The 57,671-nt window shown below is 37.7% G+C and carries 62 protein-coding genes, 2 pseudogenes and 1 other annotated feature (2 of these 65 running past the window's edge); of the genes and pseudogenes, 40 read left to right on the top strand and 24 right to left on the bottom strand.

The genetic code is table 11. From position 1 onward, the window contains the following. Both ACQKN3_RS05905 and ACQKN3_RS05900 read right to left on the bottom strand, forming a co-directional pair. Positions 1-112, bottom strand: partial view of a hypothetical protein gene (locus tag ACQKN3_RS05905; RefSeq protein ID WP_427710102.1) — the 5' portion only. Its footprint begins 20 nt before the window's first position; 112 of the gene's 132 nt are visible here — the first part of the coding sequence; it begins with the start codon at positions 110-112; the stop codon falls past the left edge of the window. Positions 113-118: 6 nt separating this feature from the next. Next, positions 119-301 (bottom strand): hypothetical protein, encoded by a 183-nt coding sequence (locus tag ACQKN3_RS05900; protein WP_251688156.1) that lies wholly within the window; start codon positions 299-301, stop codon positions 119-121. A gap of 219 nt (positions 302-520) precedes the next feature. On the opposite strand from ACQKN3_RS05900, the gene ACQKN3_RS05895 reads away from it, so the two are divergent. Further along, complete coding sequence (locus tag ACQKN3_RS05895) at positions 521-715, top strand: DUF6980 family protein (RefSeq protein WP_427710100.1); 195 nt, start codon at positions 521-523, stop codon at positions 713-715. Positions 716-1,337: 622 nt separating this feature from the next. On the opposite strand, the pseudogene ACQKN3_RS05890 reads toward ACQKN3_RS05895, so the two are convergent. After that, positions 1,338-1,795: pseudogene (locus ACQKN3_RS05890) on the bottom strand (VOC family protein). 299 nt (positions 1,796-2,094) lie between these two features. Here ACQKN3_RS05890 and ACQKN3_RS05885 point away from each other — a divergent pair. The 13 genes and pseudogenes from ACQKN3_RS05885 (at position 2,095) to ACQKN3_RS05825 (ending at position 9,802) form a co-directional block, all read left to right on the top strand. Next, positions 2,095-2,904 (top strand): alpha/beta fold hydrolase, encoded by an 810-nt coding sequence (locus tag ACQKN3_RS05885; RefSeq protein WP_427711612.1) that lies wholly within the window; start codon positions 2,095-2,097, stop codon positions 2,902-2,904. 54 nt (positions 2,905-2,958) lie between these two features. Beyond that, positions 2,959-3,402 (top strand): NUDIX hydrolase, encoded by a 444-nt coding sequence (locus tag ACQKN3_RS05880; RefSeq protein ID WP_427710098.1) that lies wholly within the window; start codon positions 2,959-2,961, stop codon positions 3,400-3,402. Positions 3,403-3,493: 91 nt separating this feature from the next. Next, positions 3,494-3,626, top strand: a pseudogene (locus ACQKN3_RS05875) (GNAT family N-acetyltransferase); the annotation flags it as partial. Then, positions 3,577-3,933, top strand: a complete 357-nt coding sequence (locus ACQKN3_RS05870) for a hypothetical protein (protein ID WP_427710096.1) — start codon at positions 3,577-3,579, stop codon at positions 3,931-3,933. The pseudogene ACQKN3_RS05875 and the gene ACQKN3_RS05870, both read left to right, overlap by 50 nt. Before the next feature lie 59 nt (positions 3,934-3,992). Beyond that, positions 3,993-4,448, top strand: coding sequence for a GNAT family N-acetyltransferase (locus ACQKN3_RS05865; protein ID WP_427710094.1), 456 nt, complete (start codon positions 3,993-3,995; stop codon positions 4,446-4,448). A gap of 43 nt (positions 4,449-4,491) precedes the next feature. Beyond that, on the top strand, positions 4,492-4,779 hold the full coding sequence (locus ACQKN3_RS05860) for a hypothetical protein (RefSeq protein ID WP_427710090.1): 288 nt from the start codon (positions 4,492-4,494) through the stop codon (positions 4,777-4,779). A gap of 156 nt (positions 4,780-4,935) precedes the next feature. Then, positions 4,936-5,457, top strand: coding sequence for an AAA family ATPase (locus ACQKN3_RS05855; RefSeq protein ID WP_427711610.1), 522 nt, complete (start codon positions 4,936-4,938; stop codon positions 5,455-5,457). Positions 5,458-5,501: 44 nt separating this feature from the next. Further along, entirely contained in the window at positions 5,502-6,296 is a 795-nt protein-coding gene (locus tag ACQKN3_RS05850) for a phosphotransferase family protein (RefSeq protein ID WP_427710088.1), read from the top strand. Between the two features lie 163 nt (positions 6,297-6,459). Beyond that, positions 6,460-6,723 (top strand): CPCC family cysteine-rich protein, encoded by a 264-nt coding sequence (locus ACQKN3_RS05845; RefSeq protein WP_427710086.1) that lies wholly within the window; start codon positions 6,460-6,462, stop codon positions 6,721-6,723. 358 nt (positions 6,724-7,081) lie between these two features. After that, entirely contained in the window at positions 7,082-8,392 is a 1,311-nt protein-coding gene (locus ACQKN3_RS05840) for a tetratricopeptide repeat protein (protein WP_427710084.1), read from the top strand. A 133-nt stretch (positions 8,393-8,525) separates the two neighbouring features. Then, a complete protein-coding gene (locus ACQKN3_RS05835) occupies positions 8,526-8,762 on the top strand; it encodes a hypothetical protein (protein WP_427710082.1) in 237 nt (78 codons plus the stop codon). Between the two features lie 101 nt (positions 8,763-8,863). After that, positions 8,864-9,445 carry a hypothetical protein gene (locus ACQKN3_RS05830; protein WP_427710080.1) on the top strand — a complete coding sequence of 194 codons (582 nt, stop codon included), beginning with the start codon at positions 8,864-8,866 and terminating at the stop codon, positions 9,443-9,445. Positions 9,446-9,586: 141 nt separating this feature from the next. After that, on the top strand, positions 9,587-9,802 hold the full coding sequence (locus ACQKN3_RS05825) for a hypothetical protein (RefSeq protein ID WP_427710078.1): 216 nt from the start codon (positions 9,587-9,589) through the stop codon (positions 9,800-9,802). 71 nt (positions 9,803-9,873) lie between these two features. Here the strand turns inward: ACQKN3_RS05825 and ACQKN3_RS05820 are convergent, their stop codons facing one another. Then, positions 9,874-10,113 carry a hypothetical protein gene (locus tag ACQKN3_RS05820; RefSeq protein WP_251688132.1) on the bottom strand — a complete coding sequence of 80 codons (240 nt, stop codon included), beginning with the start codon at positions 10,111-10,113 and terminating at the stop codon, positions 9,874-9,876. A 146-nt stretch (positions 10,114-10,259) separates the two neighbouring features. Here ACQKN3_RS05820 and ACQKN3_RS05815 point away from each other — a divergent pair, with 146 nt between their 5' ends. Next, a complete protein-coding gene (locus tag ACQKN3_RS05815) occupies positions 10,260-10,550 on the top strand; it encodes a hypothetical protein (RefSeq protein WP_427710076.1) in 291 nt (96 codons plus the stop codon). A 76-nt stretch (positions 10,551-10,626) separates the two neighbouring features. Here ACQKN3_RS05815 and ACQKN3_RS05810 read toward each other — a convergent pair whose 3' ends face one another. Both ACQKN3_RS05810 and ACQKN3_RS05805 read right to left on the bottom strand, forming a co-directional pair. Then, a complete protein-coding gene (locus tag ACQKN3_RS05810) occupies positions 10,627-10,836 on the bottom strand; it encodes a hypothetical protein (RefSeq protein ID WP_427710074.1) in 210 nt (69 codons plus the stop codon). A gap of 53 nt (positions 10,837-10,889) precedes the next feature. Further along, on the bottom strand, positions 10,890-11,381 hold the full coding sequence (locus ACQKN3_RS05805) for a GNAT family N-acetyltransferase (protein WP_251688126.1): 492 nt from the start codon (positions 11,379-11,381) through the stop codon (positions 10,890-10,892). Between the two features lie 275 nt (positions 11,382-11,656). Between ACQKN3_RS05805 and ACQKN3_RS05800 the strand changes: the two genes are divergently transcribed. Further along, a complete protein-coding gene (locus ACQKN3_RS05800) occupies positions 11,657-12,082 on the top strand; it encodes a cytidine deaminase (protein WP_427710071.1) in 426 nt (141 codons plus the stop codon). 634 nt (positions 12,083-12,716) lie between these two features. On the opposite strand, the gene sspO is transcribed toward ACQKN3_RS05800, so the two are convergent. Further along, complete coding sequence (gene sspO, locus ACQKN3_RS05795) at positions 12,717-12,866, bottom strand: small acid-soluble spore protein O (RefSeq protein ID WP_251688123.1); 150 nt, start codon at positions 12,864-12,866, stop codon at positions 12,717-12,719. Between the two features lie 267 nt (positions 12,867-13,133). On the opposite strand from sspO, the gene ACQKN3_RS05790 reads away from it, so the two are divergent. Continuing rightward, positions 13,134-13,640, top strand: coding sequence for an RNA polymerase sigma factor (locus tag ACQKN3_RS05790; RefSeq protein ID WP_427710069.1), 507 nt, complete (start codon positions 13,134-13,136; stop codon positions 13,638-13,640). After that, positions 13,633-14,571, top strand: a complete 939-nt coding sequence (locus ACQKN3_RS05785) for an anti sigma factor C-terminal domain-containing protein (protein ID WP_427710067.1) — start codon at positions 13,633-13,635, stop codon at positions 14,569-14,571. The genes ACQKN3_RS05790 and ACQKN3_RS05785 overlap by 8 nt, the downstream gene beginning before the upstream one ends. Positions 14,572-14,725: 154 nt before the next feature. On the opposite strand, the gene ACQKN3_RS05780 is transcribed toward ACQKN3_RS05785, so the two are convergent. Further along, positions 14,726-15,526 carry a class I SAM-dependent methyltransferase gene (locus ACQKN3_RS05780; RefSeq protein WP_427710065.1) on the bottom strand — a complete coding sequence of 267 codons (801 nt, stop codon included), beginning with the start codon at positions 15,524-15,526 and terminating at the stop codon, positions 14,726-14,728. A gap of 357 nt (positions 15,527-15,883) precedes the next feature. On the opposite strand from ACQKN3_RS05780, the gene guaC reads away from it, so the two are divergent. Together guaC and ACQKN3_RS05770 are read left to right on the top strand one after the other, a co-directional pair. Further along, on the top strand, positions 15,884-16,864 hold the full coding sequence (guaC, locus tag ACQKN3_RS05775) for a GMP reductase (RefSeq protein ID WP_353056568.1): 981 nt from the start codon (positions 15,884-15,886) through the stop codon (positions 16,862-16,864). A 131-nt stretch (positions 16,865-16,995) separates the two neighbouring features. Continuing rightward, positions 16,996-17,229 (top strand) — a binding site (T-box leader). Between the two features lie 78 nt (positions 17,230-17,307). Next, positions 17,308-18,897, top strand: a complete 1,590-nt coding sequence (locus tag ACQKN3_RS05770; protein WP_251688106.1) for a 2-isopropylmalate synthase — start codon at positions 17,308-17,310, stop codon at positions 18,895-18,897. Positions 18,898-19,081: 184 nt separating this feature from the next. Here ACQKN3_RS05770 and ACQKN3_RS05765 read toward each other — a convergent pair whose 3' ends face one another. The 6 genes from ACQKN3_RS05765 to ACQKN3_RS05740 form a co-directional block, all read right to left on the bottom strand. After that, on the bottom strand, positions 19,082-20,077 hold the full coding sequence (locus tag ACQKN3_RS05765) for an LLM class flavin-dependent oxidoreductase (RefSeq protein ID WP_251688105.1): 996 nt from the start codon (positions 20,075-20,077) through the stop codon (positions 19,082-19,084). 61 nt (positions 20,078-20,138) lie between these two features. Beyond that, complete coding sequence (locus tag ACQKN3_RS05760; RefSeq protein WP_427710062.1) at positions 20,139-20,711, bottom strand: YdcF family protein; 573 nt, start codon at positions 20,709-20,711, stop codon at positions 20,139-20,141. A gap of 64 nt (positions 20,712-20,775) precedes the next feature. After that, entirely contained in the window at positions 20,776-21,747 is a 972-nt protein-coding gene (locus ACQKN3_RS05755) for a TDT family transporter (RefSeq protein WP_427710060.1), read from the bottom strand. Positions 21,748-21,830: 83 nt separating this feature from the next. Further along, positions 21,831-22,145, bottom strand: a complete 315-nt coding sequence (locus ACQKN3_RS05750) for a DMT family transporter (protein WP_251688102.1) — start codon at positions 22,143-22,145, stop codon at positions 21,831-21,833. Next, on the bottom strand, positions 22,145-22,483 hold the full coding sequence (locus tag ACQKN3_RS05745) for a DMT family transporter (RefSeq protein ID WP_427710058.1): 339 nt from the start codon (positions 22,481-22,483) through the stop codon (positions 22,145-22,147). The genes ACQKN3_RS05750 and ACQKN3_RS05745 overlap by 1 nt, the downstream gene beginning before the upstream one ends. Positions 22,484-22,488: 5 nt before the next feature. After that, entirely contained in the window at positions 22,489-23,055 is a 567-nt protein-coding gene (locus tag ACQKN3_RS05740) for a TetR/AcrR family transcriptional regulator (protein WP_427710056.1), read from the bottom strand. Between the two features lie 95 nt (positions 23,056-23,150). Between ACQKN3_RS05740 and ACQKN3_RS05735 the strand changes: the two genes are divergently transcribed. After that, the gene (locus ACQKN3_RS05735) at positions 23,151-23,708 is read left to right on the top strand and encodes a DNA-3-methyladenine glycosylase I (RefSeq protein WP_427710054.1); all 558 of its coding nucleotides are present in this window, start codon (positions 23,151-23,153) and stop codon (positions 23,706-23,708) included. A gap of 211 nt (positions 23,709-23,919) precedes the next feature. Here ACQKN3_RS05735 and ACQKN3_RS05730 read toward each other — a convergent pair whose 3' ends face one another. The 6 genes from ACQKN3_RS05730 to ACQKN3_RS05705 form a co-directional block, all read right to left on the bottom strand. After that, entirely contained in the window at positions 23,920-24,219 is a 300-nt protein-coding gene (locus tag ACQKN3_RS05730) for a hypothetical protein (RefSeq protein ID WP_427710052.1), read from the bottom strand. 68 nt (positions 24,220-24,287) lie between these two features. Continuing rightward, positions 24,288-24,551 carry a glycosyl transferase gene (locus ACQKN3_RS05725; RefSeq protein ID WP_427710050.1) on the bottom strand — a complete coding sequence of 88 codons (264 nt, stop codon included), beginning with the start codon at positions 24,549-24,551 and terminating at the stop codon, positions 24,288-24,290. Positions 24,552-24,608: 57 nt separating this feature from the next. After that, positions 24,609-24,791, bottom strand: a complete 183-nt coding sequence (locus tag ACQKN3_RS05720) for a hypothetical protein (protein ID WP_427710048.1) — start codon at positions 24,789-24,791, stop codon at positions 24,609-24,611. A 22-nt stretch (positions 24,792-24,813) separates the two neighbouring features. After that, entirely contained in the window at positions 24,814-25,293 is a 480-nt protein-coding gene (locus ACQKN3_RS05715; RefSeq protein WP_427710046.1) for a hypothetical protein, read from the bottom strand. Between the two features lie 121 nt (positions 25,294-25,414). Continuing rightward, positions 25,415-25,834, bottom strand: coding sequence for a universal stress protein (locus ACQKN3_RS05710; protein WP_427710044.1), 420 nt, complete (start codon positions 25,832-25,834; stop codon positions 25,415-25,417). 10 nt (positions 25,835-25,844) lie between these two features. Beyond that, positions 25,845-27,278 carry a SulP family inorganic anion transporter gene (locus ACQKN3_RS05705; RefSeq protein WP_427710042.1) on the bottom strand — a complete coding sequence of 478 codons (1,434 nt, stop codon included), beginning with the start codon at positions 27,276-27,278 and terminating at the stop codon, positions 25,845-25,847. Positions 27,279-27,518: 240 nt separating this feature from the next. Between ACQKN3_RS05705 and ACQKN3_RS05700 the strand changes: the two genes are divergently transcribed. Further along, the gene (locus ACQKN3_RS05700; RefSeq protein WP_427710040.1) at positions 27,519-29,336 is read left to right on the top strand and encodes a dynamin family protein; all 1,818 of its coding nucleotides are present in this window, start codon (positions 27,519-27,521) and stop codon (positions 29,334-29,336) included. Positions 29,337-29,473: 137 nt separating this feature from the next. Beyond that, the gene (gene yfkAB / locus ACQKN3_RS05695) at positions 29,474-30,577 is read left to right on the top strand and encodes a radical SAM/CxCxxxxC motif protein YfkAB (protein WP_427710038.1); all 1,104 of its coding nucleotides are present in this window, start codon (positions 29,474-29,476) and stop codon (positions 30,575-30,577) included. Positions 30,578-30,689: 112 nt separating this feature from the next. Here yfkAB and ACQKN3_RS05690 read toward each other — a convergent pair whose 3' ends face one another. After that, positions 30,690-32,624: a right-handed parallel beta-helix repeat-containing protein gene (locus tag ACQKN3_RS05690; protein ID WP_427710036.1), complete on the bottom strand. Its 1,935-nt coding sequence runs from the start codon at positions 32,622-32,624 to the stop codon at positions 30,690-30,692. A 278-nt stretch (positions 32,625-32,902) separates the two neighbouring features. Here ACQKN3_RS05690 and ACQKN3_RS05685 point away from each other — a divergent pair, with 278 nt between their 5' ends. The 6 genes from ACQKN3_RS05685 to ACQKN3_RS05660 all read left to right on the top strand — a co-directional run bounded on the left by ACQKN3_RS05685 (position 32,903) and on the right by ACQKN3_RS05660 (position 44,361). Then, positions 32,903-34,021 (top strand): AAA family ATPase, encoded by a 1,119-nt coding sequence (locus tag ACQKN3_RS05685; protein ID WP_427710034.1) that lies wholly within the window; start codon positions 32,903-32,905, stop codon positions 34,019-34,021. Positions 34,022-34,045: 24 nt separating this feature from the next. After that, a complete protein-coding gene (locus tag ACQKN3_RS05680; protein ID WP_427710032.1) occupies positions 34,046-35,428 on the top strand; it encodes a vWA domain-containing protein in 1,383 nt (460 codons plus the stop codon). 113 nt (positions 35,429-35,541) lie between these two features. Further along, positions 35,542-36,372 (top strand): DUF2785 domain-containing protein, encoded by an 831-nt coding sequence (locus ACQKN3_RS05675; protein WP_427711608.1) that lies wholly within the window; start codon positions 35,542-35,544, stop codon positions 36,370-36,372. Positions 36,373-36,680: 308 nt separating this feature from the next. Continuing rightward, positions 36,681-39,377, top strand: a complete 2,697-nt coding sequence (gene acnA, locus ACQKN3_RS05670) for an aconitate hydratase AcnA (RefSeq protein WP_251688076.1) — start codon at positions 36,681-36,683, stop codon at positions 39,375-39,377. Between the two features lie 181 nt (positions 39,378-39,558). Then, complete coding sequence (locus ACQKN3_RS05665; protein ID WP_427710030.1) at positions 39,559-41,718, top strand: 5'-nucleotidase C-terminal domain-containing protein; 2,160 nt, start codon at positions 39,559-39,561, stop codon at positions 41,716-41,718. A gap of 336 nt (positions 41,719-42,054) precedes the next feature. After that, positions 42,055-44,361: a YhgE/Pip family protein gene (locus ACQKN3_RS05660; protein ID WP_427710028.1), complete on the top strand. Its 2,307-nt coding sequence runs from the start codon at positions 42,055-42,057 to the stop codon at positions 44,359-44,361. A gap of 55 nt (positions 44,362-44,416) precedes the next feature. Here ACQKN3_RS05660 and ACQKN3_RS05655 read toward each other — a convergent pair whose 3' ends face one another. Beyond that, positions 44,417-44,710, bottom strand: a complete 294-nt coding sequence (locus tag ACQKN3_RS05655) for a YxcD family protein (protein WP_427710026.1) — start codon at positions 44,708-44,710, stop codon at positions 44,417-44,419. Further along, the gene (locus ACQKN3_RS05650) at positions 44,698-45,153 is read right to left on the bottom strand and encodes a hypothetical protein (protein WP_251688068.1); all 456 of its coding nucleotides are present in this window, start codon (positions 45,151-45,153) and stop codon (positions 44,698-44,700) included. The genes ACQKN3_RS05655 and ACQKN3_RS05650 overlap by 13 nt, the downstream gene beginning before the upstream one ends. Before the next feature lie 250 nt (positions 45,154-45,403). Here ACQKN3_RS05650 and ACQKN3_RS05645 point away from each other — a divergent pair, with 250 nt between their 5' ends. The 8 genes from ACQKN3_RS05645 (at position 45,404) to ACQKN3_RS05610 (ending at position 52,690) form a co-directional block, all read left to right on the top strand. After that, positions 45,404-46,387, top strand: a complete 984-nt coding sequence (locus ACQKN3_RS05645; RefSeq protein WP_427710024.1) for a diaminopimelate dehydrogenase — start codon at positions 45,404-45,406, stop codon at positions 46,385-46,387. A gap of 211 nt (positions 46,388-46,598) precedes the next feature. Continuing rightward, positions 46,599-46,862, top strand: coding sequence for a YhdT family protein (locus ACQKN3_RS05640; RefSeq protein WP_427710022.1), 264 nt, complete (start codon positions 46,599-46,601; stop codon positions 46,860-46,862). Then, a complete protein-coding gene (gene panF / locus ACQKN3_RS05635) occupies positions 46,862-48,307 on the top strand; it encodes a sodium/pantothenate symporter (RefSeq protein WP_427711606.1) in 1,446 nt (481 codons plus the stop codon). Before ACQKN3_RS05640 ends, panF begins: the two co-directional genes overlap by 1 nt. A 135-nt stretch (positions 48,308-48,442) precedes the next feature. Continuing rightward, positions 48,443-49,177: a GTP cyclohydrolase II gene (locus ACQKN3_RS05630; protein WP_427710020.1), complete on the top strand. Its 735-nt coding sequence runs from the start codon at positions 48,443-48,445 to the stop codon at positions 49,175-49,177. A gap of 12 nt (positions 49,178-49,189) precedes the next feature. Next, a complete protein-coding gene (ribD, locus tag ACQKN3_RS05625; RefSeq protein ID WP_427710018.1) occupies positions 49,190-50,305 on the top strand; it encodes a bifunctional diaminohydroxyphosphoribosylaminopyrimidine deaminase/5-amino-6-(5-phosphoribosylamino)uracil reductase RibD in 1,116 nt (371 codons plus the stop codon). Further along, positions 50,298-51,374 carry an FAD-dependent monooxygenase gene (locus ACQKN3_RS05620; RefSeq protein WP_427710016.1) on the top strand — a complete coding sequence of 359 codons (1,077 nt, stop codon included), beginning with the start codon at positions 50,298-50,300 and terminating at the stop codon, positions 51,372-51,374. Before ribD ends, ACQKN3_RS05620 begins: the two co-directional genes overlap by 8 nt. A gap of 9 nt (positions 51,375-51,383) precedes the next feature. After that, on the top strand, positions 51,384-51,956 hold the full coding sequence (locus ACQKN3_RS05615; protein ID WP_427710014.1) for a 5' nucleotidase, NT5C type: 573 nt from the start codon (positions 51,384-51,386) through the stop codon (positions 51,954-51,956). 140 nt (positions 51,957-52,096) lie between these two features. Beyond that, complete coding sequence (locus ACQKN3_RS05610) at positions 52,097-52,690, top strand: transcriptional regulator (protein ID WP_427710012.1); 594 nt, start codon at positions 52,097-52,099, stop codon at positions 52,688-52,690. 226 nt (positions 52,691-52,916) lie between these two features. Here the strand turns inward: ACQKN3_RS05610 and ACQKN3_RS05605 are convergent, their stop codons facing one another. Beyond that, positions 52,917-53,297, bottom strand: a complete 381-nt coding sequence (locus ACQKN3_RS05605; RefSeq protein WP_251688052.1) for a nucleotide excision repair endonuclease — start codon at positions 53,295-53,297, stop codon at positions 52,917-52,919. 431 nt (positions 53,298-53,728) lie between these two features. Between ACQKN3_RS05605 and ACQKN3_RS05600 the strand changes: the two genes are divergently transcribed. The 3 genes from ACQKN3_RS05600 to fabG all read left to right on the top strand — a co-directional run. Beyond that, complete coding sequence (locus tag ACQKN3_RS05600) at positions 53,729-54,601, top strand: DMT family transporter (RefSeq protein ID WP_427710009.1); 873 nt, start codon at positions 53,729-53,731, stop codon at positions 54,599-54,601. Between the two features lie 1,221 nt (positions 54,602-55,822). Continuing rightward, positions 55,823-57,025 carry an ABC transporter substrate-binding protein gene (locus ACQKN3_RS05595; RefSeq protein WP_427710007.1) on the top strand — a complete coding sequence of 401 codons (1,203 nt, stop codon included), beginning with the start codon at positions 55,823-55,825 and terminating at the stop codon, positions 57,023-57,025. A gap of 154 nt (positions 57,026-57,179) precedes the next feature. Then, positions 57,180-57,671: the 5' portion of a 3-oxoacyl-ACP reductase FabG gene (gene fabG / locus ACQKN3_RS05590; protein WP_427710005.1), read on the top strand. It continues 252 nt past the right edge of the window; 492 of the gene's 744 nt are visible here — the first part of the coding sequence; the start codon lies at positions 57,180-57,182; the stop codon falls past the right edge of the window.

Below are 57,671 nucleotides of genomic sequence, written 5' to 3'. Positions count from 1 at the left end.
AAGGATATACATACATATCAATATCAATAAATGCATTGATAGCAGAAGCAAATTGACTAAATTCAGGTGAAATTACCAAACCAGGTGTTTGACCATCATGCATTGTTATCACTAACCACTAGAACTCTTTAATAAATGCGTTCAGTAAAAGAATTAAAATTCCTAATACAACACAAATATCAACAATGACTATACCAATTTTGTTATTATTCTTTTCTTCGTTACGCTGTTGTTTTATTTCCCTATATAAACCTTGCACTTTTCTTTGCATCTGAATTTTATCGTGTTTATTTTTGCTCAATCTTTTCTCCTCCTTTAATTATAATAATATTTCTAGAAGACTTTTCTGTATTCCTTTAAATGTGCCGAAAGCGGTGGCAACTTTTGAACAATGACTTCTACCAATTCCGTTATATAATAGCTGGATTGGTAGTCCTCATTCGGATATTACCAACAACGCTTGGGGAATGCTAAAATTGAACTAATAAAGGTTTGACAAATAGAAGGGGAGAATAAAAATATGAAAGAATTTTGCTGTGAGTATATGGATTATCATGCAAATTTCAAGTGTGATATTCATAAAAATCCTTATGATTGTCCTGATAATATAATTATATTTTATGAAAAATCTAATGACTACGGAATAATAATTCATGATGGTGGTTCTTCAAGAATAGAAATTAACTTTTGTCCATGGTGCGGAAAAAAATTATAATATGTTCCCAATTTGTCAAAGGCTTTAGGGAAATAAGCAAAAGATTATCAATGATGAATAGTGAAAATTAAAATTAAAGGTGTTCTATCGTTCTATGTAATATTCATTGGCACTGAATATACTTAAACTAAAACTAATTAGTTCCATTGGTAAATAATCCTAAGTAAACTGAAACCAAATCAGAGTTCAACCGTATTAGTAGTATTAGTTTACTGGGGTGATGCTAAAATTCTGCAAAATGTGTTAGAAATAATTATAGGGGTTATCTTAACTATTCCACTATATGGGGTATTAATTTGGAGTTATTTCTACCCTGAAGAAAGCTTACTAGTTGGAAAAGGGTGGATGTACAAAGAGGAACCTGAAATATCGGACGGCGCTATTCGTTACATAAAAATTGCATCAGTAACCAGTATTATTGGTTTAACACTATTTTTCGGTATTTTCATATTAGCACAACTTAGAAATTGATACTTTGCAGGGAGATTGAGATCTTGGAATGGCATTACAAGTAAATAAAAAGGGTCATACATAATCGTGCACTTTCCTTTAAAAAGGAAGGTGTATTTTCCAGTAAAGGCCATAATTAGCTCACATTTGAGTTGATAGAAAATATCTGTTGTTACTCTTCTCTTTTCAGCCAATCTTCTAAAGTCATCATCTTAAAATCTTCTTGGAAATCTATTCGGATGGGAGCGATTAATTCAATTGAATTACCATCAGGGTCATCAAAGTATATTGCAGCATGTGCATGTGGATTATTAGGTAATACTAGTGGTTGACGATCTTCATTAAAGCCAAATGAAGTACGAATAGCGATTCCTCTTTCATTCAGCCATTTTTTAGATAAGATGATATCCTCTTTCTCTACTCGAAATGCGATATGACGTATAGAAGGATGATAGGCTAGCTCAACTTTTTCGCTTTCCCATAAACCAAGCCAGCTTTCATCTTTTACAATCCAAAAAAAGCTAAATTATCTTGTTTGTAAGCTAACTCTAATCCTAAATTTCGGTAAAATAAAATGGAGTTTTTTAAGTTACTTACTGGTAAATGTGCTTCATATAAACCTTTTATCATAGTGACACCCCTAGTTTCAAATATTGTATTCATATTACCGTTTTATGGGAGTTACCGCTTCATTCAAAGGTCTAATATTCCTTCATTAAATCCTCAATCTATCTTCTTTAATCAGCATACATGCCGTGATACCCAAACATATTTGTCTATTTATGTTAAAATATAACAGAATGAAATATATTTAAACTAACGAATCGTATAGTAAATCAAGAAAGATTGCTGAAATTTCGAGTTGTTTATGGAGATATTAAATGTCCATTTCAATACATCTGATTTATAAGAAAGGAAGAGAAAAAATCATGTCGATTTTTTATAAAGAGATTGGAGAAGGCTTTCCAATCGTTATGTTGCATGGTTGGACACTTGATCATCAAGTGATGTTACATGCAATGGAACCTTTATTTGAGAATAGAAGCGGTTGGAAGAGAATATATATAGACCTGCCTGGTATGGGTCATTCCCAGTCACAACAATCTATTCAAAATTCTGATGATATTTTAGCATCAATATTGCTTCTTCTGGATGACATTATCCCTAATCAACCGTTTATAATTTGTGGTAATTCGTATGGTGGATATATTGCAAGGGGTATAGTCCATTCACGACAGGATACAGTTCGTGGATTATTGCTGATGGCACCATTAACTATACCTGAAATCGATAAAAGGGTAGTACCACAGCATACCGTCTTAAAAAGAGATTGCAACTTAATATCAGATTTGTCTCCGGAAGGTGCTCACGAATTTTGCTCTATGGGGGTAGTGCAAGGTCAAACTGAGTGGGAGAGGTTTCAAAAGGAAATTTTAGTTCCTTCTCAAAAAACAAATTACGAATTTTTAAACCACATTCGTCAAAACGGGTATGGATTTACCTTCGATATTAAATGTAAACTTGAGTATCCCACGCTCATTATTACAGGGCGTCAGGATAATGTAGTCGGTTACCATGATGCATGGCGATTAATTGAAGATTATCCAAGGGCAACTTTTGCCGTACTTGATATGGCTGGTCATAATCTCCAAATCGAACAAACTGATGTCTTTAACGAGTTAGTTCATAACTGGTTAAACAGGCTTGAGTTAGAAAATTTTAGACCGGTATCACCTTAACGATTAAGATTACGAAGAAACTTAAAATAAGACTCTTTTCAAGAGGAGAATATCATGAGCTATATTGAATCACTTAGAAGTATTATTGGAACAGCACCAATTATTGCTCCCGGATCAGCGATAATTGTGATGAATAACGATAATGAGTTATTACTACAATTGCGTTCCGACACTAAAGATTGGGGAATTCCAGGAGGCGGTATGGAATTGGGCGATAGTTTTGAAGAGACAGCTAAAAAAGAGTTGTATGAAGAAACAGGACTTATTACAAATCACTTAGAAATTTTAGGAGTAGCTTCTGGTAAGGAGTTTTATTATAAATTTCCTCATGGGGATGAGATATACAATGCCACTGTTATCTTTAAAGCTATGGATATAAGTGGAAACTTGAAAAAAGATGAAGAAAGTTTAGAGCTGGCATATTTTCCATTAGATTCTTTACCCGTTTTAAATTATACTACCCAAAAGATTTTAGAAAAGATTGAACTCATAAAGTAGTAGAGTAGGTTTGTATTCCTTTCCGTGGAATAATCCGTGTAAATCTGGATTTTTGCAGTGTTTAAGACTCGTGAACAATCGTGAACCATTCACATTATATACTTTTGAAGTAAATGAAAACGCACAACGATTTTACAAAAAGAACGGCTTAAGTCATATCTAGAGGGCACGAAAATGAAGAAAATTTGCCTGATGTTCTTTATGAATGGATTTCCAATAAATAATTTAATGATAAGAAAATGGAGTGATAGTTTGTTGAGAGTAATTTTTTCAGTTGTATCCGCATTTCTTTGTTTTTTAACAATTTCATTATTTAATGAAATGCCTTTTCGTTTGGGAGAAAAGATTTTTAACTTAATAGTTGCTCCTAATTTATACTTACCATTTGGATTAGGTGTTTTAGGATTTTTATTTGCTATGTTCGGTGTGAAAGGGTATATAAGGCTTACATTACTAGGATTAAATATAGTTGGTTTGGTTGGCTATCTTGTGATATTTCTAATGGCAACAGTGGGTTTTCAAGAGCCATAGTATTTTTTACTTATCATCTAAACAGTATGTAATAGCTAACAATGGAAGGGGCAGCGCATTTGTATCAATATTTTAATGGTTTCGTCATTAGAGAAGGCACTGAAGGGATACCTGCGGAGTTTGTTGAATCCTTGTTTAAAGACGCCGGATGGGCAAAAAATATTCCATCATGGCAAAAAGAAAAATACTCACTAATTTTTAAAAATTCAACTTGGGCATTTACTGTCTGGGATAATGAGAGAATGATTGCGATGGTGAGGGTGATATCTGATCAAATCATGGCAGCGAATATTATGGATTTAGTCGTTTTAACAGAATATAGAGGCAAAGGGATAGGAAAAAAACTTGTTGAGTTATGTATTCAAAAGCTTCCGCATGGAGACTGGTTTGCGCACACTTCAGCAAATAATTTCAAATTTTATGAGAGCTGTGGAATGGAATTAAAAGATTTATCTACCCATGGGACGTGTGTCTATTATGGTTATATCCAAGCAAGGAAAGATGGACACCGTTAAACAATAGCCATATTTGTGAAAAATCTTTGGAAGAGGCGGTTTCATGCGAAATGTTATATGGATAAATGGCAGCCATAAAGATGATACCCGTGTTTTTGATTCGGATTTTGAAGTGGAAGAATGGGCGAGAGCATTATATCCGGATTTCGTTGCGTATTTAAGTGAACAAACAAATGTAGGTTATGCAACACCTGACGAGAAAGTAATTAACTATTTAGCATTCCATTTTCCTCAATGGGCCGATTATATTAATTTAAAAGTCGGCGTTTGTACAGCGGAAATAGAAAGAAACGGTCAAATCATTTATAAAATTTGGACGGTGAAATTATAATATCGTGCGCAATTCTTGAAAAGGAATTGTGTTTTTTCTTAATATGGCGATAATTTAATTTCGGACAAGATACCATTTGAAACCAAAATACAAGAACCATAGGATAGTCTTTTAGAAGGATAATTGGACAACAAGGGAGTTGATGTGTTGATTATAATGGTAAATGGAGCATTTGGTGTAGGTAAAACTACAATTGCAAATAGGCTCTTAAACGAAATTGAAAATAGTATGATTTATGACCCAGAAGAAATAGGTTATATGTTAAGAAATGTTATTCCCATTGATATCAAAAGAACAGAATCCACTAGAGGCGATTTTCAAGATCTGGATTTATGGAGAGAGTTAACAGTTGATATGGCAAAGAAGTTAATTTCTAAATATGAAATCAATCTAATCGTACCAATGACAATCAGAAAAATTGAATACTTTCAATACATATACAACGGATTTAAAAGTATTGATGAACAAACCTATCATTTTTGTTTGAATGCAAGTAAAGAGACCATTTACGAAAGGTTAAGACTACGTGGGGAGGAAGAAGGTAACTGGTGTTTTCAACAAACCGATAAATGCTTAGAAGCCTACAAACGATACGATTTTGGAGAATATATAGAAACTGAAAGAAATAGTATCGACGAAATTATTCAAGATCTAAAAGGAAAGCTAATATATCTTTAAATCAAAATATATCGATTATCAACTACTGGAGGAGGTGTACTCAATTGCTGCCATTTAATGTTGAAGAGATCCCAAGTGAAATATACATGTTTCTTAATAAGGTTAATTCAATGAGCTTTCCACGACAAGGTTATACTTCCAATGTTGGGTTAATTGAAAATGGTCAAGGGATTTATGCACTCAAGAGAACTAAGGGAGAGTTAAACTGTGCTTTGCTAAAACGAGAAGTATCGGTAATTAACTGTTTGACTCAAAAAACAAAATTACCTGTTCCAAAGGTGGAAAACTTCGTTGAACAAGTATATGTAAAGGAATCTTGGGCTCTTATTGAGTTTTTAGAAGGGGAAACTGTACGATCCGCTTTATATAAAGAAAAAAGTAAGGCGAAACGGCAGGAAATAATATATAACTTTGGTAAACTCTTGTGGCAAATTCATTCAACACCTTGTCCTGCTGAACTAATAGGTGAACTTCCTTGGATCGATGAAAGGTTATGCCAGGCAGAATTTAATTTGAGAAATTATCAAGTGGACGGAACTGAGGAATTATTAGAAAGAATCAAATCTATTAAACTGAAAGAATATAATCAAACACTCATACATTGGGATTTTACAATTGATAATGTTTTAGTCAACAACGGCAAAATTACAGGCGTAATAGACTGGGGTGGTGGTGCATTCGGCGATCCAAGATATGACGTATCATTAGCTATACGCCCTAAACCCAATGCCTTTCAGGATGAAACAGATAAACAAATCTTCTTTGAAGGGTATGGGGACAAAATCATTGATGATAATGAGTACGATTATTTTGTAAATGGTTTATATGAGTTTTTTTAATTATGCTGTGTTTAATAAAAATTACGAATGGTTCTATTTGGGAGGGGTATTGAGAAATTTGTAAGAGAAGTGGATATATATGTTAGGATAACAATAATATGATTTTAAGAATAAACTGGAACTTAACAGAAAACTGAAGGTTAAATAAATGTGAGGTGATATTATGAAATATACTTGTCCTTGTTGTGGCTATAAAACGTTAGATGAAGAACCTCGGGGAACTTATAATATATGCAGTATCTGTTTTTGGGAAGATGACGGAGTTCAATATGATGACCCAGATTATGAGGGTGGTGCAAACACGTCATCTTTACGAAAAGCACAGAAAAATTACCTGTTATTTGGAGCCTGTGAAGAAGGGTGTAAGGAATTTGTTAGAGAACCAAATGATAAAGATGCAAAAGATTATAACTGGAAACCATTATAGGTCAAACCACTTTCTAATAGAAAGATATTGATAAATTATATAATGCAGCAAATTATTTAGTGTGAAATAAATGCAATAATAATCAATTACTGCTTTTTTCCACCTAAACCTATTTATATAGAAGGTACCCGCTAGACCAATTACTGAGCCATATACTGTATATAGTAAAGTTTTCGTTTTTTTGGTTTCTAAATTTAGTTCAGCTCTTAGAAAAGTTATATCATGGGAAAAATATACATAATCAAAAGATATTAGGACAGCTTGTTTAACTTTTATCAATCATCATTTCTACTTCTATCGTTTTATAACACGGTGAACTTAAAGAATATGAATCTAAAGAGAAAGGTGGGGAGAATACATGATATTTCAATTTCGGTTGGGAGATGAGCATTTAAAACAAGATCAGAGGGCATTTGACAATGATAATATTGAAGGAGATTTACAAATTTACGTAGATGGACAACTGTATTTGACTGAAACCTGTGTAAATATGGTGGAGCTGGCGAATCAGTTGGGTAAATGGCTACAATCGATGACTAGTGGTAACCTATGTGAATTTAAGTATGAATGCAATAATCGTGACGAACCGCTTTTACGTTTTTTGGTACAAGAAAACGGGATTATGATACAGGCACACCTTGAAAGCTATGAGCAACCAATTTTATCTGTTGAAACGGTGGAAAATGCAGTTATTCGGTTTTTAGTAGCGTTAAATGTAGAGCTTCATCAAACCTTTCATTGGGAAAAGCTAGACCAATCTTTAACAGGTCTCATTTCGGAAAATACGAGAGCGATTATGCTGTTAGAGCAAAATGACTATGATGAATCCTATACGCTATTTAAAAAGCTGGCTAGAGAAACACCGTCTGTTCAAAGTCTTAATAATTTGGCATGGTTTATGCTGCGTGAGGAAGAGAACCGAAATGAAGCAAGGACATTATTAGAGCAAACGTTGGTCTTTAACCCGAAGTCTTCCTTTCCGTATATGCTGCTCGGTGAAATTGCATTACATAACAAAAAATATAATGAAGCAAAGCATTATTTATTGCAGGCACTCAGCTTCAGCGAGACGGAGGAAGTGACCTATAATTTAGCAATGGCGCATTTTCAGCTCGGTGAATATAAGCAAGCAGCGAAAGTCTTTTCTCGCTGTGATGGTGATTCAGGAATTACACAATTACACGAGGTCGTTTCTTGGCTGTATGCAGGTCATGTTGATAAGGCAAAGGCACTTTTAGCCAATTGGAATGATGAAGCGGATGATTACACAGGTGCTATGGAAATTGCAGATGTTTACGTAGAGCTTGGTTGTTACAATGAAGCACGAGTACAGTTTGAAAAAGAATGGAACAGCTATTACACTTCACCTTATTGCGTCAGTCGCTATGCGTATACCCTGTGGCAATTAGAGGACTACGATGCTTGTCGGGCAGTCGTTCAACAAGCTATTCAACAGAAAAAAGAAGAACGAATCGATGAACAACAAAGGGAGCTAGATGAGCATTGGACAGCGCAGGATCGTGACGAGTGTGTAATTGAATTAATCGAACAGCAACAAACCATCGAAACGCTATGGCCACCCTTTGAATATGATATGTACCCTAATGGCGGCTGTCAGCTATTTGGCTGCATGCAGCATGGCCATCCTGAATATGAAGAGGTGACGTGATGGACGTCGAATTAATTAGGCACTGAATGAATCACATTAGCGCTTTCCAGAAGAAATACATCAGGCGGCAATAGAGTCCGAGATGCTTAAAATTTAAGCTATACGACTGGCTAGCAACCAGTAGTGATTAAATATGTTAGTTGAAGTGGATAGGTATGATCAGCAAGTGCTGTTATCTGGACCAAGCTATACATTAGAGCAGTTAAACAGATTTTATAGACAAGCAAAAAAGCAGGCAACCTCCAGCATAGAAATTACGCAGTTTTTGTGTTCATATTTTCAATTTAGCCGAATTCCGTATGATGCAACGATTCGGGTGGCATTTGTGATTGATACCGATACAGGGAGGATTTATTCACCGACATATTAAATAATGAGGGATAAGGAGAGTTGAGTTGGTAAAAGGAAATACAGTACTGAAGCAATTCATCCGTGAAAATTGACTTACTTAATAAAAGAAGGTGTTTAAACGTGTTTACAAACGAACAGTTGAAAGCAATGATTCGTCAGGAAATCATTAGCGAGCAATATCCGTATTCGGAGCAAGATGACCAGGTACTCAAAAATTATTTGAAGGCGGTTCTTGCTGAGCTAGCACAAATGAACATTCGCTATAAAGTAGAGCCCGACCATTTCGGCAGCGGCTATGCTTCGTACATACAGTGGTTTGTTTATGAGGATTCAGGAGTGCAAATAGAAGAAGACCGCTTTACACGTACGGAAAACATAACGGGGCTCCATGTACTCATTAGCCGATTGGCACCCGTCATTGGGATTGGTGATGCGAACCAAACAAGCTCGTTTATCCTGAAAACAGGCGCGTATTCAAACGGAGGTCAGTCTGTTATTTGTGAACCAAAAGATCTTTCGGTTGATTCAACACGGCAACAGCTTGCCAATCAACTAGAGCGTCTATTTATGAAGTATCAATTTACGATTTTACGAAAAGAGGATTTGGAATCACCGTTACCGTTTAATGCCGACATCCCAACCATTTGGCGTAAAAAACGTGATTATTTAGTTTGGGATGCGGTGTTTTATTGGGAGGATTAGATGAAAAATTAGCTATCTGTTTTGGTTAACGAACCAAAATGTCTGTAAAACAAAGGGAATTGTTTGTATTGTAAATATATTGAAACTATTAAGTATTGTAATCGTATATTAGGTACAGGATTATTTAGGGAGGTGTTGAAAATGGTGGGGGTATTTTTATCGATCATTATTATATATGGAGTTTTAATATGGACCTATTTCAACCCAGAGGAAAGTTTGTTATGGGGAAAACGCGGGATGTTCAAAGAAGAACCTCAATTAACTGAGAGTGTAATTCGCAACACAAAATTGAAAGCCTTAATCAGTATTATTGTAATAACGTTAATCATTATTATTTTTATATTTACTCAATTTTAAATAAGTAGAAAACAGCAATTAGGAGTCATGCTTGAAAAATTGATGCTCATTTATTCAATGATAATAACAACTTAAAGAATTATCTTTTCTCCAATATTTTTTAGATCCCTTTTTAAGTTAAAAATAATAAGTATTTTATGAGACCTTTCTGTGACTCGACCAAAATCCACCACTTGCTGGATTTCCACTATGTCATTTGTATAAACTTTTTGTGAATCTCTAACTTCAATAATTTTCTCGCCTATATTAGTAGTATCCCAATTCAAAATGTTTAGTTCTACTGCATCTTGATAAGAAGTTTTTTGACTCAAGTCTTCATCTCCTGTAATTTTTAAAAATTATAACATATCCCATCAATTAAATGGAATAAAAAGGATTTTATCTGGATTGTGGAACCAAATTATTACAATTCATGTCTATATTAGAAATGGAAGAAAAAAGGTCTGGAGGCAATATGATGTGGATATTGATAGGTGTTATTGCAATAGGGGCAACTTTTATAAACTTGTTTATGTACATAACCGGTAAAGATTACAAACTTGCGATGGCAATGGGGTTATCATTTACAGCATTAACACTTTGTGCCGAATATACTCTAATAACGAATTGGGTAGAAGTAAAAGATTGGGCGGCAATTGAAGATGTAGTTCCAAGTATGGAAAAAGCATTATGGTTTTTAACTATTGTTTCTATCTTATTAAATATAACACCGATATTTCTAGAAAAAAAAAGAAATAGCAGCAATTAACGTATCGCAATTGGTACTTTAAAAAACCGTGGAACACTAAGTATTGGATAGCATAAAAAGGCTTTAATTTTTTATGCTATTTTTTCTCACAAATCACCGGAGACCAAAACCCATCTTTCTTTACAACTACTTCTTCTGCTTGATCGAAGTTTTCAAAGCATTTCTCAATAATAAGTTCATTTGCTTGATGATTCTTATAAATTTGGTTAAATGCTATACCGCCAATAGTTAGAATAAAAATACTTCCAACTATACCCATTAACATACTAAGTTTATTATTATTCAATGGCAATATCTCCTTTCTTGTAAATCCACATATATTTTTTCTAACTCACTCATCTATTGAACGAAATACTGATAAAATAATTTATCCACTTGTAATACAGGGAAGCTTTCAGGTAATTCGTTAGGATTTATCCTTGTAAATCCATTCTTTTCGTAAAATCGGTGAGCGGCTAAAAATTGTGGTGTAGTTCCTAGATAGATAACCTCTACTAAATGTTCTTTTGCCCATTCGATTGCACTGTTTAATAAAAGACTTGCAGTTCTAAATTTGGCTCCGCGATAGTTTTTATCAACAAACATCTTCCTTAATGCAACTCGGTTATCACCTATATCCAAAAGACTTATTGTACCTACAACCTTTTCATTATAAATAGCTACCCAGAAGTTACCGTTTCCTGTCTGATAAAATTCTTCTATTTTAAACAAATCGGGTTGATCATTTTTAGTTATCGGAATGTTGTATTCCTGCTGCTGAATATGAAGAATTAAATCTACCACTTGAGCTTGATATTCATTACTATACTGTTTCACAATGGGGTAGTTCATTTTCTGTTTACACCGCCTATAAATATATGTATTTTCTAAATTTTACAATATAATTCAGTATTAGCAACCCTATATTTAGAAACTCTAAAGATATGAAAGTATATTTTGTCGAAATTATTATTTAATATAGACTAAAAGAATAACTTGGAGTTGACGGGAGGACCAAATATGGGGATTGATTTTCATAATGAAAATTCCCGCAATACTTATACAAATCGAAAAGCAGTTAAGTAATTTAGTCGGATGATTAAAGGAATAGAAGGAGCTAGGAATCAATGATAGATAAAGAACTTTATAATGCAGTAAAAGAATTAGTGAATGTGAGATATCCGATTGGTTGGGGTGGTGCAGCAGCGGTTCGTGTTGAAGATGGGACGATTTATACAAGTGTGGCACCAAAAATTATCAATGATGCAACAGCTCTTTGTATGGAAACGGGTGCTATTTTAGAAGCGCACAAATTCAATAAAAAAGTTACACACAGCATTTGCTTAGCAAGGGAAGATGAACATTCACCATTAAAAGTACTTTCACCTTGTGGTATCTGCCAAGAACGCTTATTTTACTGGGGACCTCAAGTACAATGTGCGATTTCAAATGATACAGGAGCAATTATTTTTAAAACTTTAACAGAACTGCAGCCTTACCATTGGACAGATACATATTACGAAGAAATGGACGAACATTGGCAGAAATTATAGTCGCTTAGAATTAAATTTCTATACATAAAATCGAATTTGTTAGAGGTAAGTGGAGATGTTAATCAAACCTGAAAAATTACAGCCGGAAGACCGGATTACTACAGTAAGTCCTTCTTGGGGTGGTGCGGGTGAACCAGGTGCGAATGTTGATTAAACAATATTCGTACCTTTTTGTTGTTTAAATCCGACATTTTGTGGAAGAGTTGATTTTATTTCGGTATATTAAATGCAAGGAAATAAAAAAGATTTTATTTTTGATCTTACCGATTGAATTAATAGAAATATCACATGTTATGGAAGGGAGAATCATATGGGGAGTTTTAATACTTTTAAAGACAAACGTTACTGGATTCTTTTAGTTCCATTCCTAATCATCTTAGTCCTGTACATTTATTTTACTCCTAGTTATATCCTTGAAAAGCCGTATGTTTCAGCACTTTCACTTTTTGTTTTTCCGACATTATTTTGGGCTACATATCATCTTTGGAAATATTTTGGAGATAAAAAGAAAAGAAATGATATGGAAAGTGGTAGCGACTTGTAACTTATGGAGGATGGTCATAGAAAGCTTATGGCGATTTTTTTCGTAGCAACATCAAATAGCCCCCACCTAACTTTAGATGGGGGAAAGCTGTTATTGCCGCTTCTTCGTTTTCTTATTATTAAGTCTCTCGGCAGCTGTCAACGGTTCGTTTGCTAGTTCGTGATCAAGCTCCCTTGATAAATTTTTTCTTATTGCTTGCTCATCACTAGTGCTGCGATTGTTTTTATTGTTAGAACTCATTCTATACACCTCCATGATCGTAGTTTGCCACAGGGTGTCATGAGTATGCATTTTAGTTAAGCCACGCTAACGTCATTTGACTCATTAATTCTACTCCAATTAAGGAAGGCTATTCTTCAACAGAAGAGCAGCTTTTTTTATTTTTATAAGGGGCGTAGGCTAGGTATCAATACATGAAATTCTCATTAGAAAAAATTTTTTATTTTCTTGTAAACTTTTTGATGAAAAGAGACTCTTTAGTAGTGAAGGCTTTAGAAAGGAGTACCTATGGATTCGCATCTTTTGTTGGAAATATACAAAAAGCAAGCAAGGATGATTTATTTTTATTTAAAAAAGAACGGCTGTAGTCATGAAGATGCAGAGGATATTGTTCAAGAAAGCTATACGAAATTCATTGCTTATAGCAGTGGTGTTCCTTCTGATAAAGCACTTTCCTATATTTTTACGATTTCCATGAATGAACTAAAAAAACTGTTAAGGAAACAGGGCAAGGAACATTCCATATCAATTGACAATGAATATTTCTGGAACAATTTTGCTGATGACCAGGATACGGAACTGAGTGTATTATCGATTGAAATGAACCATGAAATCACAGCTGTATTGGATGGTATTCAAGAAATCTTTAAGCAGCTTTTACTATTAAAATATGAGCTGGAACTTAGTTATAAAGAGATTGCTTTGTTACTGGGCATGAAGGAAGAAACGGTAAGGACTTATTTATTTCGAGCAAGAAAAGAATTTCAAAAGAAGTGGAGAGAGCTACATGAATGATTTTCCGGATGATCTTTTTGATGAAAAGAAAGTCAAGAAAGCAGTAAGAAGAGGTAAAATGAAAACAATCATTACGGTAATTATTATTTCTTTCTTGGTATTCGTCGTTTTAAACATAGCTAATTCTGCAATTTTGGCAAACTATAGTGAAAAGGCATTTAAGCAGTGGGATGCTTATGTCCGTCTCAGCACGCCAAACGGTTACATAAGTGAAACCGTAGAGTCCAGAGGTTTATTGGGCGGAGTAAGCAACTATGAAATTTCGAAAGACTTTAAAATCAAATCGGTTGTGATTGAACGAAAACAATATTCATTTGGTCTGTTGCCATCTGTTCTAACATCTAGATACTCAGGTGGGAAAATAGGGTTGAAAGATAAAGATTGGCATTTTGGCTATAAAGAAAATGGTTGGCGAGAAATGATGTTTTTCCATCCGAATGTAACCTATAAAAAATATAAAGATGATGAAGGACATATAGAGCGTATGCAAGGCGATAAAATTTATGAAGTGGCACTTTCCTTTGATCGGCCATACAAACCAGGAGAAATTTTCGTACAGCTTCCCGAAATGACATGGTTTTGGATAGATACTTATAGTAGTGAACAATTAAACGAGTTTCAACAAGAGGCAAAAGAAAATGATGGGTCTTCAACATTTATTAGGGAATATGATACGCTGGGGTTTTCAATAAACAGGCCTTATATTTCAATCCATGATTTAGAAGGAGAATATGACGAATTTCTGGAATTATTGCAAATGAGTATTTCCCCTGATCACCAACAAGCTTTTAACAGGATGAAAGATATCAAGTTAGAGGATGTAGAAATATTGGGAGCAGTTGTTTATGGAACAAAGAAAGAAATTGTAGAAATATTAAAAGAGCCGATGATAAAAGCTTCATCAATAGGAGGAGTCATTGAAAATTATTAGTTGATGTGAACCTGATATTCCAACGGAAAGGTAATAGAATCCTTACTAAAGAAGGGTTTTTTCCGTAAAGGACATTTTGCGGAAAGTAAAAAAAATCCAGTTTTCTTACAAAGGAAAACTGGATTTTTGTTTCGTTTCCAATGGGAACGGTATTTTACAAATCAGCGCACAGGACAAAACTATTTAAGGATAGGGGAGGCTTTGCCTGCTCATTCATTAAATAGGCATAACTATGAATCAATGACTGAATTTTAGTCGGAACCTCCGGGAATTCATTTTGCAAGTAATTACTGTAGTCGACTTCCCAAGACCCGTCCTGCAAATAGCTGGAGTCGACGGTTTGTTCAACATTGATTGAAAAGCCTTCACTATGCATAAGTTCCTTTATTTGCGTTTTATGAAAGAGATTTTGGATATTCCCATCATTTTCTGTAAAAGCTGTATAAAGCAACGCAATATTGGCTGCGCAAAAATGGGCACGCTGGGCATCCATTGTATAATCGATATCCCATTCAGCAAAACAGATTCGATCTGCTACTTGCTTGATTTTTTGCATGTAATTCTTTAAGAGCTCAATACTTTCGAAATACCATGAACAATGGGATAGTATAACGACATCAAATTTCTCGTCGAACGCCATTTGCAAAAAGTCCGTTTCAAAGTGGAAGTCGATTCGCTGTCCTAAAGGCGAGTGTGAAATTGTTTCTGCTGCTTCGCCTAAAGTGATCGGGGCACCATATTCAGTTGAGGCAATATCGATGGCTACAACATGTCCTGTCTCTCCGACCGCATCTGCCAATACGACGGTTGTGTCACCTTGTCCGCATCCGATTTCAAGTACTTTCATACCTTTCTTAACTTGAAAGGTTTTTACAAGCTCAATACGATGTGTTAGTTGTGTGCGTTGGATTGTATCGTCCCCGATGATTTTCATACAGTTTAATAAATGGTCCAATGTTTTCAGCTCCAATAATGTTTGATTATTGAGCCAATTTTTAGCTCAATATTATTTCTGAACGTTCAACAATTTCTCTAACATCAATTCATCGACTCCTTTTCAATAATTCTATTAAAACATTGCGATTAGTCAGTGGACAATAGTTATTTATAAATAAGGCTAAATTTAATTTTTTTAGGGTTTACAATGAAGAATTTTATTGAAAGTCCTTAAAAACCGAACATTTTTATTAAAATTATATAAAATATTCGTTTTATGGTTGACAACGTTTTCATTGTTTTGTAAAGTAACAGATGTCGAATGATTATTATAAAAAACACGAAAAATGTTCGTATTTAGGAGTGTAGTGAAATGATAGATACAGTTTTTGATTATGAAGATATTCAATTAATCCCTGCAAAGTGCATAGTGAAAAGTCGTACAGAATGTGATGCAACAGTAACTTTGGGTAATCATACATTTAAACTTCCGGTAGTTCCGGCAAACATGCAAACAATTATTGATGAGCAATTAGCAGAAAAATTAGCTGCACAAGGCTATTTCTATATTATGCACCGTTTCCAACCTGAAAAGCGTGCGCAGTTTATCCGTGATATGCACAGTAAAGGCTACATCGCATCAATTTCTGTTGGTGTAAAAGATGAAGAGTATACGTTCATCGAAGAGCTGAAGGATGCTCAGCTTGTACCGGACTATATTACGATTGATATCGCACACGGTCATTCAAACCAAGTCATCGAAATGATCGGTCATATTAAAAAGCATTTACCGAACAGTTTTGTTATTGCAGGAAATGTCGGTACTCCTGAAGCAGTACGTGACCTTGAAAATGCAGGTGCTGATGCGACAAAAGTTGGTATTGGTCCAGGTAAAGTGTGTATTACGAAAATTAAAACTGGCTTTGGTACAGGGGGCTGGCAGTTGGCAGCACTTCGCTGGTGTGCAAAAGCTGCTTCAAAACCGATTATCGCGGACGGCGGTATTCGTACACATGGCGACATTGCCAAATCAGTACGTTTCGGTGCATCAATGGTAATGATCGGTTCACTTTTTGCAGGTCATGAAGAATCACCGGGTCAAACCGTGGAAATTGACGGCAAACAAGTGAAAGAATACTTCGGTTCTGCATCGGAATTCCAAAAAGGCGAGCGTAAAAACGTTGAAGGCAAGAAAATGTATGTTGACTCAAAAGGATCGATTTTCGATACGTTAACTGAAATGGAACAAGATCTGCAGTCATCAATTTCATATGCAGGTGGTAAAACATTATCTGCGATTCGTAACGTTGATTATGCAATAGTAAAAAATTCAATTTTCAATGGCGATAAAATTTAACTTATTTTATTGCGCAAAAGAAGTTAGCCCTGGCGGATTTCAACTTCATTATGCTAAATTGAAATTTAAATTTTCTGATAATAAGTGTTGACATTTTATTTCATTGCCGGTAAACTTCATTTCAAGGTAATATCTAGGCAATGATTGGAAGTAGTAAATAGCTTGTATACTTTAAGAGAGCCAGTGGGTGGTGCAAACTGGCAGATACAACTGTTGAACTCGTCCATGAGCTACGACCTGAAATTAGAGTAGGGAAGTCGGAAGTCTCCGTTAAAAGACTGGCAAACTATTTGTCGATAAGTGGAATGTTTCAGCAATGGACATTCAATTTAGAGTGGTACCGCGAGTTTAACCTCGTCTCTATGGAATTTTTCATAGAGGCGAGTTTTTTTATTTTTATTTACTGTTTAAAAATCAATTTGAGAAGAAAAGGGGAAATGAAAATGAGCAGAAAAATTTGGGTTTTTGATACAACATTACGTGATGGTGAGCAAGTGCCTGGGGCTAAACTGAATTTATATGAAAAAGTGGAAATTGCCCAGCAGTTAAAAAAGCTCGGTGTTGATATTATTGAAGCCGGATTCCCAGCGTCTTCACAAGGTGATTTTGATGCAGTAAAAGCTGTGGCGCAAAAGGTCGGCCATAATTCGAATATGATGATTACGGCACTTGCCCGTGCTGTAAAAGATGACATTGATTCTGTTTACAATGCAGTCAAATATGCAAATAATCCGATGATTCATATGGTTCTAGGGACATCCGATATCCATGTGGAGAAAAAGTTCAGTAAATCGAAGGACCAGATTCTGCAAATCGGGGTAGACGCAGTGAAATATGCGAAAACGTTACTGCCGCAAGTACAATATTCAACGGAAGATGCATCCCGCTCTGATTTTGAATACCTTTGGAAAACGATTGAAGCGGTCATGAAAGCCGGAGCAACGATGATTAACGTACCGGATACAGTCGGGTATGCCGAGCCGGAACAGTGGGGCGAGATGATTGCCAAGCTGAACGATCGAATGAAAAACCTGGATGATTCCGTACTGCTTTCAGTTCATTGTCACAACGATTTAGGGATGGCGACTGCCAATACGTTAGCGGCGATCAAAAACGGTGCAGATAAAGTAGAAGTGACGATGAACGGTATTGGCGAACGTGCCGGAAACGCGGCATTAGAAGAAGTGGTTATGGCAATTAAAACACGCGGGGACGTTTACGATGTGTTCACAGATATTAATACAAAGGAAATAATGAATACATCTCGCTTAGTGTCGAGCTTTATGGGACTGGATGTCCAAGTAAACAAAGCGATTACAGGTGACAATGCTTTCGCCCATTCATCAGGTATTCACCAGGATGGCTTACTGAAATCACGTGATGCTTATGAAATCGTTCATCCGGAAGATGTAGGCCTTGATGATATGGAACTTGTCTTAACAGCACGCTCTGGTCGTCATGCAGTAAAAAATGCACTGTCTAAACTGGGCTTTGATGATTTTGCGGAAGAAGAGTTTGAAGGCATTTTTGAAAGCTTCCTAAAGCTGGCCGATTCGAAAAAAGAAGTTTACAATCATGATCTATATGTCATTGTTGAAAACTACTATGAAAAAACAGAAAAGAACAATCCGAATAAAGAATCATACTCTGACCAGTTTTATGATATTGAAGACTTACAGATTATTTCAAACGCTGCTTTCCCGTCTGCCAGCGTAAAAATCCGCCGCGGAGAAGATATTTTCAAATCAAGTGCAGTCGGCTCCGGTCCGATTGACGCCCTTTACTCAGCGATTGCGGATGTTACTGGAATCAAGGTAAAGCTTGTTGAGTACAATATCAGCTCCGTATCACGCGGCCAAGAAGCATTAGGGAAAGTTAAAATCATTATCGAATACGGCGGGGAAAACTATATCGCAAAAGCAGCAGATACTGATATTTTAAAAGCTTCTGCAATGGCTTATATTAATGCAGTAAACAGCGTCATCGTATCAAAAATCGCCCCGCAACCCGTTACGACGACAGCTACAGTGTAACTAAACAGATAGAAGTGAAAAAGATTTAAAAATGAGAGGCAGTTCAAATTTTACGATAAGTAAAGTTTGGACTGCTTTTTTAGCAGCTTTGTCATTATTTTTCTTAGACTGCATTACCAACGGACTATAAAGAAAAGGTAGTGCCACTTGAAATTTCAAACGGCACTACCTTATTAAACTAGTATTATTTATTAAACTGTTCCATTAATAGACGGTAGCTGTTCAGGCGCTGATCAATCGTATATAAATTACAGTTTATCATCGCTTCGTCAAAGCCATAGTATTCCTGTTCTTCTCTAATCTGATTCGCTACTTCCTCAGCAGAGCCGATCAGCATAAGCGGACGGTTTTGCTCCAGAAGCATTTTATCCATCTCAGTAAGCGGGATGTCATTCGCTTCTTCAGGAGAAAGCACGTTTATAATCTTTCCGCGCATTAAGTTAAGACGACTGATCTGCATCGGCATTGATAAGTATTCCGCTTCTTCAGCCGTTTCAGCTACACTGATAGCATAGGTCGTAATAATTTGCGGCTGTTCCATGAAGTACGAAGGCTGGAAACTGTTACGGTATGCATCGAAAATCCCTTTAGACATTTGTCCATTGAAGAACTGGGCAAAGGAATAGCCGACACCCGCTTCACCCGCTTTTTTCGCACTTTGTCCGCTTGATCCAAGCAGCCAGCTTTGCGGAAGCTGTATTTTGAAAGGAGCGGCAACAACATTATCATAAACCGCTTCACCTGTACGCTGTTCATTCATTAATTGTAAAATGACTTCGAGTTTATCATATTGTTCCGTCAGATCAGGTCTGCGTCCACTTGCAAGCGCGGTCATTGCGGGCATATCCCCGCCAGGAGCGCGGCCTGCGCCAAAATCAATGCGTCCCGGTGCCAATGCAGCCAATGTTTTAAAAACTTCTGCCACTTTATACGGGGAGTAGTGCATCATCATAATGCCGCCCGTTCCGACACGGATACGCTCTGTTTTCGCAGCTATATAAGCAGCTGTTACTTCAGGCGCAGAGCTTGCCAGTGTTGTTGTATTGTGATGTTCTGCAAACCAGATTCGTTCATAACCGTGCTCATCACCAAGTTGGGCAAGCTTCACTGCATTAGCTAGTGCATCGGTTGATGTCATGCCTTTGGAAATAGGTACTTGATCTAATATACTAAGTTTCATTGAAATTCACCTCAACTGTTCGTTACAGTTTACGATAACGAATTGAACGGCAAATGTAAAATTATTGGCCTCTCGTATAGGCCTTAATGATTGCAAGACGTTCGCGAATACGTGATTTTGTGTTGATGACTTTTGGAGTAGGGGCTGCGACCACATCTGCCTTTAGACCGAGTTTTCGGGCAAGAATTGTTGCACGTTTCAAGTGGAAATCATTTGAAATAATCGTGATGCTCGTTGTATTTTCGGGCAACAGTTTTTTTGCGAGCAACAAATTTTCATAAGTCGATGTAGACTGATCTTCCAATAAGACCCTATCTTCAGTAATCCCGTGTTCGATTAAATAGTCTGCCATAACCGATGCTTCTGTACGATCTTCATCAGCACCCTGGCCACCTGTAACAATCGCTTTTAAAGTGGGATATTTTTGCAGATAATCCACTGCCGCATCTAAACGGTTTTTTAATGACAGGGAAGGGATGCCACCTGGTTTTACTTTTGCGCCTAAAATGACAACATATTCATTTGAACCGTCTGCCTCATTTTTTAACGCTGCTTTCATTTCATAGTCAAGCCAGTAGAAAATTAACACGAGTATAATTAGAATAAATAATAGTGCGAAAATAATTCTTTTCAAAAAAATCCCCCCTTTATGTAGTATACGATGCATAAAGGGGGAATGTTTCGCTATTGCGGAACAATTATGAAATGGCTTCTTTTTCTTCTCGGATGACTCTGCGCTGTTGTCGTACTTGTACGGATAAGTAGTTGATATAGCGGATAAAGACGTAAAATACAATTATTGCAGAGAATGTTAATTGAAAATAAAAATACGTTTCCAGCCAGCTTGTCGACATCCCATTTTGCTCGAAATAATGAATGACACCATAAGTGGCAGTCGCAGAAATAACTAATGGGAATGTAAAGGCAGCATAGCTTGGATAAAAAGGCAGCTGTAATGCACTCGGCAATTTCGAGAGTACTAAAAGATACAATATTTGCGCGACAATGAATAATGTCAAAACAATACCGAATTGACTTTCAAACTGCTGGAAATAAGCAGCTAAACTGATCGAAGCGGGTGCGGTTAAAATCGTAAGCATCGGAATCGTAGGCTCCGGCAAATCTTTTCTAATAAATACACGGAAAATAAGAATCGGTACTAACACAATAAAAGCGCATATCGCAAAAATAACAATCGCTTTTGTGAATAGGCCTGAAAGATCACTCGCTGTTAAAGGCAGAACCGCAGTTCCGACAAACATAATAAGCCAGCTTGGATAAATATCCGAAATCGTAATCCGTTTTTTCCAAATAAATGTTCGAATAAAATAAAAGATAATAAAAATTTGAGTCGTTGCAGCAAGAATCCAGATCATATGTATAACGAATTCACTTATACCGTAATAGTGCAAACCACTACTTATCGATAAAGTCCCCATCGTAAAAGTGGGAGATACTGACGCAATAATCGGATTTTGCATTTCTGCAAGGATACTGGAAAACGCAAAAATCAGTTTTCCAATGATTAATAGAAATAAAAAGATTCCTATAAAAAAACAGACATGACCGAAAGCGGCTTTGTCCATACTTAAAAATAAATTTCCCAATGAAACCAGTCCGAGCATTAGCCCGCTGATTGGAATTGGGACGACTTGAAATAAATTTCTCACGATGGCCTCCAAAATATAACAACAATGTGCACAAACTATGAAAATATACATGAAATGTACACATTGTTTCTACTAAATCCATTCTACTGCGTAATTTTTAATCCGACAACCGCAATAATAATAAACGAAATAAATAGAATTCTCTTCCAGTCTTTGGATTCGTTATAGATAAACATCCCTACAAGGGTGCCGCCGACTGTACCAATTCCTGTCCATACAGCATAAGCAACTCCCATAGGCAATTCCTTCATTGCCATTGAAAGGAGTGAGAAACTGAAAATAAAGGAACCGATTAGAAATGAATAGGAGCCGAGTGACTTTTTCTGGGCAACTTTATTCATTCCGATGACACCACCGACTTCAAAAAGTCCGGCAAAAATTAAATAAACCCAAGCCATTATGCATCCCTCGTTTCTTCCGGTTCATTTGAAATGAGTTTCAACCCAATAACACCGATTAATAATAATCCGATAAAGCCTATTTTCGTTAAGCTAAAGGGCTCGTTGAAAATGACCGTTTCCGCTATGACTGTACCGGCCGTACCAATTCCCGTAAACACCGCGTAAACGGTAGCGACCGGCAGTTTCTCTGTTGCGATGATTAAAATATAAAATGATACAACGATCAATGCGGCAACGCCGACCCATAGCCACACTGTATTTGCGTATTTCAGTCCCATTGCCCAAATAATTTCAATGATGCCTGCCAATAAGACGAGTATCCAGTATTTTGTCATGATGTCTACACCTCAGCTCTTATTCCTCTGTAAAATATTGTCCATCCAGCCTGCAAACGCTTTTCACAACGTTCACTGCCACCATATAGCATTTCGACATAAAGGCTATCAAGCAATGCCAAAAACCCAATTGCTGCTTCATTTGCAGAAACGGACAATTTTTTTTCTTTTAAATAATCCGTGAACAGCCTTTCTAATTCGTCTAAGTAGATGTAGGTTTGTTCACTTAATAGCTGCTCCAAATGCTGTGGCATTAAGAAAATCGAACGCATGAAAAATTTAGTTTCCGCAATGGATTCAAAGCGTTGTGGAAAAGACTGCAGAAATGGCAGCAATACTTTTTCGACAGAAAGTTGTTGATGCTTTTCAATAAATTCTTTTGCAAATAACAGTTCAGCTTCCATTGCCTGTTTCGAAATTGATAAATAGAGCGCATCTTTACTTTTAAAATACGTATAGATCGATTGTTTCCGTATTCCCACTTCTTCTGCAATCTGGGCCAGTGATCCGCCACTGTATCCGTGTTCGCTGAAATTAAGCAGAGCGGCTTGTATTATTTTCTCTTTAGTCACAATATCACCTTCCTGACGTTCGTAAGGTAAGGGTAACAAAAATTGTTTGCGATTGCAAACGAGTTGGATTACAGTGATTAAAAAGAGGTGAGGACATGGAACGTTGCAGTTGGGTCAAACTGGATGAACCTGTATATGTGAAATATCATGACGATGAGTGGGGCGTGCCCGTTTATGACGACCGGAAGTTGTTTGAAATGCTTTGTCTTGAAGGGGCACAGGCAGGCTTAAGCTGGCTGACAATATTAAAAAGAAGAGAAGGGTATTTGGCGGCATTTGATCAGTTCGACGCGGAAAAGATTGTACAATATGAAGAAGAAAAACTTGAAGCATTAAGAAATGACGAACGCATTATCCGCAACCGGCTGAAAATCAAAAGTGTTGTCACGAATGCAGAAAGCTTTTTGGCTATTCAAAGACAATATGGCTCCTTTTCGAATTATATTTGGTCTTTTGTCGACGGCAAGCCGGTGATCAATTCATGGGAATCATCCGCACAAGTACCTATTACGACAGAAACAAGCGATCGTATGAGCAAGCAACTGAAAAAAGACGGATTCAAATTTGTCGGCAGCACAATTTGCTATTCCTATATGCAGGCAGTTGGCATGGTGAATGACCATACAACGAATTGCCACTGTTTCAAAAGGTAAAAGAGGGGGCGGGCTCCCACTGGACGCGGAGTTTCTGACCCCAACTTTTATAAATAATTGATTTGAGAATTATATACTTAAAAGTTAGGATTAACAAAAAAGAACTGAGGATTATTTAATAGCAGGTGAGGATTATCTGGCTCGGAATGAGGATTATTTGGTTAGAACTTAGGATTATATTTTGAACCAACACGATTTGAGCGCAACAAATTTAAAACCTAATGGCCTTTTTTGGTTGTGTCTTAGGGGTTTCTATTAACCTCGCGACAATCTTGCCTTTCTTAAACTTTATATTGTTCAGCCAATAAATAAATGCATCGGTGCGATAAGATACGCCGTAATTTATATGGCCATCTTCTTCCTCTTCAAACCAATAACCATGTTCATTATTCCGGTCATAAAGCCATTCCCAAAATCCCCATTGTAATTGATTAATTTTTCTGCCGACTTTTGCAGGACACTTTATATACTCCATATCATCTTCGTAATCAAATCCGACTTTAATAATCATATATCCAACTTCTTTCTAATTTTTTTGTTTCAATGGGCGACTTGTTTAAGTCAATTTGTAGCAGAAGTTTAAGGTACATTCGGTTCTGCAGATATTAAAACAGCCTTTTTACTTTTCTTGACTTCGTAATTAAAAAAATATTCTTTCTCTACTTCAAAAGAATAATCATTAGTTTTGGGAATAACGATTTCTTTTGTTTCTCCACCCCAATTTTGAATGATAATCGAATTCTCCTTAATTTCCTTCACAGTAGCAAACTCTGCAACTACAGTATTGCTGCAACCAAACCAAATAATAACAGGAACAATGAGTAATAAAAGTAGTTTTTTCAAAATTATCTCCTCTGTATGGATTTTACTAATTTATTTACGCATTCACGTTAAATAAAATTAGAACAATAAATGTTGAAAAAGGGATACAGTTAATAGAATTGCCGATAAAGTTCCTGCGGATAATAAAGTGATCATCTTTCGTTTGTTCACCGCTTTTGTAGGCTTTGCAGCTTCTTTAGATACAGTAATCCATATCATAGTTGAAACTATGGCTAGTATTATTAGAGCATCATTGGACATAAATAGTTCCTCCCCAGTAATTCTAGTTTTTTATCGCTTGTTCTACATATGCTAAAAAATTTTTATAGTTGGATTTACCATCAAAATATTGCTTCACTTCATAAATGGGACACAATACGTGATCCAATTTTTTAGAATAAAGAACAGATTCATCGTCTACGCTCAATACATAATTATTTAGATTTTCGGTATTTTCTTGAATCGAATTAAAATCAAACCAGCGATATTGCCCGACTTTGTGGTTTTTAATTACTTCGCCTAAATAGGCACCAATACGTGTGATGAAATTTTCTGAATGCTCTTTCAAAAGCTGCTGTCCAAATTCTGTATGGATTAACCGTTCAGCATACTCATTAACGAGACGAACACTGTCTATTGAAAAATCTAAATTAGCTTTCGTTAAATGTTCCTGATCCCATTGATCTGGTGAAACATCTTTAAATAACAATTCCGCATTAGATTTCTTACCATTTTTAATTAGTTTGGGCTTTAAGAAAAACACAGTTCCCACCTCATCCTGAATTTGACATGTTGACCCCAATTATATCAGATATACATAAAAAAAAGACAAAACATATTAGTCGCTCTAAAAATGTTTTGTCTTTTCTCTGTTTAGTTTTCCCTTACTTCACAAGCATTGCAGGGCATTGGACGCGCTTCATCACTTTATGTGATACGCTGCCTAGCACCATTTCCTGCAGGCTGTTTAAGCCGCGGCTTCCAATCACCACTAAATCAACATTTTGCGTGTTGGCAAATTTGATGATTTCAGGTCCTGGTGAGCCGTGAATGATTTCCACCTTATAATGGACTTGATGCTCGTTGAACAGTTCCTCGATCGGCACGAGCTTTCGACGACGTTCCATGTAAAGACTTTCGATGGAGCTTGAATGCAATACATCCGTTTTCGCTTTTTCCATATCAATGATAAAGATGACTGTCACCAATGTTTCAGCATTTATTTGGGCTATTTTTAAAGCTTCTTTTGCCGCACGTATCGAGTTTTGCGAACCATCAGCGGCCAGTAAAATATGTTGATACATAAGCCACCTCCTAATCGATTAATGTCGTACCGGTTAACTTCTTCAATAGCTGTTTACTTGACTCATCAATATTCAAGTAGGTTACTTCTATATTTTTCGCTTTCAACTGGTCTTTCACCTTCATTAAAGCACCGATTGCCGAATCATCCCACACTTTACATAGTGAAAAATCGATGACAATTGATGACTGCTCATTTTGAACCGTTTTGAAATAGTCGATAAATCCTTCTGTTGAAGCGAAGAATAGTTGCCCTTTGACAAAGTATGTTTTCCCTTGCTTTGAAATACTTACACGTGAGATTTCGTTGACGAAAAACAGTGCACTGACAATAATACCGGCGACAACACCTAACGCTAAGTTATGTGTATACAGGACAACCGCAATTGTCAGAAGCATCACAAACACATCTTTTTTCGGTGCTGTCACAGCATATTTGAATGATTGCCAGTCAAATTGGGTAATACATACAACAACCATTACACCAGCAAGTACCGGCATTGGAATTTGAACGACATAATCGCCCAGAACGAGTATTAAAAACATTAAAAATACACCAGCAACAAAAGTGGAGAGTCGGCCACGTGCGCCGGATTTTACGTTAATGACGGATTGTCCGATCATCGCACAGCCGGCCATACCACCGAAGAAACCGTTAATAACATTGGCGATCCCTTGTCCGCGCGCTTCTTTATTTTTATCACTTTCAGAGGCCGTCATATCATCCAAAATTGATGCTGTCAGTAATGATTCGACCAATCCGACAACAGCCAAAGCCAATGAATAAGGTAAAATGATCATCAACGTTTCTAAGTTAAACGGAATATCCGGTATTAAAAATGATGGCAGTGATTGTGTAATCGTGCCCATATCTCCGACTGTATTTAAATTGAAGCCTGAATAAATGGCTACTGCCGATAAAATTACAACAGCAATAAGAGGGGCAGGGATCCCTTTAATGACAAAAGGGATTGCGTAAATAAGTGCAATTGTCGCAAGCAGGAATGCCCAAGTAACGAAGTCGCCACCAATAAAGTGCGGTGTTTGAGCCATGAATACTAAAATCGCTAATGAGTTAACAAAACCGATCATGACTGCATTCGGAATAAACTTCATCAGGCGTGCTATTTTCAGCATTCCGAAAATGATTTGGATAATTCCAGTTAAAATCGTTGCAGCGAGTAAATACTGCAACCCATGGTCTTTTACAAGCGAGACGATAACGAGGGCCATCGCTCCTGTTGCAGCGGAAATCATCGCAGGACGACCACCGACAAAGCTGATTGTTACAGCGATTACAAATGAGGCATAGAGTCCGACCATCGGATCTACACCGGCTAAAATAGAAAAAGCAATTGCTTCAGGGATGAGGGCCAGTGCGACAACAAGTCCTGCCAGCACATCTGAGCGTACATTCCCAAACCATTGCTCACGGATATTGTACATATATTGTGTAGCTCCTTTTAAATATTCTTCTACTATAATAGCACGCAAATCATGCCCGGCAATAGCAACATTATGATGAAATTTAATTCCCTCTATAAACTTTCCGTGTGTTAATACCTAGTCAGCGTTGTATTGATTAAGTATGAGGAACCAATTATTTCGATTTTCGTAATTACTTCTCCACATGGAAATCACTGCGTTTATAATAGAATAACAATTGTTTGTAAAGGAGTGACCCGTATGACTGAGCGATTCAGCGAACAGCTAAACAACTTTGATGAACATAATCCGTTGGAACAATTAATTGAACGGTTAAAACCTTTGCATAGTATTCTGTCTCGAAATAGTTATGTAAAAGATACGACATCCCGTTTAAAACAGATTATAGATGATGCTGACAGTCAGCCAATCGTGCTCTTTCTAGGAAAAGAGCGGGTTGGGAAAACGACAGTAATCAACAGTTTAATCGGCAGAAATCTGCTGGAAGACCGCCCCTCAGAATCGACGAGGACCAATACATTTTTAAAATACGGTAATGAGGAATATATAAAAGCTGTATTTTTAAATGGAATGGTAGTGACATTTGATATTGCCAACCTTTCACTATTCACCATTTCAAATACGGAAAGTGCACAAATAATTCGTAAGCACCTGGATTATTTGGAAGTGTATATAACTTGCGAGCTGTTAAAGAAAGTGACAATTGTTGACTCGGTTGCGCTGGAAGCAGGCGCAAATAATACAGCATACTTTTCACCAGCTCTATTACAGCGCTGTAATGAAGTTTTCTGGGTATTGCAAGCGGGTTCACCTGCTACGGAAGCAGAATTGAATTTTATCGAAAAGCTGAACAAAATGGGAATTACTGCTCATTTAGTCTTAAACGGGATTGACCAGGTAGATGGGGAAGTGGAAACCTTTCTTGATATGGAGAAAGAACGTTACGGCTATTTTATAGGAGAGGATGTACCAGTATCGGCTTTACAGGCCCAGGAAGCACGTAATACGAACAGTACACAGCTGCTTATTGATTCACGCATTACACAGCTGTCACAACTGATGTTCCAGTTAATTGATAACAAGCAAAAAAAGACGCGACATATAACAGAGCGGTTTATACAATGGCTGGAACGTCTCCGTGTAGAAATTAATACAATTCCTGCAAGAGAACCGTATGTATCGGCATTTGAATATGTCATACAGCATCAACGTGATTTTCATAGTGATGCAGCTCAATTACAAAAGGATAAAGCGCTCATCGACTCTCTTGACAAACAATATGAATCCGTTAGTAAAGTGTTCAAAGAAGTACAAACTCTTTTTCAGCTTTTACAGACACTGGAGGGTCATTCCTATTTACGCGATCCAATCATCGATATGTATGAGGAAATGGCGGTACTTTATCAAAAAAATGTGCGTGATTACCGAAAATTGCATGTAGAATACTCAATGGAATATGGACAACTTGAAAAACAGTTCAAAAAACAAACGGGGATGTCGCTCAAATTCCCGTTAGAAGAGAGTGAACTTACACCGTTTTTGTCCGAGCAAATTCAAACGTTAAATAAAGTCCAAAAAAATTGTGAACAAAAACTGGTGCTCATTAAAAAATACGAACAATTTGTACTGGAAAAACTGGATTCAGTACAAAATCGTCTGAACGAGCTGGTGGAAAACCAACTATTATCAATACACAATCAGTTAAACGAATTGAAATCGAAACGTATTCGTGAACGGGCCAACATGACAGCCTCTGTAAATAAACTGGCCGAATTCAATTGCATTGCCGAAGCACAAAGCTTTATAAAAGATGCACTAGAGCCTCTTTTATTGGAAAGAGTACTGCCGATTAAAGAGCAGGAAAAAATGCAAATTCAACAGACGATTAATCATCTTGTTACGGTTGATTTTACGTATGAAACACCAATTGCAACAGAACCGGATGAAATATTGGAACCGCTCAATTTGAAGGAAAAATACCAACTGTTTGAGCTGCGGTTAACCGAAGAAGATATTATCTCGGATATTCCGGAATTACCTGAAAAAATCGAATTTTAAAAAAATGGCTGCGCGGGATTTTTAACTCGTGCGGCCATTTGCTTTTTAAGGGAGTGCTGCGAATTCCTTGTAAACAATAGCCTTTCCAATGTAAAGTTTTTATGAGAAAATTGTACTCGCAGAAAGGAAGTATTTAAATGAATACAATTTTTAAACCTCATGATGAATGGGAACCATATATTGATATCGACCAACATGGTAAGCTAACTTTATCTAATATAGAGTTTACGACAACAAACTTATGTAATATGAGATGCTCTCATTGTGCAGTAGGATATACGTTATTGACAAAAGAATTACCGGCCATCCCGGCAGATGAAATTATTGGTAAACTGGAAGAGGTTGAAACGTTACGAACAATGAGTTTTACAGGTGGAGAACCACTATTAACTAAAAAGGGAATTAAGGATAACCTGTTACCGCTATTAAAATATGCGAAGAGCAGGGGGATTAAGACACAAATCAACTCCAACCTTACATTACCGATGTCTCATTATGAGCTGGTTGCACCTTATTTGGATGTCATGCATATTTCGCACAACTGGTGTGATGAAAAGGAATTTGTTGAAACAGGATTCGCGATGATGGAAAAAACGCCGTCAGTTGAATATAGAGGGAACTTATATCGCAATATTTTTGACAATGCAAGAGAACTATCAAAAGGCGGCATGTTCGTTTCCGCAGAAACAATGTTAAACCGCAACACAGTGCCGTTTATGGAGAAAATCCTCCATGAAGTAGCCAATGAAATGCTATGTAAACGACATGAGATTCACCCGATGTATGCAAGTGATTTTGCTGAAAGCTTAGAAACGATCGGTTTGGATGAATACAGAACAGTTATCAATGAAATCCTGGATTACAGAAATAAAGATATTTGGGTTTTATTCGGAACATTGCCGTTCTATCCGTGCAGCCGTGATGAGCGCGATATCGCATTAATCAACCGAATCAATAATGCATCGAATACAACAATGAGAAATGATGTTGACGGTCGTTCAAGAATGAACCTGAATATATTCTCAGGTGATATTTCGGTTACCGATTTCTCGGATGACGGTCAAGCGTTCGGTAATATTAAAAATGAATCATTAACTCAAATCTATAAAAGATGGCTAGATTCAAATATTTCCAAATCGATCAATTGTCATTGTCCTGCGGTGAAATGTTTAGGGGCAAACGTCATAGTTAAAAACATGTATTATCCGTCTACTGAATTTGTCAGTGGGATTGTGAAATAAATAATTTAAATACAACAATCTATCCAGATGTGGGTAGATTGTTTTTTATTTTTTGTTTCACCAATACTAAAAAACCTACCTGCAACAGAAAAAGTCGCAGGTAGTAATGTCATTAGCTGATTTCATCAAGATTCGATGAAATTTCGCTGTTATTTTCACTGTAAAACTTTGAACCGAACGAGTTGTCGACCATTGTTTCGGACAGATAAATTTTCGAATAGTTGACCGCCTGGATGTTGAAATCAAACTTCGCATTTTGAATAATGCATTTCGAAGCATGGAGAACCGATTTGTTTTGTACAAATATATCGGATTCATGGCCTTCAATAATCTGTGTTGTGTTCAGCTCAACAGAAGATTCGGAGTCAATCCATAACTGGGAATACATATGATTGGAAATGAACGTATCCTGAATCAACGCCTCTGCATGGTTTTCAATTATTAAACCGTTCCGTTCACCTTCCATCAACTCGCTGTCTTTTAACACAAGAGAACTGTCATTGATGATGATTTGCGGCATTTTATGACAAGAAATTTGGCTTCCGATAATATGAACCGATGCATCTTTCATCGCCACAATCCCGTTCGTTTCGCCGCCGCTAATTTGGGAATGCTGAATTGTGGCATTCGTATTGCCGACCATTTCAATTTGAATTCCCGTGCCATCTTTCACAACCGATTCGGTTACTTCAAGTTCACATGCATCCATGACAAAGATACTTTTGCCGCCGATTAATTCGCTTTGGTAAATCGTTACCGTACTGTTATTTTTCCCGGCTATATGTGCTAGGTCATTGTGATTGAAATGGCAATTGTCCACAGAAGTTTTCGCATGGTTGACTGCTAAAATACCATTGCCTTTATTATGGTGTACCGTCGTATTTAACAGGAATAATTCCGCTTCCATTACCGTTAGCGCCGCATTTTTATGACCTGTAATCGTACTGGAAACAATCGAACATGAAGCACCTTTTTCTGTATAAACTCCAATCTGTTTTCCTTCCTGAATTGTCGCATCTTTTATTGTACAAATGGAGTTATCAGTAATGAAAAGCTGCGGCAGCACATTATAGGCAAACACCGTACTATTGAAGTTTGCGACCGATTTTTCCTTTATATGAATCCCGACGCCTTGGCAGCTGTATACTTCACAGTTCGTCATATTTAGGAAAGACTCGAGCAACAGCTGGACATTTGCGATTTTATGAAAAGCAATCAATGTATTCTCGATCATTGCTTCAGAATAGTCCCGTAAAATAATACCGGATTCATTGCCGTATTGTATTTGGCAATCTGTCACGTTTAGGGAACTTCTTTGCATCCAGATTTGGGGAAGGTGGTGGTGTTGGATTGCTGTTTTCGTTAAATGAATGTTTGAATGGTCTGATGCATATATACCATTACCTTCGCCATGCAGAACTTCGCAGGCATCCATTTCCAATAGGGCATGGTCCTGGATAATGAGCTGTGTACCGGAATGATGCTGGACTTTCACACGAGTTAAATATGCCCTTCCATGAGATTTAACCCAAAGTGCCTGATTCGCTTTTGAAAGGGTACAATCCGTTAAATGAAGCATTGAATTTTCCGCTAATATATGAACTTTTTTATTGTTTTCAAAGTGACAATGTTCAAACTGGGCTGCACTATTGTAAATCAATGTCACTGCCGCATCCGATGCATCCTTGAATGTTGTATTTTCACAATGTAATGTTCCGCCGTTCATTGCTAAAAGCACATTCGTACGTCCACCTTGAATTACACAGTTTTTTAATATAATTTTACCTTCGACATAAATTTGCGTTGTAGGTTGAATCGTCATGTTTTCAAATGTGACTGTCGCAGATTCAGCGATCACGATAGATCCTTTTAAGCAGACAGTTGCATCCTTTTGCGCTGCAACCGTTCTGTTTTCCTCAAAAGTTAAAGTTTCTTTATATGTCCCGGATGCAACGATAATTTCATCATGGCTCGTTGTTCGTTGCACTGCTTTTTGAATAGTTTTAATGCGTGAAAAAATTGAAGATGACACTCTTACTGCCGCCATACGATTCCTCCTACCAAACATGCTATATGTAATATGTTCACGTAAAATAACAAAATTAATCATTTGCAATTAAAATTGTGTAAAAACATGAAAATAATATTACCTTTGCTCTTACTAAAATAGTGCAAAGTCACCTGAAATATTCCTAGTTCTTTAAAGGAAGAAATATGACAGGCAAAAGGTTTAAAAAACGTACAGGAAGTGTAACGTTATTAGGAGAGGATTACATAAATGTGCGGGTAAACGGATTTACGTAAAAAGGGAAAGGTGGTCAATCAATGTGTGAACAGCTGCAAACGATCCGTCAGCAACTGAATGAATGTTTTTATGATCGGGAAGAAGAAATTGAAGCCTTAATAATTGCCCTATTATCACGGCAGCACCTTTTATTTATCGGTCCAGCGGGGACGGGGAAAAGTGTGTTATCGTCCATGCTTGGTTCAATTGTTGAAGGGAGTCATTGTTTCCAGCATTTATTGACGCCTTTCAGTACACCTGAAGAATTGTTTGGTGTGCTTTCTTTAAAAGATTTGGAGCAGGGAATTTATAAACGGAATGTGACTAATATGCTGCCGGAAGCCCATTTTGCGTTTATTGATGAAATCTTTAAAGCAAACTCCGCGATTTTGAATTCACTGCTGACACTAATCAATGAACGAATTTATTATAACAACGGGGTTCCGATTGCTTCTCCACTTTTGACGATGGTCGGTTCATCCAATGAATATATCGAAGAAGGGGAAGGGCTGGAGGCATTATTCGACCGTTTTTTGCTGCGCTATGAAGTTAATTATATTCGCGAAGAAGAAGCCTTTATTGCAATGTTAAAGGACGATAGCGAAAAGGAAGTAACGAAAATAACATTGGACGAGCTTTATGAACATCAGCAAAAGACGAAACAGGTTGCGATTTCAGATACGATTTTTAAAGTACTTGCTAAAATTAGACAGGCGCTTCAAGATGAAGGCATTCGTCCGTCCGATCGACGTTTTAAACAGTCACTGTCAGTTTTAAAAGCAAAAGCGTATTTAGACGGGCGGACAGAAGTGATCCGGGAAGACTTGCCGATTTTGACGAATATTTTATGGGAAACGGTTGAACAAAAATCATTAACAGAACAAACCATTAAAGAAGTGGCCTTTGATACGGTCGAAGCGTTTATTCACAGGACATCGACAGAGTTTGAGATGATTATTTTAACTGCGAGAAATGCGATGCTTCAAAAATCCCCGTTTGCCAAATCGGAGCTGAGTCAACTGCTCCTGCAAGGGAAAACATTATTTATGGAAGTACAAAATATGAGCCGTCAAATCCCGAGTCGTCCGGAATTAAACAGTCTCAAAACGGAAATGCATAAACAATTACTTCGAATAACTTCAGATGTTATCGGGTTTTAAAGAATACAGAAGGTGGGATGCTCTTTGAGTGAGAACATACATGTAATCTACAGCCGAACTGTTTTTGAGGGGAGCGCCGAGCAAAAGACACGGTTTAACGAATTGTTGAAAATGGCCACTTTGTTGAATGACAGCTGCATTGCAGGGGAAAAAATTGTTCCCGGCTTTACGAATATCATCGGGGATTGCTGGCATGCTTTCTATTATAAAGCACCTGTACTAAATAAAAATGCAAAGCAACTGGACAAAATGCAATATGATTTTATGAAAGAGCTGCTGAAAAATGAAGAGTACATCCAATGGCATGAGCTGACAAAAGGTGACGAGCTGTTAAGTGTCCTTACTTCCGTCAGCATTGCAGAACAGCTTCTTAAAAGCTTTCAATATTATGAGGAACAGAAAAACCCATTTCAGATCGAGCAACTGGAAGCCTTTCAAAATCAGCGACAAAGCCCGAATATGACAAACGATTTACCGGAAAAAAGGGAATATTTAAAGCAGTTATCGAAAACGTCTATCGGCATGATGCTGCAGCAAAACAAAAAGAATATTCATCATACAAAAACAGCAGTCATGAAAGTTGGGACGATGGACGGCAAAAAAATGGATCAAGTTCCTTTAAGCGATCAGTTTAAACTAGCGAGAATGATTAGCGAGCGAAAGGAATTGCATAAAATTGCCGAATTAGTCGGCCGTTTTAAAAAAATTGCGACAAGAAAGCAGAAGTCTAAACAAGACGAGACGATTCAGCATCAATCGGTGACTTTTGGGCATGAGCTATCCCGATTGTTGCCGGCTGAATTGGGCAACTATATGTTAGGATATAGCAAGCTCGATTTTTTAAAGCGGTTAAGCGAGCAGCAAACACTCGTTTTTAATAAGAAGGGGAAAGATCGTCAAGGAAAAGGACCGATTATTGTATGCATGGATGAAAGCAGTTCCATGACATCAATTAAAGCCCAAAGTAAGGCGTTTTGTATTGCCTTGCTGAACATCGCTAAAAAACAGAAAAGAGATTTTGCGATTATACCTTTTGCAACAAATGTGGGGGAAATTAAATTTTTCCGAAAAGGTCAGGCAAAGACGCAGGATCTCATTCAGTTCAGTGACAGCTTCATCGGTGGCGGTACAAATTATGAGCTGCCATTACGTGAAGCATTGAAGCTATTAAAGAAAAGCGAATTTAAAAAAGCGGATTTGCTGTTCGTAACAGACGGGTCCAGCTTTTTGCCATCACGTTTTATAGAGGAATTTGCACATACAAAAAAGCTGAAGCAATTTGAATGTACTTCCATAGTTTTAACAAATTTATTCAATACCGTCGATCTGAATGTTGTCGAGCGCTTCTCGGATCGTGTTATTGAAGTAAATGAATTATTTGAAGCAGAAGATGCATTTGTTTTATAAAAACGGGTATATTCAGAAGGTGTGCGTCTATTAGAAGAGCTTTTACCTAGTCAAATGATCATACGTCTCTTACAATATTGTTATGCATTTGGTTAGGAGGCGTCTTTTTGTTAGTGGAAGATTATGAAAAGTTTTTTGAAATGACGACGGAAGAGCGAAAACAATCTATTCAGGAGCACCCGTCGATACTGAATGAGATACTGGAGACAATCGGTCATGAAGAAGCAGCAATCCGTGACCAGCTGAATTACCGCCTGTTCATTTTGCTGTTGTCGGAAAATGCACTTGGTGAGACAGTTATTGCCGATTTTGTGAGCAAACTTTCTTCAACAGACGGTTTACTTTATAAAATTGGCGAAAAGGGGACAACTTCTGTTTTTCAGCGTTCCTATGCGGCTCTTTATTTAGCGGCAATCGTGAATGCGGATCGACAGCTTGCCATTTTATCGAATGAGCAGTTGGAGCTCCTTGCACAAAATGCGGTGGCGCTATTAACGAAGGAGCAGGATTTGCGAAGCTTCGTCGATCCGAAGTCGGGCTGGGCGCATAGCGTTACAAATACAACAGAGTTAATTAACGCCATTATTGCGCATCCGCTTTATCCGATTCGCTTTACGGCTCAAATATTGCAGGCAATCCGCGCAAATATTTGGAAGGGCTATGTATTTGTCGATGACGAAGAAGAACGTTTCTGCAATATCATTCAGGCATTGTTAGCCAAAAACATCGACGAAGAACTGTTCATAGAATGGTTTGAACAGCTGTTTGACCAGCTGGAAATGGTCGCCTATGAGCGCGGCTATGATGCACTTTGGTTTAAAGCTAGAACAAACCAGCTGAACATGGCAAAAACGCTCTACTTTTATTTGAAATTTGCCAATCGGAATGAAAAATTGCGCAGTATTGTGTCCACGTTCATTCAGCGCTGGCTCAAATTAAACTAATAACATTATTTTAGTACAATAATAAATTTAAATTTATTCAAATTTATACACATATGTACTAAAAAATATGCCATTTAAAATACATTCTGAAATTGTTGAGGAATACTCTGTGAGAAGAACTTTCTGACAAAGTAGGATTTCTGAAGGTATTGCAGAAGAAAAGGGCATTTCCGATAGGTCATAATTTTAACTTATCGCAAAAGATAATAATAATGCAATTTACTTATGTTTGAATGTGCGCTATTATTGACTGTGGAGAAAAGAGCATTACAACCTTTTCAATTAAGAAAAACTAGGGGGAACACAACATGGCAAACTTACACAACAGTCGTTCGACTTTTGAAGTTAACGGTAAAACTTATAACTATTTCCGTTTAGCTGCAATTGAAGAAGCTGGTATCGCAAAAGTATCACGCCTACCTTATTCAATTAAAGTATTATTAGAATCAGTATTACGTCAATACGATAACTATGTAATTAAAGACGAGCACGTTAATGAATTAGCTAACTTCGGTAATCACAATGCAGATGCTGAAGTACCATTCAAACCTTCTCGTGTAGTATTACAAGACTTCACTGGTGTTCCAGTAGTAGTTGACTTAGCTTCATTACGTTCAGCAATGAAAGAAATGGGTGGAGACCCAGCTAAAATCAACCCTGCAATTCCGGTTGACCTTGTAATTGACCACTCAGTACAAGTAGACAAATACGGTAACGCAGCAGCATTACAAGCGAACATGGATTTAGAGTTCGAGCGTAACGCTGAACGTTATAACTTCTTAAAATGGGCTCAAACTGCTTATGATAACTTCCGCGCTGTACCACCAGCAACTGGTATCGTACACCAAGTTAACTTAGAGTATTTAGCTCCAATCGTTCACGTTAACGAAACAGAAGAAGGTTTAGTAGCATTCCCTGACTCAGTAGTAGGTACTGACTCTCACACAACTATGATCAACGGTATCGGTGTTCTAGGTTGGGGTGTTGGTGGTATTGAAGCTGAAGCTGGTATGTTAGGTCAACCATCTTACTTCCCAATTCCTGATGTTATCGGTGTTAAATTAGTAGGCGAATTACCAAACGGTACTACAGCTACTGACTTAGCATTAAAAGTAACTCAAGTATTACGTGCTCGTGGTGTAGTAAACAAATTCGTTGAGTTCTTCGGACCTGGCGTACCTGGTTTACCACTAGCTGACCGTGCTACAATCTCAAACATGGCTCCAGAATACGGTGCTACTTGTGGTTTCTTCGCAGTTGACGAAGAATCATTAAACTACATGCGCTTAACTGGCCGTGACGAAGAGCACATTGCTGTTGTTGAAGCTTACTTAAAAGCTAACGACATGTTCTTCAACCCGGACTTAGAGCCTGTATACACTGACGTTTTAGAAATTAACTTAGCGGACATCGAAGCTAACCTTTCTGGTCCTAAGCGTCCACAAGATTTAATTCCTTTAACTGAAATGAAACGTGTTTACCGTGAATCAGTAGTAGCTCCACAAGGTACTCAAGGTTTCGGTTTAACTGAAGAAGAATTCTCTAAAACATCTACTGCTAAATTTGCAGAAGGTGACGTAGAAATTCCTGCAGGTGCTGTAGCAATCGCTGCCATCACTTCTTGTACAAACACATCTAACCCATACGTATTATTAGCTGCTGGTTTAGTTGCTAAAAAAGCTGTTGAGTTAGGTATTAAACCTGCTAAGTGGGTTAAAACTTCATTAGCTCCAGGTTCTAAAGTAGTCACTGGTTACCTAGAAGAGTCTGGTTTACAAGACTACTTCGACCAAATCGGTTTCAACACTGTAGGTTACGGTTGTACAACATGTATCGGTAACTCAGGTCCGTTATTACCAGAATTAGAAGAAGCAATCAAATCAAACGATTTATTCGTAACTTCTGTATTATCAGGTAACCGTAACTTCGAAGGCCGTGTACACCCATTAGTAAAAGCTAACTTCTTAGCTTCACCACCATTAGTTGTTGCTTACGCTTTAGCTGGTACTGTAGATATCGATCTACAAAAAGACGCAATCGCTGTAACTCCAGAAGGCAAAGAAGTATTCTTCGCTGATATCTGGCCATCAACTGAAGAAGTTAACGAAGTATTAAATAAAGTTGTTACTCGTGAATTATTCCAAAAAGAATACGAAACAGTATTCACTGCTAACGAAGCTTGGAATGCAATCGAAACTTCAACTGAAAACTTATATACTTTCGATGATAAATCAACTTACATCCAAAACCCACCATTCTTCACTGGTCTTTCTAAAGAGCCAGGTGCTATCCAAACATTAGCTGGAATGCGTGTAATGGCTAAGTTCGGTGACTCTATCACTACTGACCACATCTCTCCTGCAGGTGCAATCGGTAAAGATACACCAGCTGGTAAGTACTTAATCGAAAACGGTGTTGCAATCCGTGACTTCAACTCTTACGGTTCTCGTCGTGGTAACCACGAAGTAATGATGCGCGGTACATTCGCTAACATCCGTATCCGTAACCAAATCGCTCCAGGTACAGAAGGTGGTTTCACTACTTACTGGCCAACAGGCGAAGTTGAGTACATTTATGATGCTTGCATGAAGTACAAAGAAGCAGGTACTGGCTTAGTAGTATTAGCTGGTAACGACTACGGTATGGGTTCATCTCGTGACTGGGCTGCTAAAGGTACATTCTTACTAGGCGTTAAAACTGTAATCGCACAATCTTACGAGCGTATTCACCGTTCTAACTTAGTAATGATGGGCGTATTACCATTACAATTCATGGCTGGCGATTCAGCTGAAACTTTAGGATTAAAAGGTGACGAAACAATCGACGTTAACTTAACTGATGATGTTAAACCACGTGATATCCTAACTGTTACTGCAACTTCTCCAGAAGGAAAAGTAACTGAGTTCAAAGCGTTAGCTCGTTTCGACTCTGAAGTAGAAGTAGACTACTACCGTCACGGTGGTATCCTACAAATGGTATTACGTGCTAAAGCTGCACAACAATAATTCCATTCTATAACATGAAAGACAAAGTCAATTTCGATTGGCTTTGTCTTTTTTTGTGTAAAAGGACCTAAAGAAAGTATTTTTTGTTAAATAACAGTAAAATTTTCCGGAAAATGTGGAAATTTTTATAATATTTCGTTACTATCAAAAGGTAGGTTAAAAATTTTGGGGGGTCTTTTGGATGAAGAAAAAAAGAATGTATTCAGCAACAGCTTTAGCAGCATTTACGGCAGTAGCTGTAGGAGCAACAGGTGTTATGGCAGAAGAGACAATTTTTACGGATGTAACAGTTAGCCATCCATATGCAGAAGGGATCAATGCTTTAACATCTGCAGGTATCGTAAAAGGATTTGAAGACGGTACTTTTAAACCAGATACAACGGTTACTCGCGGACAAGCTGCGAAAATGATTGCGGGTGCTCTTAAACTTGATACAACAAATGTAAATAATCCTAACTTTAAAGATATTAAAACGTCAAACCAGTATTATAGTCAAATAGCGGCATTAGTAGCGACTGGATTTGTTAATGGTTATGAAGACGGTACATTCCGTACAGCGGATAAAATTACACATAATCAATTAGCTAAAATTTTAACGAACGTTTCTGCGGTATATCCGATTGATGCAACTTCTTTATTAACAGAGGCTAAAGTTGTATTCAACCCTACGAAACAACTTACTCGTGGTGAATTGTCAAGCGTATTGGCAACAATGCTTGCAGCAGCTGCACCAGCACCACAACCACAACCTGAACCGGAAACAAACAATTATAAATTATCAATTATGCATGTGAACGATACTCATGGACGTGTTGATGCATTTCCAAAATTAATGACGGCGGTTAATGAACAACGCGCAAAAACACCAGATGCGCTTTTATTGCATGCGGGTGACGTTTTCAGCGGTACTTTATACTTCAATGAGTTTGAAGGACAAGCTGATCTACCGTTTTTAAATGCATTGAAATTTGATGCGATCACATTAGGGAACCATGAATTTGACTTAGGTTCTTCACCAGAAGGACATAAAGCATTAGCTGAATTCATTAAAGCTTCACAATTCCCGGTTTTAACGGCGAATGTTGACTTTACAAAAGACAGCCTGTTTACAGGTATGTTCTCCGATTTAGTATCAAGCGAGCCAGAAAACGGCAAAATTTACGCTGGTATGATTAAAGAAGTGAACGGCGAAAAAGTCGGGATCTTCGGATTAACGACAGCTGAAACAAAAGATATCGCTTCACCAGGCAGTGTAGCATTTGAAAATTATATCGACGAAGCGAAAAAAGCGGTAAAAGCGTTTGAAGATAAAGGTGTCGATAAAATTATTGCTTTAACACATATCGGATTTGACGATAACCCTGCATATGACAATGATCAAATTCTAGCAAAATCAGTACCTGGCATTGATATTATCGTAGGCGGTCACTCACATACAGAGCTTAAAGAGCCATTCGTAGTTGATACAAACACAGTTGGTGAGAAAAAGGACGCAACATTAATCGTTCAAGCAAAAGAGTATGCTGGATTCCTAGGTACAGTGAATGTTGAATTTGACGAAAATGGTGTCATCGTTAAACATGACGGTCAATTAGTTGAAATCGGTAAACTTGCTGATGACGCTGAAGGTTTAAAAATACTTGCTCCATTTAAAGAAAAAGTAGATGCACTTTCTAAAGCAGAAATCGGTGTTACTTTAGCAGAAGATTTAGTGAGCCCTCGTGCATCAGACGATAATCCAGTGAGTGTACGTAATAGTGAAACGGTATTAGGAAATATCATTACAGACGGTATGCTTGCAAAAGCGAAAAAGTATACGGATAAAAAGGTTGTAATGGCATTGCAAAATGGCGGCGGTATTCGTGCTGCAATTCCAGCAGGCAATATTACAACTGGACAAGTAATTACAGTGTTACCGTTTGGTAATACATTAGCATTAATGGATGTTACAGGTGCTGAATTAAAAGAAGCATTTGAACACTCTGTGAAAGATGCTCCTAAAGAGAATGGCGGATTCCTGCATATCTCAGGTGCAAAACTAGAATACGATTCTTCTAAAGAAGCGGGCTCTCGTATCGCTTCATTAAAATACTATGATGAAGCAACAAAAGCATATGTAGATGTTGCCGATAACGAAACTTACACAGTTGCTACAAATGCATTCACTGCTAAAGGTGGCGACGGCTTCAGCTCGTTTGAAAAAGCATATGGCGAAGGTCGTGTAACAGACTTAGGTTTATCGGATTGGGAAAACTTAAAAGAACAATTATTATCAATGAAAGAAATTAAGTTTACTACTGAAGGCCGCATTGTAGATACAGCTGCGCCAGTAGAAAAATAATTTAACAGCTAAACCACTAATTTGGGCAACCATTTTAGTGGTTTTTTTATTTTTTTTTTGCAAAATACATTATGTAAATTAAACTTTTCAACATATCACTGGATAACAATAAAATTAGAATATTCAGATAAATAAAGGGAGTCCCGAAATTGAATGTTATTTAACGATTATATTGTCCTATTTTTTGAATATTAATATGAACAAAATTCACGTACTAACAAGAAAATATTTACATTTTCTAGTAGAAATATGTAAAAACTTAGAATATATTATTGTTATACGCAATGAGTATTTATTCATTCGTATAGGTCTAATTTAACAAAAAGGGGGGTTTTTATGGGGTCGTTTCAGTTGTTTGGGAAGGAATTGCAGTCACTGAAAAATCGTAAAGGTTTACTCATTGCGTTGATCGGTGTCATGCTCATTCCAATTGTTTACGTAGCAGTTCTTCTGTCAGCTACATGGGGACCATATGACAACCTGGATAACTTACCGGTTGCGTTCGTCAATAAGGATGCAGGCGGAGTTTCGGGTGGTCAAGCTATCAATGTCGGCAATGATTTAATGGAAACATTAAAAGAAAGTAATTCATTAGGCTGGCATTTTGTGACGGAAGAAGAAGCGATGGAAGGATTGGATAAGCAGGAATTTTACCTAGTGGTAGAAGTGCCGGAAGACTTTTCACAAAAGGTGACAACCGTTCTTGATGCAAATCCGCAAGTACCGGAATTGCGTTATATCCAAAATGAAGGATTAAACTTCATGGGAGCGCAAGTGACAAACAGTGCTGTTGAAAAACTTCGCGAACAATTAGGGGACAAAATTACAGCGACTTATGCCAGAACGGTATTCTCCAGGTTTACGGATATCGAAACAGGATTTGCTACTGGGGCAGATGGTTCGAAGCAAATCGTCGACGGTACTGAGCAGCTGGCAAATGGGACGAACACATTATTAACATCGTTGACGGAAAAATCGGCAGATATTAACAAGCTTGCTGTCGGTGCGAAAACGGCAGATGCGGGGGCAGGCCAACTTCTTTCCGCGATCAATGGGGGAACGGGCGATATTAACAAGCTAGCGTCCGGATCACGTCAAGTGGCATCGGGTGCTACACAATTAAAAGGCGGATCTCAGCAAGTATTAGCAGGACTTAATTCATTAAAAGGCGGTTCAACGGAAATCTATACAGGTTTACAGAAATTACAGCCTGGTTCCGAAAATCTCCTGAATGGGTTGCAGCAGCTTTCTGCTGGAGCGAACCAGCTTTATGCAGGTATCGCTGTAGGAGACGGTACGCAGGCAAATCCGGGGTTGGCAAAAGGCCTGAACCAGCTGGCAACCGTATTGAAGTCAAAACAAGCGGATATCGAACAAATGGCACAAGGTGCAGCATTACTGCAAACATTGGCGCAAGCACCTGGCATGGAAGCATATCGTGAAAATTTACTTGCTTTAAGTGCAGGCTTGGGAGAGCTTGGTACCGTTTATCCGGTTGCCGTTCAAAGTGCCAATGCATTAAGCAATGGTGCCAACCAGATGGCGCAATCCATGCCTGCATTGACAACAGGTCTTGAAAATGCAATTGCCGGTCAAAAAACGATCGTGTCCGGTATTGGTTCATTAACGGCTGGACAAGAAAAAGCTGTAAAAGGAATCGATGCACTTGTTTCTGGTCAGACAGCAGTCGTTTCTGGTGCATCAACTTTAGCGGGTGGTGCATCACAAGTAGCAAATGGTAATGCATCGCTAACGAGCTCGTGGAACAAATTAGGTGCAGGTGTTTCCAACCTGAAAAGCGGTTTAACGCAAATCAGCACAGGTAATGAAACTGTTGCAGTTGGTTGGCAAACGATGACAGAAGGCGTTACGTCATTAAATGATGGGGTTAACCGTCTTCAGGCAGGTTCATCGGAATTGGCGACTGGTTTGGAAGGCGGTCGTGAGCAAGTGGCGGCATTACGAATTACTGATGATAATATTGCGATGTTCTCTTCGCCGGTTACATTGGCAGGGGAAAAGGTCAATGAATATGAATATTATCGCGATTCAACAGCTCCGTATATTTTATCTTTGGCACTATTTGTAGGTATGCTTGTGTTGTCCATGTTTGTGGACTTTAAAAAACCGGCTGTATTGCCAAAGTCTGCTGTAAGCTGGTTTGTCAGTAAATGGCTGCAATTAGCACTGTTTGCTACAATTCAGGCTGTATTGGTTACGGTATTTACATTAGTCGTATTACAGCTTTCTGTAGATCATGTGGTGCAGTTTATTTTATTCGGGATTTTTGTCAGCATTGTATTCATGTCGATTATTTTCTTCCTTGTATCGGTTGCCGGCAATATTGGGCGATTTATCGCACTTGTACTGGCTGTTGCACAATTATCGATTACAGGTTCGAATTTACCGATTCCGATGCTTCCTGAAAATTTACAGGCGGTAAGTGCATATTTACCGTTTACGTATTCGATCTCAGGATTTAAATCGGTTATTTCATTAAGTGATCTTTCATTACTATCATCGAATGCTTTAGTCCTTGTCATTTATTTAGTCGTTGCTTCTGTGTTGGCATTGATTGCGTTTATCGTAAGCTATAAATCACTTACGACGAAGTACACACCGGAAGTGCAGCCGACTGCATAACAAAAAAGACCCGTCTACTCTCAAAATAGAGAGAGACGGGTCTAATTATGTTGAATTAAAACTCTACGTGAGCAATCATGCCTTCTTCATCATCAATAGCAAGTGAAATACGTGCTGACATTGAATCACGGCCAAGCTGCTCATCAATATACAGACGAAGTGCCATAATGAAATTCACAGAGTTGTATACTTCCAGTTGTCCGCTGTAGAAAGCTTCCGCTGAATATCCGGCAACATCATCATACATCAGCTCCACTTCCACATCTTCTGGTGCTGTGTTTTTGAATTTTGCATGGAACAGACAAACGGCATTAATTAAATCTTGTTCAAGTAATGTTAGTTTTTCCACGTATCCGTAACCTCTTTATCTTTTTTGCGTTTGATTAACTGGTAAATCTTCACTAGGAAGAAGACAATTGCCGCAATTGCCGCTACGTTTATTAACAGACCTAAAATGTTACCTAACATACCCATGCCGGCAAATAAGCTACCGAATAATAAACCGGCTAAACCACCAAGCATTAAGCCTTTCATTAAACCGCCTTTGTTTGATGCTGTATTTGAATCATTCTTTTTCGTTGTATTATTGTTTTGTTTAGTTGTTGTCGGGTTTGTAGCATCATTATTGTTTTTTTGAATATTAGTATTGTTATTGTTGCTGTTGAAGCCTTTTTTACCTGACTTGTAACCTTTTGCTTCAACTGACTGTGCATCATTAGCAAATAAAATCGTAGTCCCTACACTTGAAAATACAAGTGTGAATGCTAATAATACCGCTGATAATTTCTTCATGTTTTTCCCCCATTTAGTCTATTTTTTACTTTCTTAGTATATCAAAAATCTACCTGAATAGAAAATGAAAACACTTTTCAGCAAATAATACAAGCAATACGCGAAAGATAACATTTCTTGTGAAAATCACAAAAATTATTGTATTCATAATTATGAAACTGTATGATGAAATATAATTTAGACGAAAATTCTGAATTTACATCATTATGTAAAGAATACACGTCAAATAATTAAGTTGGGGGAATAAATAATGAGTAAAATTCGCATTGGTATTGTAGGTTACGGAAATTTAGGTCGAGGTGTGGAAGCAGCAATTGGTCAAAATGCTGACATGGAATTGGTAGCTGTATTTACGCGTCGTGATCCTGCTTCAGTTGCCATCCAATCACCAAATGTACCGGTTTATTTAGTGGATGATGCACCGAATTACAAGGAACAGATTGATGTTATGATTTTATGTGGTGGATCTGCAAAAGATTTACCTGAGCAAGTGCCGCATTTTGCGCAATGGTTCAACACGATCGACAGCTATGATACACATGCAAAAATCCCGGAATTTTTTGATACTGTTGATGCAACTGCACAAAAAAGTGATACAGTCTCCATCATTTCGGTTGGCTGGGACCCGGGGCTATTTTCATTGAACCGTCTATTAGGTGAAACAGTTCTGCCTGAAGGAAATACATATACGTTCTGGGGAGACGGCTTAAGCCAAGGCCACTCAGATGCAGTACGCCGCATTGAAGGAGTAAAAAATGCAGTACAATATACTTTACCGATTAAAGAAGCGGTTAACCGTGTTCGCAACGGTGAAAATCCTGAGCTGACAACACGTGAAAAACATGCCCGTGAATGCTTTGTTGTATTAGCTGAAGGTGCAGATGCAGCAACAATCGAAAAAGAAATTAAAGAAATGCCAAACTATTTTGCGGACTATGCTACAACGGTGAACTTTATTACAGAAGCAGAATTTAAAGAAAATCACCAAGGTATGCCACATGGCGGGTTTGTTATCCGTTCTGGTCAATCAGGCGAATCAGACAAGCAAATTATGGAGTTTTCTTTAACGCTTGAATCGAATCCGATGTTCACATCTAGCGTTCTCGTTGCCTATGCACGTGCTGCATACAAATTGCACGCGAAAGGAGATAAAGGTGCAAAAACTGTATTCGATATTCCGTACGGTTTATTATCACCAAAATCCCCAGCAGATTTACGCAAAGAATTACTGTAATTTTCAAACAAGCGTCGTCTAATAAATTTAGGCGACGTTTTTTCGATTTTTGCTAGACAAATCGTCGATAAAGACTTTTCTTTCGCGGTTTTGCAACGTAGAATAGAGAAGTTAAGTCTCTGAAATATGGTTGTCCACTTTAGAGCGATTTAAAATCCCCTCATGAATCTGAAATTACAGATTTAAATGGTATACAGAAAGGATGTTTAATGTGCAGGATAAGCGTTTTAAAATCGCACATAAAGAAGCACTAATCGGTGTCGTGCTTGTCATCATCAATTTTGCAATCTGGTTCGGATTTGCATATGGACTCGGTTCCGGTGACCCGCTAGAATATGATTACGTATTCGGATTCCCGGCATGGTTTTTCTATAGCTGTATCGCAGGAACAATTTTCATGATTATTGCCATCTGGATTGCGATGAAGCTTTTCTTCAAAGACATTCCACTTGAAGAGGAGGATGAGCAAAAATGATACATTGGTCTGTCATTATTCCATTATTCATATTTTTAATCATCATTTTTGGCATCGGTATTTGGGCAAATCGCCAAGTACGCACATCTAATTCGTTTTTACAGGAGTATTTTTTAGGCGGCCGAGAAATGGGCGGGTTCATACTGGCGATGACGATGATGGCGACATATGGCAGTGCCTCAAGTTTTATCGGGGGCCCGGGTGTGGCCTATAATACAGGGCTTGGATGGGTTCTGTTAGCAATGGCGCAGCTACCTGCAGGTTATTTTGTTTTAATGGTGCTCGGCAAGAAGTTTGCGATTGTTGCACGCCGTATTGAAGCCATTACATTAATCGACTTTTTAAAGAAACGCTATGACAGTCATACAATCGTTATTTTATCGGCGATCAGCATCATTATTTTCCTTTTTGCATCGATGACAGCACAATGGGTAGGTGGTGCACGTCTGATTGAATCATTGACAGGACTTTCCTATATAAATGCATTGCTCATTTTTGCGGTAGCTGTTTTGGCTTATGTAATTATCGGTGGTTTCCGGGCTGTCGCGTTAACGGATGCATTGCAAGGGTCCATAATGATTATTGGTACAGTCGTTCTCCTTATTGCTACAGTCATTGCCGGTGGTGGTGTTGACACGATCATGCAAGGACTGGTAGCAGAAAATCCGAATTTAGTGACGCCATTTGGTGCAGAACAAAATCTGACACCATTATATGTATCAACATTTTGGATTTTAATTGGACTAGGTGTGATCGGTTTGCCTCAAATTGCAGTTCGTGCGATGAGCTACAAAGATTCGAAAAGCTTACATAAAGCAATTCTAATAGGTACAATCGGGATTGGTACAATTATGTTCGGCATGCATTTAATTGGTGTATTTGCACGTCCGGTTATGCCTGGAATTGAAGTCGGCGATAAAGTGATGCCATTGCTGACATTGGAAGTGCTGCCGCCGGTATTGGCAGGAATTGTACTCGCAGCTCCAATGGCAGCCATCATGTCGACGGTCAATGCATTGCTGATTCTAGTTAGTTCAACAGTTGTAAAAGATATTTATTTAAACTATATCAATCCGAAAGCAAGCGATGCACAAATTAAAAACCGCAGCTTCTGGGTGACGAGCATTATTGGGATCGCGGTAGTTATTTTCGCCGTCAAACCGCCAGAGCTGTTAATCATGCTGAACTTATTTGCGTTCGGCGGACTGGAATCAGCCTTTTTATGGAGTGTTGTATTTGGCCTGTATTGGAAGAAAGCAAATAAATACGGGGCTATCAGTTCGATGATTGTCGGTCTGACATTATATATTGTCATCTACCGTTTTGCGGAAAATATTTATGGCATGCATTCCGTAACAATTCCGATCATAGCTTCTCTTATCACATTTGTAGCAGTAAGTATGATTGCGCAAAAGGTGAAAAAAATAGAAGATTACCATTTTTAATAGCCAGAATCGTTTTGGCTCTGTATGATAGAAACCAGAACTATCAATTGATAGTTCTGGTTTATTTGACGTTAAACGCTTATTATTGTAAACTAGGTTACATAAAGTAACTTAATAAAGAATAAAGGTGATAAGATGAAAAAAATAATGGCTATTTTAGAAGATAAAATTCAGCTTGTACGTCGTGATGATCTGCAAAATATTGCAGTAGTCGGACCGGTAAAGCTACCTATAAAACAAGAAAATCTAGAAGCAACATTCCAATGGTATTCATGGACGACTGTTGAAAAAAATCAGACAAAAGAACAGGTCGTAGAATCTGTATCGTCTATGCATTTAGCTTTTGGCCAGCAGTCTTCTGTACTGGTGTATGGAGATTTTGCCAACCAGGATGATGCATTGATCCGCATGCACAGTATTTGTCATACAGGTGATATTTTTGGTTCGCAGCGTTGTGACTGTGGCTATCAGTTGCATGAATCGATGAAAATGATTGTCGAGCACGGCTGTGGCGCAATCTTTTATTTAGCAGATCATGAAGGGCGCGGTATTGGACTGTTTTCAAAATCATTAGCTTACCTATTACAGGAAGAAGCGTTTGATACAGTGGAAGCAAATCATGCACTTGGTTTTGAAGATGATGTCCGTTCATATGATGATGCAATCCGTGTACTACAGGTGCTTCGTTCAAAACCGGTAACACTCATTACGAACAACCCGAAAAAGCTTGCAGCGCTGCAGGAAAACGGATTACTTGCGGATGGCCATATTCCTTTATGGGGTGGTCTTACGGAAACGAATGAACAGTACTTGAAAACAAAAGTAGAAAAGTCTGGGCATATCGCGATGGTTGAAAAGCTAACTGTGTAAGGAGAATTTCTAATGAAAACTGATCAGGACTATATGCAACTTGCGCTTCAATTGGCGGCAAGTGCCAGAGGGAATACAAATCCAAATCCGTTAGTAGGAGCCGTCATCGTAAAAGATGGTGTCATCGTCGGTACAGGACTTCATCGAAAAGCAGGGGAACCCCATGCAGAAGTCCATGCGGTGAATATGGCAGGCGAGCATACAAAAGATGCGACCATTTATGTCACATTGGAACCGTGTTCGCACTACGGCAAAACACCACCATGTGCGAAGCTGCTGAAAGAAAGCGGATTTAAACGCGTTGTTGTTGCAACGGAAGATCCAAACCCTGAAGTGGCAGGGCGCGGTATTCGCCTGTTGCGTGAAGCGGGAATCGAAGTGGAGGTTGGTGTTCTTCAGGAGGAAGCTCAAAAGCTGAATGAACGTTTTATTCATAATATGCTGACAGAGTGTCCATTTGTCGTTGCAAAATTCGCCATGACACTTGACGGCAAAATCGCGACATATAACGGGCATTCACAATGGATTACAGGTGAAGCAGCACGTGCGGATGTCCATGAATTGCGTCATGAAGTGGACGGGATATTAGTCGGTGTACAAACAGTTTTAAATGACAACCCGAAACTGACTACTCGTTTAAAGGATAATCGACAAGGTCGTAACCCGATTCGGGTAGTCTTGGACAGTACTTTGAAAACACCGGTTGATGCGCATATTGCGGATACGACAGAAGCTCGTACAATCATTGTCACTTCACTTGATTCAGATACGGTAAAGGCACAGCAGCTGGAACGCAACGGTGTTGAAATTATCCGTGTGGAAAAAGAATCAACAGGCTTGAAAATAGAGGAAATGTTGAAAGCATTATATAAAAAGGGCATTACGCATCTGCTTGTTGAAGGTGGCGGCAATGTGAACGCATCATTTTTACGAGGCGGCTTCATTGACCAGTATATGGTATATGTCGCTCCGAAAGTATTGGGAGGGAAAAACTCCATTACGCCGTTTACCGGATCTGATGTGGAAACCATCGATTTGGCTAGCCAGCTTGAATTCGGTGAAGTCACTCGCATCGGGGAAGATTTGCGTATTATAGCCTATCCAAAGAAGGCTGGTTTATATGAATAGAAAAGTGGATGTTTGCATTGTTGGCGGTGGTCCGGGCGGTGCACTGCTTGCCAATATTTTGGCGAAAAATAATGTGTCGGTACTTTTAATTGAGCGGACTAATGACTTTGCGAAGGCATTCCGCGGGGAACATTTAAATGAAGAAGGCGAGCGGATTCTTAAACAGTACGAGCTTTTCGAACGAATTGAACAGCTCGGTTTGCTTCGCATGGAAACATTGGAATATTGGATGAGCGGTGAAAAGTTTAAAACAATTGAACCGGATCCGGCTGTAGGCCATTTAGGTATCCATGTTCCGCAAACTCATTTACTTCAGGCAATAATAGAGCAGGCAAAAGGCTATTCAAAGTTTAGCTACTTATTGAATACAACGGTTAAAGAGCTTATTCAAAACGAGCATGGACAATATACAGCGGTTCGCGCTAAACAAGGTGATGCTGATATTACAATTGAAGCACAGCTGATCATCGGTGCGGATGGACGCTATTCCACAGTGAGAAAATTGGCGGATTTGGATGTAACGATCCGTGATCATGGCTATGACTTGCTTTGGGCGAGAATACCGGCACCTGAAAATTGGACTCCTTCAATTAAAATGGCCTTAGTTGACGGCATTCAAATTTCCTTGTTTTCGCAGGCAAAAGGATACGTCCAAATTGGCTGGAATATCGAAAAGGGAAGCTATCCGGAATTACGTAAACAGCCGTTTATACTGTTTATAGAAAAACTCGTAAAAGCATTTCCTCAATTGGCACCCGTCGTACAGGAGCATATTCAGTCCTGGAAAGACTTTGTGCTGCTTGATGTATTCAGCAGTACGACCGAACAATGGGGAAAAGAAGGTGTCGCATTAATTGGTGATGCTGTTCATACGATGACTCCGACTGGCGCTTACGGATTAAATAGTTCGTTAATGGATGCCCATGTGCTGGCACAAATGCTGCTGGAAAATGAGGAATTTGATTTTGTCAGCTGCGCAACGGCACGAAAAAAACAAATCGAAAAAATTCAGGCTATACAAATAGAAAAAGAGCAAAAGTTCCATGAAGCTTTTCTCGTATTAAGTTAGGTGAGATATATGAAATTTGGTTTTGATATTGATGATACGTTAATCGATTTACGTCGACATGCTTTTCAATTATATAATAAGAAATTGAAAAAGATGATTGGCGAAGATGTTTTCGATACAATCCCTACTGTCGAAATTCACGCACCATTTGGATTAACAAATGAAGAAGGCAGCCAAATGTGGAAAGATACGATGGAAGAAATCTATTTCACGGACTGTCCAAGCTTTGAAGGGGCAAAGGAAGTTTTAAATGCTTTGGCAGATGAAGGACATGAAATCTATTATATAACGTCTCGTCCCAAAGGGTATTGTGAACAGACCCGTGCATGGGTAAAAGCACAAGGATTCCCGGTTGTTGATGAGCGTTTTTACTGCGGCATGGCAGACCATGAGAAAATCGATATCATCAAAAGTTTGGAACTGGACGTTTATGTAGATGATAAGCCGGCTGTTTTAAACACATTGGCGGGGAGTTCAACGAAAGTCATTGTGAAAAATCAGTCCTACAATCAGGCAGTAGAGTATACGCGTCTGACAAGTTGGGATGAATTCAATAAACTGATCGGTTATGCCTCGGTGTAATCGAAAGAAGAAACTCCCGGAGTATTTCCGGGAGTTTTTTTTATATAAAAAGTGAAAATAGTTTGAATTTTTTCCTTTCAAGTGAATGAATATGTGGTATTGTTAACAGTGTATAGACATACCGGTTGGAGGATTTTACTATGATAACACAACAACATTACGAAGCAAGCGTTCATTACAATGGGATTATATTACTGTCGGCTTACTTACAACGCCAGTATGTATATCGTACAATTCAAGTACGTCTGAACGGAGCAAGTGTAGAACCATTAAATAAAGTGAAAAATATGCTTGAACATACAGAGCTGATGCTTAATATTTTTGAGGAATCTAAAGATCTGATGGAAGGCCAGCGCAACAAACTTAAATCATTTGCAGATGAGGTAGCCCTTTTGATGCAAAATTATATTAAAGAAGATCCGGATTTTAAAGAGCGTCTAGCAGTTGTCGGCTCAACACTTTACTCGGAGCAGCTGATGAATAACGGAATTATTAAACTCGGCTATATTTTCAAGCAAAATATCGGCAAAGATTTCCCGGCACGCGTCAAGTTTTATGAAGAACGTACAAAAGTTATCGACGTGATGGTGCAGCTCGTATCGGAAGGTAAAGAAATCGAAAAGGGCATGCAGGACATTTTAAATAAATGGTATGACGGCATTGCCAATCAGAAAAAAGGCATTATGGAAGATTTATCAAAAATTAACGAAATGCTCGATTTTAAAGCAGAATAATTAAAGATTTGTGCAGAAAAGTAGAAGTAAATTAATAAACGGATATTTTGTAAAATTGATTGGAATGGAGGGCGACTCCAGCGGGAACAGCACGACGCCTGAGACTACAGGCTCAGGCCGTGCCCGCGGAAAGCGTCCCGGAATGAAAATCAATTTTTAACGCATAGAAAAAATGCCATTTTTCTCTCTCGGAGGAAAATGGCATTTTTGGGGTATGTCTCACAATTTATGCGCGTTCGAAAAATACTTTATCGATATTGTATTTTGACTGGAATTGATTGATTGCATATGTTTCGTAAATTTCACGTTCCATTGGATCTTCAATTTCATATACTTCAATTTTGTGGATTTCGGCACGGTGATTTTTCATTGGAGATACATTATCTTCAAAGTGCTTTTTAATACGCTGACGGATTTTACGTGCTTTCCCTACGAATAAAAGCTCGTTCTTTTCGTTGTAGAAGAAGAAGATTCCGCCTTTATCACGCGTAATTTTATGGAAATCAATAAACCCGAAGTACGGAGTAATTTCCACTTCACCTGGTTTTAACACTTGTTCGCGTTGACGAATTACTAAATCTGGTTTTGGCATTTCAATATTAATCAAACTGTTCACGTCCCTAAATTATTCTAAAAGTTTATTTTACACGATATTCCGGTAAATTGCTATTGATATAGTAGTCCAAGCATTGGAGAATTGAAAAATAAGTAGGGATTTTACCGTTATTTTCAAAATCAAAGGGACTACTTACTATATGAATGTTCATATTATCCGACACTATTCTTTTTTTAATCAAATCACCCCTTCGAACAAATTAACAATAAACTATAATCTACATACCTTAAGCTAATAAAAAAATCATTTTCAACACTCTAAGGTCAAGCAAAAAATTCTAACTTATTTGCTTGTTTGGATAGATTTTGAATTTTCGCTTTCTTTTTCATGGAAGATTGCTTATGGTAATAATAGTTTGTTCAGCAATAAGCAATTATACATATTAATTTTAAACTGCAGTTTTAACAGAGAGAAGGAATCGTATGCAAAAATTTAAAGGTGAGCTGCTCATGCTCATCACCGCTGTTATGTGGGGAAGCGGTTTTGTAGGAATGGCAAAAGGGCTTGAACATTGGACTGTATTTCAATTGATGGCCGGGAGATTTTTACTGGCCTCCATTATTTTAAGTTTCATTTTCTATAAAAAATTAAAACTAATTTCTAAGGCAGTAGTATGGAAAGGGGCAATTCTCGGCGTAATCTTATTTGTCGCGTTTGCATTACAGACAATGGGTTTGGAATATACAACACCTTCTAAAAATGCATTCCTGACAGCGATTAATGTTATCATCGTTCCAATAATCGCTTATGTCATCTATAAAAGAAGAATTGACCGGTTTGAATTTATCGCAGCTGGTGTAGCAGTTGTCGGAATTGGATTTTTATCATTGCAGGATTCGATGACGATTAATTTTGGCGATTTCCTGTCAATTCTTTGTGCAGTCGGCTTCGCTTTCGATATTTTTTATACAAATGTCTTTGTAAAAGCGGAAGATGCTTTAGCGCTGACGATTGTTCAGTTTTATACAGCGACTGTACTGAGTGTAGTAAGTGTTATCTTACTTGGGGAAGTACCGACGACTTATACTTCAGAAGGCTTGGGAATAATCGTTTACTTGGCGATATTTTGTACTGCTGTTGCATATGTGTGTCAAAATATCGGAATGCAATATGCAAACCCAACGAAATCAGCCATAATTTTATCGACGGAATCATTGTTCGGTACGATGTTCTCTGTGCTTATTTTAAACGAACTTTTGACAGGTCGTATGCTTGTTGGATGTATTCTCATCTTCTTCGCGATACTGTTTGCGGAAGTCAAACCGACCTTTAGACGAAAGAAATCCTATGTTTAACAAACAGCCATTTTAAGCAAACACTAATATAGTGAGTATTTCGCTAAAATAAACTAGACCTTATGTTTTGAAAATTTAAGTTTGATAAAATAATCAAACTTTTATCTGTATGAAAAAATACATCCATTAAATCTTTATTTAAAATGGATGTATTTTTTAATGTGGTCTTTTAATAAAGTTTAATAATTTATAATTAAGTTTGATCATTTATAATAAAGTTTGATAAAAAACCTGTATGGAATGCAATTTTCTTATTCCACAATCGGGCCATATTATTGAGGAAGGCTCTTAAGTAATTCTGTAAAATAATATTGTAAAGAAGTAAACGTTAACTAACAAAATTGTACAGAAGAAGGATGGGGAAAAATGGGGAAATATTGAATTGGATTAAAACGTAATGTAGTCTTCTCTTAAATTTAAAATTTTAATTGGATACAGAGTAAAATCCCCGCTTTCAATATAAAAGTAGGGATTTTTGGCGTTTTAATAGACTTAGGGATATGTGAAAACCTTCGTTAGTTAATTATATTTGCAGCTATCTCCTTATCATGTTATTTAAGAATTACTCATATTAAAAGATTCAAAAAATTATAATTTAAATCAACAGTGTCCATAATGCTAATCCAGGTTGAATCTATCCACCAAGCACTTTCCATATTTTTAAGGCGCCTGTTTATGTTCAGCAAACAAGCGGGTTTCTTTATGAAACTCGCTTGTTTTTATTTAAGCAACAGACCTAGATCGTTTCAAATTCTCTACATTAGAACGATAAGAAAATTGACATATCGTATAACACTAAAATTAGATGAGAAAGGACAATAAATTTAAATTCAAAAAATTTGAATAATTAATAAAAATGTAAATATTTGTATTGACTACCTATAAATGCTGTGTTAATTTTAAAATTAATATTCTGAATTTTTAGAAAGTAGATATAAATGACAAATTTAAAATGATTAATATAGGTAAAGTTTTGAAAAAATTGTCATATATTAATCATGAACTGTTTGGGAGGTGTTTAATGGAGTAACAATAAATGATTTTAAGGATAGATGCTTCTCCGAGATTTCATCATGCAAACTTTTGCGGTTTGTTATAAGGTAACAATTTTAATTTAAGGAAAAATCTAATGATACAATATGTCAGGCAAACGCTATTGTAGCAATATCTTTTATGGTCATGATATTAAACAAAATAAGAGAACAAATTAGGGGGATAAAAATGAGAAACAAGAGCATGATCTTTGTTGGATCGATTCTAATTAGCGTCTTATTACTCTTGACAGCTTGTGGTAACAACGAAACGGATAGTAGTTCTCCAAGTGAGATTATCATTGGTAACATCGGGGCAATGAGTGGTACAAGTGCTGTAAATGGTAAAGCACAATCTCAAGGGATTGAACTTGCGGTAAAGGAGATTAATGCAAGCGGAGGGATCTTGGGAGCACAGGTGAAAATTGTCACACGTGATGATGAGGCAGACCCTACAAAATCAAAAACATTTATGGAAGAAATTGTGGACAAGGAAAAGGCGAAGTTTGTAATCGGTCCTACAAATTCAACTCCTGCATCTGCTTCAATGGCATATCTCCAGGAAAATAAAGTTATTTCTATGATACCTGTAGCAACAGGTACAAATCTAATCGACAAAAGCAATCCTTATGCTTTTAGAATAATGCCGTCAAATGAGATACAGGCAAAAGCTCTTGTCAATATTGCAGTAGAGGGAGGTTATAAGAAAATTGCTTTAGTTGCTGATACCTCTGCCCTTGGTGTAGATGGCATTGCTGTTATGGAAAAAACGCTAAAAGATTATGGCGTTGAGCCTGCCGCAAAAGTTACGTATAAGTCAGATGATCCTGACATGACGCCAATTGCACAGAAAATAAAAGAAGCAAATGCGGATGTTGCATTGTTTTGGACTTTAGGAGCTGACGGAGCAAAGATTGTAAGGTCACTGGAACGTATCAATTATATTAATAATTTGAAAATTATAGGTTATACAGGTTTGGCAATGCCTAACTTTAAAGAACTGGCTGGCCCGGGAGCTAATAATGTGTCAGTTGTTTCCATGAACAACTGGGCAGTGGAGCCCAACCAAACAGAGTTAGAGCCGAAATATTGGGAGATGTATGAAAAAATTATTGGTGAGTACGGTGAATATGGAAAACGTGATACAAACCCTACTACCGTAACATCAGGTTATGAAGCTGTTTATTTATTAAAGTGGGCAATTGAAAAAGCAGGTACGACTGATACTGATGAAGTGAAAAAAGTATTGGAAAATAATGCCGGCGAATTTGAATCGGTTTTTGTAAATCAATATGCCTTTTCGGAAGATTCTCACGAAGGATTCCCTTTAACAGAATTAATCATGGTTAAAATTTCAGAAATGTTCAATGGCGATCTTTATATTAAAAACTAGAGAGTGACATCGATTTCCTTACATCTCTTTATATTCTTCATGTTTCTGGAGAACAGCAAATTTATAGAAAAGAAGGGCTTTGGGAGATCGACAGCATTGCTATTCAAGTTGCATAACTTGAAATCTAAAAACTCATTATTTTGGAGGGAATGTTATGGGGAAATTAGAAGGAAAATACGCAATTATTACCGGGGGGGGGAAAGGAATCGGTGAATCGATCGTACACCGTTTCCTAGATGACGGTATTGCTGGCATTGCAGTACTTGAATATGATCAGAACTTGGCGGAAGAAATGGTATCGAGACTCGATGATAGAGGTGCTAAAATCCTTCCGATCCAGTGTGATGTCTCAAATGAAAAGGAAGTAGAAAAAGCTGTTGCTCAAACAGTGGAACATTTCGGTACTGTTGACATCCTTGTCAACAATGCTGGGATTACTCAAGATGGCATGTTTCACAAGATGTCGGATGATGCTTGGGATGCTGTTATGAATGTAAATCTAAAGGGTGCGTATCATTTATGTAAGCATGTCGTGCCCATTATGAGGGGAAATGCCTTCGGAAAGATTGTCAATATCTCGTCCATATCTGCGTTTGGTAATGTAGGTCAGGCTAATTACGCGGCATCGAAAGCGGGATTAATTGGG

The organism is Solibacillus sp. NPDC093137, assembly GCF_050280445.1.
GTDB lineage: Bacteria > Bacillota > Bacilli > Bacillales_A > Planococcaceae > Solibacillus > Solibacillus isronensis_B.
This window is presented reverse-complemented; position numbering and strand designations above follow the sequence as displayed.

Bases quoted from the DNA above. Each gene is read 5' to 3' on its own strand.
- ACQKN3_RS05805 (WP_251688126.1), bottom strand. From the start codon at position 11,381: ATGAACTACCCCATTGTGAAACAGTATAGTAATGAATATCAAGCTCAA.
- ACQKN3_RS05750 (WP_251688102.1), bottom strand. From the start codon at position 22,145: ATGGCTTGGGTTTATTTAATTTTTGCCGGACTTTTTGAAGTCGGTGGT.
- ACQKN3_RS05600 (WP_427710009.1), top strand. From the start codon at position 53,729: ATGCAAAAATTTAAAGGTGAGCTGCTCATGCTCATCACCGCTGTTATG.
- ACQKN3_RS05690 (WP_427710036.1), bottom strand. From the start codon at position 32,624: ATGGCGGCAGTAAGAGTGTCATCTTCAATTTTTTCACGCATTAAAACT.
- ACQKN3_RS05615 (WP_427710014.1), top strand. From the start codon at position 51,384: ATGAAATTTGGTTTTGATATTGATGATACGTTAATCGATTTACGTCGA.
- ACQKN3_RS05660 (WP_427710028.1), top strand. From the start codon at position 42,055: ATGGGGTCGTTTCAGTTGTTTGGGAAGGAATTGCAGTCACTGAAAAAT.
- ACQKN3_RS05855 (WP_427711610.1), top strand. From the start codon at position 4,936: ATGGTAAATGGAGCATTTGGTGTAGGTAAAACTACAATTGCAAATAGG.
- ACQKN3_RS05645 (WP_427710024.1), top strand. From the start codon at position 45,404: ATGAGTAAAATTCGCATTGGTATTGTAGGTTACGGAAATTTAGGTCGA.
- sspO (WP_251688123.1), bottom strand. From the start codon at position 12,866: ATGAGTTCTAACAATAAAAACAATCGCAGCACTAGTGATGAGCAAGCA.
- ACQKN3_RS05610 (WP_427710012.1), top strand. From the start codon at position 52,097: ATGATAACACAACAACATTACGAAGCAAGCGTTCATTACAATGGGATT.
- ACQKN3_RS05765 (WP_251688105.1), bottom strand. From the start codon at position 20,077: ATGAAACTTAGTATATTAGATCAAGTACCTATTTCCAAAGGCATGACA.
- ACQKN3_RS05620 (WP_427710016.1), top strand. From the start codon at position 50,298: ATGAATAGAAAAGTGGATGTTTGCATTGTTGGCGGTGGTCCGGGCGGT.
- ACQKN3_RS05845 (WP_427710086.1), top strand. From the start codon at position 6,460: ATGAAATATACTTGTCCTTGTTGTGGCTATAAAACGTTAGATGAAGAA.
- ACQKN3_RS05735 (WP_427710054.1), top strand. From the start codon at position 23,151: ATGGAACGTTGCAGTTGGGTCAAACTGGATGAACCTGTATATGTGAAA.
- ACQKN3_RS05720 (WP_427710048.1), bottom strand. From the start codon at position 24,791: ATGTCCAATGATGCTCTAATAATACTAGCCATAGTTTCAACTATGATA.
- ACQKN3_RS05880 (WP_427710098.1), top strand. From the start codon at position 2,959: ATGAGCTATATTGAATCACTTAGAAGTATTATTGGAACAGCACCAATT.
- ACQKN3_RS05730 (WP_427710052.1), bottom strand. From the start codon at position 24,219: ATGATTATTAAAGTCGGATTTGATTACGAAGATGATATGGAGTATATA.
- ACQKN3_RS05770 (WP_251688106.1), top strand. From the start codon at position 17,308: ATGAGCAGAAAAATTTGGGTTTTTGATACAACATTACGTGATGGTGAG.
- ACQKN3_RS05825 (WP_427710078.1), top strand. From the start codon at position 9,587: ATGGTGGGGGTATTTTTATCGATCATTATTATATATGGAGTTTTAATA.
- ribD (WP_427710018.1), top strand. From the start codon at position 49,190: ATGAAAACTGATCAGGACTATATGCAACTTGCGCTTCAATTGGCGGCA.
- ACQKN3_RS05835 (WP_427710082.1), top strand. From the start codon at position 8,526: ATGTTAGTTGAAGTGGATAGGTATGATCAGCAAGTGCTGTTATCTGGA.
- yfkAB (WP_427710038.1), top strand. From the start codon at position 29,474: ATGAATACAATTTTTAAACCTCATGATGAATGGGAACCATATATTGAT.
- ACQKN3_RS05595 (WP_427710007.1), top strand. From the start codon at position 55,823: ATGAGAAACAAGAGCATGATCTTTGTTGGATCGATTCTAATTAGCGTC.
- ACQKN3_RS05630 (WP_427710020.1), top strand. From the start codon at position 48,443: ATGAAAAAAATAATGGCTATTTTAGAAGATAAAATTCAGCTTGTACGT.
- ACQKN3_RS05685 (WP_427710034.1), top strand. From the start codon at position 32,903: ATGTGTGAACAGCTGCAAACGATCCGTCAGCAACTGAATGAATGTTTT.
- ACQKN3_RS05650 (WP_251688068.1), bottom strand. From the start codon at position 45,153: ATGAAGAAATTATCAGCGGTATTATTAGCATTCACACTTGTATTTTCA.
- ACQKN3_RS05665 (WP_427710030.1), top strand. From the start codon at position 39,559: ATGAAGAAAAAAAGAATGTATTCAGCAACAGCTTTAGCAGCATTTACG.
- ACQKN3_RS05710 (WP_427710044.1), bottom strand. From the start codon at position 25,834: ATGTATCAACATATTTTACTGGCCGCTGATGGTTCGCAAAACTCGATA.
- acnA (WP_251688076.1), top strand. From the start codon at position 36,681: ATGGCAAACTTACACAACAGTCGTTCGACTTTTGAAGTTAACGGTAAA.
- ACQKN3_RS05860 (WP_427710090.1), top strand. From the start codon at position 4,492: ATGCGAAATGTTATATGGATAAATGGCAGCCATAAAGATGATACCCGT.
- ACQKN3_RS05705 (WP_427710042.1), bottom strand. From the start codon at position 27,278: ATGTACAATATCCGTGAGCAATGGTTTGGGAATGTACGCTCAGATGTG.
- ACQKN3_RS05700 (WP_427710040.1), top strand. From the start codon at position 27,519: ATGACTGAGCGATTCAGCGAACAGCTAAACAACTTTGATGAACATAAT.
- ACQKN3_RS05745 (WP_427710058.1), bottom strand. From the start codon at position 22,483: ATGACAAAATACTGGATACTCGTCTTATTGGCAGGCATCATTGAAATT.
- ACQKN3_RS05895 (WP_427710100.1), top strand. From the start codon at position 521: ATGAAAGAATTTTGCTGTGAGTATATGGATTATCATGCAAATTTCAAG.
- ACQKN3_RS05840 (WP_427710084.1), top strand. From the start codon at position 7,082: ATGATATTTCAATTTCGGTTGGGAGATGAGCATTTAAAACAAGATCAG.
- ACQKN3_RS05870 (WP_427710096.1), top strand. From the start codon at position 3,577: ATGAAGAAAATTTGCCTGATGTTCTTTATGAATGGATTTCCAATAAAT.
- ACQKN3_RS05815 (WP_427710076.1), top strand. From the start codon at position 10,260: ATGTGGATATTGATAGGTGTTATTGCAATAGGGGCAACTTTTATAAAC.
- ACQKN3_RS05800 (WP_427710071.1), top strand. From the start codon at position 11,657: ATGATAGATAAAGAACTTTATAATGCAGTAAAAGAATTAGTGAATGTG.
- ACQKN3_RS05885 (WP_427711612.1), top strand. From the start codon at position 2,095: ATGTCGATTTTTTATAAAGAGATTGGAGAAGGCTTTCCAATCGTTATG.
- ACQKN3_RS05785 (WP_427710067.1), top strand. From the start codon at position 13,633: ATGAATGATTTTCCGGATGATCTTTTTGATGAAAAGAAAGTCAAGAAA.
- ACQKN3_RS05790 (WP_427710069.1), top strand. From the start codon at position 13,134: ATGGATTCGCATCTTTTGTTGGAAATATACAAAAAGCAAGCAAGGATG.